Source organism: Cytobacillus sp. FSL R5-0377 (assembly GCF_038004385.1).
Taxonomy (GTDB): domain Bacteria; phylum Bacillota; class Bacilli; order Bacillales; family Cytobacillaceae; genus Cytobacillus.
In genome coordinates this window covers 2,921,374-2,979,044 of record NZ_JBBORA010000001.1, presented here as the reverse complement: position 1 = coordinate 2,979,044, position 57,671 = coordinate 2,921,374, and the positions used below count along the sequence as shown (strand labels likewise).

The window sequence follows — 57,671 nt, the reverse complement described above, 5'->3', positions numbered from 1 at the left end:
ATAGTCCACACCTAACGCATCACTGCGCACAAGCTCCATGCTATTGCTGTTTTCGATGCGTTCTACTTCTGTTACTGGCACAGGCTCTGCTATATGCGCTTCCCCTGTTTCAACCATGGCAATACGGGTAGAATCTTCCGGAACCACCTTATATGTGACAGTTTCCATTGAAGGCTTTTCGCCCCAATAATCTTCGAATGCAGTCAATTTAATTTCCTGTCCAGGCTTCCACTCACCAAGCTTGTAAGGGCCTGTCCCAACCGGATTTTGACCAAGGTTCTCTCCTGACTCAATGGCAGCAGGGCTCATGATGCCTGCTGCATAGTGAGCCAGGTTGGCCAATAGCGGTGCGTATGGGTATTCTGTTACTAATTGAACAGTGTGATCATCAACTGCTTTTACCTCTTTAATCATTTCAAATAGGTTAGAACGCGGTGAAGCTGTTTCCTCAGAAAGAACACGTTCAATTGTTTTTTGAACAGCTTCTGCAGTAAAGTCAGTGCCATCATGGAACTTTACTCCTTCACGAAGCTTGAATTCCCATGTAAGATCGTCAAGCTGTTTCCATTCAGTAGCAAGCGCAGGCTGGATTTCCATGTTTTCGTCCTGCTGCACAAGGCCTTCATAAATTTTTCCATGATACACATTCGCAGATGGAATATCAGTGCCAAGATGCGGATCCAATTTAGTTGCATCTGACAGGACAGCAATAACAAGATCTTTATTTGAAGCATTTGAATCACTGCTGGAAGCTTCAAGGCTTCCCGGATCACTGCCGCCTGAGCAGCCGGCTAATAATAAAATCAGGGCGGCTAACCCCAGCCAAAAACTTTTCAATTTCATCTTCTTTACCCCCTGTTTAATATGATATCACTTGCAGGTCCTTCGTTGATTTGGTGAAGTTTACATGGCCTTCTTTCGTAATTGCAACAAGGTCTTCTATCCTGACCCCGCCAAACCCTGGAATATAGATCCCCGGTTCAACAGTAATGACCATCCCTTCCTGAAGAACCGTCTCATCTGTCGCTCTCATGGCAGGCTGTTCATGAATAGCAAGGCCTAAGGAATGTCCCAGACTATGCCCAAAGTTGCCGCCATAACCTGCTTCACGGATAATGCCGCGGCCGACTTCATCAAGCTCTCTGCACGTTTTTCCAGGCCCGATTGCCTTTAAGGATTCCTCCTGCGCGCGGCGGACGATATGATAAATCTCCAACTGCTTTTCAGATGGATCTCCCACAACAACTGTCCTCGTAAAATCAGAAAAATAACCGTTTACGATGGCGCCGTAATCCATTTTGACAAAATCTCCGGCCTCAATCACCCGGTCAGTAGCCTGGCCATGGGGCAGGCAGGAACGCGGCCCTGAAGCAATGACATGATTAGGCTTAATGCGTTCGGCACCCTGCCTTTTCATGAAGATCTCAAGTTCCAGCCCGATATCCTTTTCAGTTATGCCGGGACGGATGAAATCCAGGATGTGCGTGAAAGCCAGATCGCAAATTTCAATCCCTTTTCGCATGTTTTCAATTTCTTCTTTATCTTTAATCATGCGGATTTCGTTTGTTGCAGAGGTAACGTCCACAAGCTCGGCTTCCGGAAGCCTTGTTTGGATCTCCAGATAAACTGATGCCGGTACATCCCCAAGTTCAAGGGCAAGTGTTCCGTTTTTAATAGTAGAAGAAAACGAATCACAAACCATTTCGATCAGGTTTTGCTGATGCTGGATCACTTCGAAATCGGGTGCCTGATCCTTCGCCTGGTCCACATAGCGGAAATCTGTAAACAGCTTCTGGGACTCCTCTTCTATTAAAAGAGCGCCTGCTGTGCCTTTGTATCCAGAAAAATAGTATCTGTTTTCAGGTGAGTATATAAAAACACCCTTCCAGCCATTTTCCGACATTTTCCTTCTGAGCTTTTCAATTCTTTGTTCCATACCTTCCCCCCTAATATATATGAAATATGTAAAATCAATTGGGACTGGGTTAGTCCCTCATTTGTTAAGGTTGTGTCCATTATAGGAAAAAAAATTAGACAATGTTTTCGTTATTTTGTCGAGTTTTTGTGAATCTTTTACTTTATCTTAAAATTCAGACAAAATAGTCAATAATTTTGATAAATTAGTTCTCAACCAATAAGACACATGGGGGGAACTAAATCATGAGCATAATTGCAAATCCTCAGGAAACAGCCAAAGCTCCAGTGCCTGTAACTAAAAGGAAGGCTAGGGGAGCCGATCTGGCAAAAGCTCTCATCAACAATAAAATGTCGCTGGTGGGCGGCAGCATTGTCCTTCTTTATATTATTCTCGCTGTCCTTGCACCACTTATCTCTCCTTATGATCCATACGAAATTGACCTTGTTAACAAACTGCAGCCTCCATCTGCTGACCATATTATGGGAACTGATGATAAAGGCCGCGATATATTAAGCCGTATTTTGTACGGTTCGCAGCTTTCTCTGGCAGTTGGCTTTGTCTCCGTCTTCATAGGAGCATTGTTTGGAATAGTTTTGGGGATTATTTCCGGTTATTACGGGGGCTGGGTAGATACGATTATCATGCGCTTCATTGACGTGCTGCTTGCATTCCCGGGACTGCTGCTTGCATTAGCCATTGTCAGTGCGCTGGGGCCTAGCCTCATTAATGTTATGATCGCTGTCGGTGTCTTTTCAATCCCTACTTTTGCCCGTATTGTCCGCGGCTCGACGTTAAGTGTTAAGAAAATGGAATACATTGATGCCATAAGGGTTTTAGGGGCAAGCGATCTGAAAATTATCTTTGTTCATATCCTGCCAAATATCATGAGCCCGATTATCGTACAGGGGACATTGCGCCTGGCTACATCGATATTATCAGTCGCCGGCCTTTCCTTCCTCGGAATGGGAGCACAGCCGCCAACTCCAGAATGGGGAGCCATGCTGAGCGATGGCCGCGACTTCCTGTTCACAGCACCGCATATCGCACTATTTCCGGGCATAGCCATTGCACTGATTGTTCTGGGCTTTAATCTATTTGGGGACGGACTCCGTGATGCACTGGATCCGCGAATGAAAAACTAAGGAGGTACTACCATGTTTATTTTTCTAATGCGCAGGCTTGTTCAAATCGTCCCAGTTCTGCTGGGCGTTACCCTCATGGTTTTTCTTATCATGCAAATGGTTCCCGGCGATCCCGCTGTTCTGGTGGCAGGGGAAGGGGCAACTGATGAGCAGGTGGAAGCAATCCGCCATGACCTCGGGCTTGATCAGCCTCTCGCCCTGCAATATTTGAGTTATGTTGGGGATGTTGTAAAAGGGGATTTTGGCGAATCCATCCGGACAAGCCGCCCTGTTCTTGATGAAATCCTTGTCCGTTTGCCGATCACACTTGAATTGGCCTTCTGGAGTATTGTAATTACAGTTGTTCTCGGTGTTCTATTCGGAATCATTGCTGCAACGAAGCAAAACAGCTTTACAGATGTTGGATTGATGATGGTTGCCCTTCTTGGCGTATCCCTGCCGAACTTCTGGCTCGGCCTGATGCTGATCATTTACTTTTCAGTCGGACTTCAGTGGTTTCCTGTTGCCGGCTGGGGGACATTCAGCCATATCATCCTTCCGGCTATTACACTCGGGACAGGCGGTGCAGCCATTGTGGCCCGGATGACCCGCGCAAGCATGCTCGAGGTTATCCGCCAGGACTATATCCGCACAGCCAAGGCAAAGGGTGTGCGCCAGCGTCTGATCATTTATAAACATGCTTTAAAAAATGCCCTGATTCCCGTTATTACAGTTGTCGGACTGCAGTTTGGAGCCCTTCTCGGCGGAACCGTTTTAACAGAGTCGGTCTTTGCCATCAATGGAGTCGGTCGATTGATTATTGATGCCATCCGGATGCGTGATCTGCCGCTTGTGCAGGGATCCATTTTATTCGTATCGGTGCTGTTTGTCATCGTCAACCTGCTTGTTGACCTGTCCTACCGATTCCTGAATAAACGTGTTGAACTGAACTAAAACCATTCCCGATTGAGAGGAGCAAGAAATATGGGAACTGAACATAAAGAAACGATACTGGAAGTGAAAAACTTAAAAACTCATTTCTTCTCCGGCAAAAAAGTCATTAAAGCAGTGGACGGCGTAGACTTTGATGTAAAAAGAGGAGAAACACTCGGCATTGTCGGAGAATCAGGGAGCGGAAAGAGTATCACCTCCCTCTCCATCATGCGGCTGATTGCAGAGCCTCCCGGAAAGATCGTGGACGGTGAAATCAATTTTAAAGGGAAAAACCTGCTATCCCAAACAGAGGAAGGCATGAGGCAAATGCGTGGAAATAAGATTTCAATGATCTTCCAGGAGCCGATGACTTCACTCAATCCTGTCTTTTCGGTTGGAGAGCAGATTGCGGAAGCTTTCCGGATTCACCAAAAGCTTCCTAAGAAGGAAGCGTGGCAGAAAGCGGTTGAAATGCTGCGATTAGTCGGCATCCCTTCTCCTGAAAAAAGAGCCAAGCAGGAGCCCCATGAATTAAGCGGCGGAATGCGCCAGCGCGTCATGATTGCCATGGCATTGGCATGCAAGCCGGAGCTGCTGATTGCGGATGAGCCTACAACAGCTCTGGATGTAACAATCCAGGCGCAAATCCTTGATCTTTTAAAAAATCTGCAGGAACAGCTGGGAACGGCTGTCATCATGATTACGCATGATATGGGGGTTGTCTCCGAAACCTGTGACCGTGTCGCTGTAATGTATTGCGGAAAAATTGTTGAGCATACGGATGTGGATTCCCTTTTTGATAACCCTAAGCACCCTTATACACAGGGCCTGCTTAGAAGCATTCCGGCAGTCGACAGGGATGTCGAGGAATTGGAAGCCATTCCGGGCACGGTTCCAAGCCCGGACAATCTTCCCCCAGGATGCAGCTTTGCGCCAAGATGCCCGTTTGCCACTGATATGTGCAGAACAGAAGAACCATCATTAGTAGAAGATAACGGAGATAAAGTACGCTGCTGGATGTACACGGAAAAATGGAACGGCCCGGCAGTAAAGGAGGCCGCAGCAGATGTCAGCCACGCTAACTAAAGAAAAGAAAATCCTTCAGGTCAAGGACCTGCAGCAGCACTTCCCAATTAAAGGCGGAGTATTTGGCCGCACCGTCAATCATGTTAAAGCGGTTGATGGCGTAAACTTTACCATTTATGAAGGGGAAACTGTCAGCATTGTTGGGGAATCCGGCTGCGGAAAGTCGACGACTGGACGCGCGATTTTGCGCCTGGATGAGCCGACTGGCGGGGAAGTGATCTTTCAGGGAACCAATTTGCTGTCTAAATCCAAACGGGAGATGCGTTCGATCCGCAAAGACCTGCAGGTCATTTTCCAGGACCCCTTCGCCTCTCTCAATCCAAGAAGGTCAATCGGACAGACGCTTGAAGAAGCAATGGGAATCCTGAATGTGGTTCCGAAAGCGAACCGGCGCCGCAAAGCAATTGAGCTTTTGGAGCAGGTTGGGTTAAAAGAAGAGCATATTGACCGATACCCGCACGAATTCAGCGGCGGTCAGCGACAGCGGATCGGAATTGCCCGCGCCCTGGCGGTAGAACCAAAGCTGATCATCTGTGACGAGGCCGTATCTGCACTGGATGTTTCCGTTCAGGCACAGGTACTGAATCTATTAAAAAAACTGCAGAAGGAATATGGCTTAACTTATCTATTTATCTCTCATGATCTTGGGGTTGTACGCCATATCTCTGACCGGATCATTGTCATGTACCTGGGAAAAGTGGTTGAAATTGCGGAGAAGAAGAGCTTATTTGACAACCCGCGCCACCCTTATACACAGGCGCTGCTGTCAGCCATTCCCGAGCCGAACCGGAAAAAGAAAAAGGAACGGATCATCCTGAAAGGCGATGTCCCGTCCCCTATCGATCCTCCATCCGGATGCCGATTCCATACAAGATGTCCGCTGGCTACCGACTTGTGCCGACAGTCTGATCCGGAGCTTACGAGCCTGGGAGAAGGACACCAGGCTGCCTGCCATTATGCCGAGGCAATCTCTTAAATTGTTAGAGTACCAGCTTAGTGCTGATCTCGATATATTGTAACCCCCTTTTGGGCGGAGCTTTGCGGCTTCGCTCTTTTTAGCGGTTTTGATTTGGGCTCTATACTTGGCCATTCTCGATTTACCCACTCGTTTTGTCTATTTGCAGAAATCAGCTATCTATTTGCAAATTTACTTCTCTATTTGTAAATAACCTCTTTTTGTTTGTAAAATCCTTCTATTAAATTACAAATTTCTTTTTATTACGTTTCCCGAATTAACTTACCAACCAGTTATCTGACATGTTATACTATTAGAAATTCTTTTAAGGCAGGAAGAACATGCTAATAACCTATGAAACCTTTTCAGTGTTTGCGATTTTTTCGATATTCGTACCGATGGCCGGGGCCATTATTTTAATGATGGTGCTGGCGTTTGAGAAGCAAATAGACACGCTCTCTTTTGAGAAACAGCAGATGGTTCTTGAAAACACGCTGCAGGAAAGCAAATATATGCAGCTCAACCAGCAGATTCATCCCCATTTTTTATTCAATACCATTAACCTGATGCTCGGTCTTGCCAGTTTAAACCGCATAGATACACTAATCAAGGCGATGGAAACTCTATCACTTTTCTTAAAATTCAAATACCAGATTAAAGAGCAGCTCATTCCATTAAAAAAGGAATGGGAATATACAAAATATTATCTGAAAATACAGGTAATGAGGTTTCATAACCGGCTTACCATTACGGAGAATATAGCCGAGGATGCTTTGAAGCACTATGTGCCTCCTTACCTTCTGCAAACGATTGTGGAAAACTCGTTCAAACACGGACTGGAGAAAAAGCCAGGGCCGCTTTCCCTCTCCATTAAAGCTGTCAGCCATGAAGACAGCATCACCTTATATGTGGAGGATAACGGCATTGGCATCGGGGATCACTCATTTGATGACATGATAGCTAAAGGGCAGGGGCTTTCCAATGTCAAAAAGCGGCTTGACCTTCTTTTTCAAACATCGGATTTAGACATTTATAAAAATGAACACAACGGGGCAACTGTGAAAATAACACTTCCTAAAGTCGAATTCCATCAGGAGGAGCAGGCATGAATGTATTATGTATAGATGATGAACCTATTGTACTCGAACAGCTTGAATATATTTTAAAGCCGGCATTTCCATTATGGAACTTTCACTTTGCGTATGACAGCAGCCAGGCTCTTGCCATCAGCAAAGAACACTATTTCCATCTGTCCTTCGTAGACATCGAGATGCCGGGAAAGTCCGGGCTTGAACTGGTCAAGGACTTAAAGGAGATCCATCCCCATCTGCAGATTATCATTCTATCAGCACACCAGGACTTTGATTTTGCCAAAAAGTCCATTCAGCTAGGGGTTTCCGAATACCTGACCAAACCGATAATTGAAGCGGAATTAAAAGAGACCCTGAAAAAATTCTCCACTCCTATTTTCCAAAAAGAATATTCTAAAATGGTCAATGAGGCTTTAAGTCAAATACATGAGTCGTATGACCAGCGGGTCGGACTTCAGGATATTGCCGCCAGAGTCCACGCAAGCCCAGCCTATTTAAGCCGCAAGTTCAGCGAGGAAGTTGGCACCTCTTTTATTGACTACCTGACCGTTTACAGGCTGGAAAAAGCAAAACATCTTCTGTCCACGACCCATTACAGCATTTCAGAGATTGCGGAAAAAACCGGTTTTAACAGCCTGCATTACTTCTCAAGCCAATTTAAGAAGAAAGAAAACATCACACCAAAGCAATACAGGGAGCAGCATTGATGAAAACAAACCTATCCAAGTCAGTTCAATATGGCTTCGGGCTGCTGAGCATCGCCATTATCTCCAGATGGACTTCAGGCAATGCCGTTTTTACAGCACCAGAAGCCTTTTTGCGTTACGGCTTTATCGGGACTGTCAGCTTTTCAGCAGCCGGCGCCCTTGCCTTCCTGGCTCTTATCCCGATTATCAAACGGGTACGGTCTTCAGAAGAGTCTCCATCCTTTCTCGGTATCATGGCAAGCCGATTGTCTGAACCTGCGCTTCAGTGGATGAAGCGGGTTCTCCTGCTGGCTATTTTTTTTGGCATGACGGTCATGGGCTTTGCGGCAGGAATCCTTGTCTTTCCTTTGGGTACCCCGGTGCCGATCGGGATGAGTTTATTCTTTTTATTCGGATTTCTGGCAGCAGTCTTTTTCCGGTTAAAATGGTTTACCCGGTTCAGTATGCTCAAAGTTGGCATTCTGTTTTTAATTATGATCATGATTCTTGTTCACGCCTATATGCTGGATGGAATTGAAGTTGTATATGATGGCATCCGCCTGTACCATCCATACTTGCTTTATGTGGAATGGGATATACTTCCCCTGCTGCTGTCGGCCTTTACCATCGCCATGCTTGGTCATCTGCTGGTGGACCTGAAGATGTGGAATATGCTTCTAAAAAGCAAAAGGGAAAAACTGCGGCTCGGCCTCAGCATGACCGGCCTTATCTGGAGCACCATCCCCTTCTCTTTTTCAATGATTACTTTATCGGCCATTTACAAGGGCGGTTTTCAAAATTTTTACTCCGTCTTTGAAAAGATATTCCTTAGATACGAGCATTTCACGATTACGATTCTGCTTATTTTTATTCTCATGGTTATCTTCTTTGAAACCTTTTTATCGCAGATTCATTCGCTATATGTTCTGTATGGCCGGAACGACCTTAAACTGAATAGGCATATGTGGGGGATTCTGCTTTTGTTTGTGGCGGTCATCCCATGCTTGGCCTACCTATTCTCGATATCTTTACTGGATTTATTCTTCATTTCAGGAGACTTCTTTGCAGCTATATTGCCGGTTATTTTGCAGATCTTATGGAGCAGGAAGGAAAAAGGCATGCTGATGCCTGCAGCAGTGCTGATTGGGACTTTAACCGGCTGGACCTTTTTATTTTTCAGCGAAGGGCCGATCAGCATCCTTATCGGGTTCGCTGTGTCCGTTCTTGTTTTATTTATCGGGTCGGCTGCTGTAAGAAAAGGATATTGACTGCAGCTATAAGAATTGTTCGAAGACCTTTCCCAAATGTGGCGGAGGTCTTTATTTATGGGCCTTTACCACCGCGGTAAAGGCCCTTTTTATATACGAGCCCGCACCTCCGCACGTTTGACTTTATAAAATGGAGGAATAGGTAGAAAGAAAATTACTTGAAACTTTATCATGATCAGCACGTAAAGTAGGTAACATCCTAAACTATGGTGTGAGCAAACAGTTCCCCCTATAAAAATTAGAGGAGAGATCTTTGTTGATTTTACGAAAATACATGTCAATGCTTGGAATAGGCTCTGCAAAAATTGATCTGCAGCTGCCAAAGCTTCAATATACACCAGGAGAAAATGTGAGCGGAATCTTCCTGATTGAAGGAGGGACCATCGAACAGCAAATTAAGCGGATTGAGTGTGACCTGGTCATGACATCGCCAGAGGATGAAAAGGAGAAAGTAATCGGAACAGCGACCATCCTGTCCACCAAAGTCATTGAATCTGAAGAAACCAATAAAATGGACTTTAACTTCCAGCTGCCTGAAGATATTCCCTGCTCTGCCCCTGACCGGGTTTTTCAATTTAAAACAAGGCTGATTTTTAACGAAGGCGTCAAAAGCGCTGATTTGGATAAAATCACGATTGTTCAATAATCCATGTCACCTCTTTTAACTTTACAGAAGCATACTTGAAACAAACTATCTATCAGCGAATGAACTAGAAAAAGGTGAACTTTATGAAGTTTTTTAAACGCATCAAATTTGTATTGAAGTTCTGGAAGTTCCTCCCCTTTCTGAAGGATTACTTTATGTCACCAGAGGTATCGGCCGGTAAAAAGCTGTTCCCTGTTGCTGCCGGCCTTCTATATATCCTTCTGCCGCTTGATCTTGTGCCCGACTTCCTGTCGATCTTCGGATTTACGGATGATATTGTAATTACATCGTTTGTCCTTCAGCAAATGGTGAAGATGGCTCCGGAGACATTGAAGGAGAAATATAAGGTGCTGGAGGAATGATGCTTTTGTAGCCTGTATGTAATACAGGCTTTTTTATTTTGACTTTTTTATTGGCAAGGACTGACTTCAGACTTAAAACCTCCGAAGTTCTGCCGATATTATGTAAGGCAAAATAAGACAACATGGAGGTTTACCTTGAAAAAACTATTACCTTTTCTGCTGATGTTCAGCTTCCTTCTGGCAGCCTGCTCTGCCTCTGAACAGGGCACAAACCAACATAAAGAATATAAAATTGGCATTCTCCTTTCTGATTCAGGACTGGGAGATGAATCTTTCAATGATTCTGCCTTCCGGGGTCTGGAGAAAGCCCGGGATGAGCTGGGGATTCTGTTTGATTACAAAGAAGCACCGGACGGAAATTTTGAAAAGCCGCTTGAAGAGCTGGTCAAGGAAGATCATGACCTGATCATCGGACTGGGTTTCACAGCACAGGAAGCACTTGAAAAAACAGCGAAGAAATATCCCGATAAGCAATTTCTGCTGATTGATGCTGTATCTGAGCTTGATAATGTGGTCTCACTCACGTTTAAGGAGCATGAAGGCAGCTTCCTTGTCGGAATGCTCGCTGCCATGACAAGCCAAACAGGCAAACTGGGTTTTATTGGCGGTGTTGATGTGCCCGTCATCCACCATTTTGAAAATGGATTTGTGCAAGGAGCTAAGCACTTCAATCCGAAAATAGACGTATTAAGTGAATACGCCGGTGATTTTGGAGATGCAGCTCTCGGCGGGAAAATTGCTGAAAAACAAATTGCTGCGGGTGCCGACTTTATCTATCCTGCTGCCGGCTTCACCGGTTTTGGCGCATTGAAAAAAGCGGAAGAAAAAGGCGTGCTTGCCGGCGGGGTTGATTCCGACCAGTATTTTGTTGCGGAAAAAGCCGTTGCCGCATCGATGGTCAAAAACATCGATATTGCGGTTTTTAACCTGGTGAAGGAATTGACGGAAAACGGAAAAATCGAAGCTTCCTCCTATGAATGGGGACTGGCAGAAAACGGTGTCGGCCTTTCTGAAGTCCGCGTCATTTCCTTAACAGAGGAACAGAAAGCTGCATTAAAAAAAGCAACAGAAGACATAATTAATGGAAAAATCACAGTCACAGCTGAATAAAGGAGCTCTCAAGATGACATTACGAAAACGCCTTATAATCGTCACGCTGATCCCGCTCGCACTCTCGGTCAGCATGATCGGCTTTATTATATACCAGACTTTACACATTCAAAGCTCCGCTAAAGATGACGTTGAGCTTTTACTGAAAGTGAAGGACCTGGAGCAAAGCCTGGTGGTGACAAGCCAGTCGCTTGCTAATTACACCTACAATTCAAGTGACGCCAACAAGGACCAGGCACTGACCATGATGACGGAAGTCCAGGAAAACCTGGCTTCCCTCTCCTCGGTTGCTGCAGATCCTGAGCATAAAAAAATCATTGTCAGCATTGAAGGAAAGTATGCAGAGCTATCCAAGGTTTCAACAGAAGCCTTCGATAAAGGGAACAAAGCGGAAATCAAGCGTCAGAGCATCCGAATTTCCGGCATCTTAAATGATATGCACCTTTTGAAAAAGCGCACAAATGAATGGTATGAAGGCATACTTCTGGAAACCAGCCAAAAGATTGCCTTTATCACGAATTCTTCTCTTATAGGCAGCCTGCTGCTTATTCTTTTATCGGCTGTATTCTCATGGATGGCTGCGAGAAAGATCACAAAACCCATCAATGCCATGGTGGAAAAAGCAGAGAAAATATCCGAGGGTGATTTAACCGCTGATTCATCAGAGCTCATCTTTAAAGAAAACAGCCGCTATGAAGTGGATAAACTAACGGAAGCTTTTTCGAAAATGGTTGTAAACCTAAAAGGAACCGTCCAATCCATTGAAGAAGTAAGCCAGAATGTAAAGGGATTTGCCAGGGATGTGGCTTCCTATATGCACAGCTTAAATGAAAGCAGCAGCCAGGTGGCTGTTTCAACGGACGAATTGGCGAGAGGAAGCCAAGCCATCTCGGAAGATGTTCAGGCAACGGCTGAATTAATGAGTGTGATGGGTGAGCAGTTTTCCGCTGTTCATCAGGCGAGTGCAGAGAGTGCTGTGCAAAGCACTCAGGCATTGGAATCTGTCCATCAAGGACGGGTGTCTTTAGAAAAACAAATGAAACTTGCAGAAGAGATCTCAAGTTCGTCTAACCATATCCGAAGTTCAGTCAGTGAATTTGCCCAGTTCACGAAGGAAATTGAAGGGGCAGCTAACACGGTAAAAGATATCGCCGATCAGACAAATCTGCTGGCATTAAATGCAGCGATTGAAGCAGCCCGTGCAGGTGAGGCCGGGAAAGGATTTGCGGTTGTGGCAGAAGAAGTACGAAAGCTTGCGGATTCCTCTTCAAAAGCAACCGATCTGATCGCCTCAATGGTCAGCAACATCCAAAACGGCATCAGCAATATTTACAATGCCACCGAACAGGGACATGCCCTTTCAAAAGAACAATCCCAATCGATGAGCGAGACAGAACAAGTCTTTGAAACCATTTCCGAGCATGTGTCCGGCATTCACAGTCATCTGGAAAGATTGGTTGAAGATATGAAAACCTCCAGTGAAATGAGCCAGCAGGTCATTACCGCTGTAGAAAACATTTCGGCTGTAACCGAGGAAACCGCTGCCGGGACTGAGGAAATCTCAGCGTCTACAGAGGAACAGCTTCGCGCGTTTGAGCAGGTGATGGTGAAGGTGGAGCAGCTGAAGGAAATGACTGGGGTGATGGAGAGGGAATTGGAGAAGTTTACGGTTTAGGTGGGTGTTTGGAAAGTGTTTATGCGAAGAAGTAAACGTTGCAAATAGATCGGGAAAACATGCAAATAGTCCAATAGAGAACCCGCACCAAACGAAAACCCCGCCTCAGGAGCGGGGTTTTTCAAGTTTTATTATTGCGCTTCAATCAGACCATAGCGGCCGTCTTTACGCTTGTACACTACATTGGTTAAATTAGACTCTGCGTTCGTGAACACGTAGAAGCTGTGGCCCAGCATGTTCATCTGCAGGATTGCCTCTTCACTGTCCATTGGCTTCAAATCGAAGCTCTTTTGGCGGACAACTTCAAGATCGTTATCCTCCTCATCCAATTCAGGTGGCTCCGCCTCATTTTCCAACGCTGCAAACACAGCAGTCAGATTGCCTTTTTCGCGGAATTTGCGGTTCACTTTTGTTTTATGTTTGCGGATTTGACGCTCCAATTTATCGGTAATCAGATCAATCGCTGCATACATATCATCATGATCTTCCTCTGCGCGAAGAACCAGGTTCGGCATCGGAATCGTTACTTCCACTTTAGAACGGTTATTGTTATACGTTTTTAAATTTACATGTACATTTGCATCAGGAGTTTCAGTAAAATACCTTTCTAACTTAGCAATTTTCTTCTCTACGTAATCTCTAATTGCTGGAGTTACCTCAATGTTTTCACCACGAATGTTGTAATTCATACGTGAACTCCTCCTTCTCATTATACAATGGCGACTTCCTCAGACAGCTTACTAAAAGTTAAGCGTCTGTAAAAAGTTTTGCCTAGTCTTAAAAGTATATTAAGACTATATATTTATATTTCTGTTTTACCCCTAAAAAGTCCTGCTGAAACTGGTAAAAAGATTGAGAATATTTGTCGAATTGGTGACTTATAAAAAAAACGAGCAGCCGATTTCACTGCTCATCCTTTTATATCAATATGGCCGCCCAAATGGGGCTGGGCATCATGCTCGAGGGTCTGTACCTGGGAAACACTCATCATCTTGTTAATAAATTCTGCATTTCCGGCTGCCTGGTCCATGGCTTTTCTCATGACTGAGATGGATGCCTGCTGCTGGACCTGGCCCTGGGATAAAACCATGGACATTAAGGGGATATCCAAGTGAACACCTCCGGGACTGTTGCCTATCAAGATTGAATATAGGGATTTAATTCCTGCTGAATTGTTTTATGCCACTGTGCATATGCAGGATAGAGTTTTTTCGAAATGATTTCCTGTCTAACAGAAAGATCATCAAAGTACTGAATAAGCAGTTCAGCCTGATCAGCAACTGTGCTGATATCAGCGAAAGCTTTAAGCATGGGCTGATTGTCTGGAACAAACTGGCTAAGCTGTTCATGGGCTGAAGCAACTTGAGGGAACGCCTGAAAAATATCACCGAGTAGCCGTTCTCCCTCTGTTTTACTAAAATCGCTGAAGCTTTTGACGATATAATCAAAAGCTTCATCAATGGTATATAAAAGATCGCTGTATTCCTTCATGAAAAGGTACTGATCTTCAGTTAGTGTCAACAATGACAGTCACCTATTTTCTTTTATCATAAAACATGCCGTCCGTTGCCATGGATTGATAGGGATTAGCATATTTTCCGGTTGTTTCTTTTTTAACGCTTAAGTCTTTAAGGTCTTTTTGGATAAAAAGCTTTTCCCTTGTCATCAGCGCGGTGACTTTTGAATTTAAGCTGATGAGCCTGGCTCCCAGGTCCTTTTCGGAATCTGAAAAGGGAGGTTCCATGCCAGCCATTGCCTGCTGGCGATGTTCAAGCAAATATTCAACCTGACTGATTTTCTCATCACGGTCAAGTGCTGCATCTTCAAGTAATGCTATTAGCTTTTGTGTGGCATCATAGAAGTCTTGGACCGAACTCACTAAACCGCACCGCCCTGCGAGAACTGCTTCTGGCGGTTCACCTGGATAACTTCCTTCCATGTATCCCGGAATTCGGTGACCAGGCCCTCCACCTCAGCCAGTATGGAAGCATCATTTCTAATGTTCGCTTCCATTAATCTGCGGTTCATGAAGTCGTACAAAGACATCATATTCTTCGAAACTTCCATGTCCATATTCAAGGTCACCATCAGTTCCTGAATAATAGACTGAGCCTTTTGGATATTGGTATTTTTCATTTCAATATTCTTTTCTTCAATGGCTTTCTTCGCCTGATGAATAAACTTGAGACATCCGTTATACAGCATCAGTGTCAGCTCTCCTGGAGATGCCGTATTCACTGAGTTTTGCTGATAGGATTGGTAAGGATTATTTACTGCCATGTGCAACACTCCCTTTTCTTACATGCCGCTGCTAAATTGGTTCATAAGGAACATGGATTGCTCATTGGAACGCTGGATCGCTTTTTCCATGGCGGTGAACTGGCGCCAGTAGCGGTCCTCCACCTGCTTTAATTTATCTTCAAAGCTGTCAATTCGCTTGCCTACATCGTTCAGTTCCCTGCCGATGGTAAACTGCTGATTGGTTGAGAAGCTGTTTCCGGCTTTTGTCTTCAATTTATCCATCGCAGCGTTCACGGTATCATAAAGCCTGTGGGCAATCCCTCTCTGCCCGTCTGTCAGCCCATCGCCTCTAAAAAGATTCTCAACAGACACAGGATCATCTTCGATTGCCTTTTTCAGGGCCGCTTCATCAATTTCAAGCTTACCGCCTTCTAAATAATTGCTGGTCGTCTTAATGCCGATGCTGGCCAGCTGATTATAAAGCGGAGAAACAAGATCATTTGAGACGGGCTGATAAAAGTTCATCCGCATTCCTGATAAAACAGACTGAAGCGTGGAATCCTTACGCAGGAGACCACTTTTAGCCCGCTCTTCCCACTGCTCCTGCTGCTTGTCCGAAAGCTGCTCACGCTGTTCATCGGTTAATGGAGTATAGCTTCGATACCGTTCTTCACCAGTCTTTTTCTGGATTTTATCGATCATCTCATTGTATTTATCTACAAATGCCTTGATATTGTCAAAAACCTTTGTGGAATCATTGCTGACATTAATGCTGACCGGCTGATCTTCAAACGTCTGCTTAAGAGTAAAGGTGACACCGTTAACCTCAAAAGTGTTGGAGCTTCTGTTGGTAGCCAAACCGTTAATGACAAATTCGGCGTTTCTTCCTTCTTCTTTGACTACAGCACCTTTAAAGCGCAGAACATCATTCAAAAAGCTTCCGCTTGTCGTAATCTCGTCCCCATCTTTATTAAAATCCCCCGTCTCTGTGCGGGTCATCGTCATTTGGCCTGTAGCACTGTCAAAGAACATATTGACACCAGCGCTTGAAGCATTGACTTTACTGATGACATTATTCAGAGACTCATTGCCTGTGATAAGGAAGGAATCATGCCGCTCTCCTTTAGAGGTAGAGGTATCTACGGAAAAGGCAGTGTATTTGTGATCATATGTAATCTCCAGAGTCATCGTTGTGTCAGATCCATCTGCCGGTTTTTTCATATCAGAATTAAACGTGATTTTGCCTGTTTCGTAGTTAAGGGTGCCTACCACTTTATCCGCATCATCGAGTATTTCTCTTTCTCCATTCACGATATTGCCCATTGAAAAAGTTTTCTCAGTGGTCTCTCCGGACGCTGTTTCCTTTATCTTAATGCTTTTCACTTCGTTTAAGGCACCCTGAGCCAATTGAATAGAGGAAGTGCTGCTTGAAATAGCGTGTGAACCTGTGCGTTCAGTAGCCACATAATCAATTTTAATGACACTCCCCTTTGCAGGCTCCTTGCCGAATTGCAGTGTTCCATCTTCTTTTACCAGCACTTCATTCTCTTTTAAAGGACGGTTCGCCGCACTCAGTTCTGCCTCACTGAGCGCATTAAACCCTGCTCCATTCACCTTTACACTCCAGGAGCTGAGTTCACTAAGGTCCACTTTGGACATATCACCGAAGCTAATAGCAGCTGGATCGGTCACATTAATGCTTTTACTTAAAACAGCCCCATTTTTCCAGGCACTAGCAACAGAGTTTCCATTTGAATCTGTATGATTGCCTTTAAACATAAATCCGCTTTCCTGGGCATACAGGCTTTTGCTTGGGTCTATGGACTTTCCATCCGCAGAAATGCTGCCGCCGTTCACGCGAGTCTCCGCACTTGCCAGCTTTGTTACTTTTGAAATCGAGTAGGAAGCCTGACTTGCGGCGGCGCTTGCTGTGGCACTTACCATTGCTTCATTTGAAGAAGTTGTCAGACGCGTGCGATAGCGTGTAGTCAGCTTCATCTGCGTCAATTCACTTCTGAAGTCAAGTAGCAAGGCATTCATTGCACGGTAATCATCGCGCTGCCATTCCAATACTTGTTTCTTCTGCTTTAATTTATCAAGAGGCATTCGTTCTGCCTTCATTAGATCTGATACAAGCTGGTCAATATCCATCCCGCTCGCTAGACCTCCGATTCTAACCAATGAGAATTCCTCCTTTAAATCTTCTTATCTACCATTAACCCAACGAATTCCGTCATCGCTGCGTACATATCCAGCATTTTCTTTGTTGGGATTTCCTTTACGACTTCCTGGGTTAGGTCATCAACTAGAGTTACGTAATATTCATTTAGTTCTTCATGGAGAACAAACTTTAATGAGGTGTGAGAAGCTTGTAGGAACTCGTTCATGCTATCGACTACTTCTGTTAGGTGTTCTTCCTTCAGTGATTCAACTTGTTTATGTGCTGACTGTTCGAATATATTAGATTCTTTTTTGGTAAACTCATTATTTACTTCATTATAATTTGAATATCTAGGTGTAAGAGGCATGTGTTGAGATGATAACTTATCGATCATGGAAATCCCCTACCTATATTAAATTTATTCTTAGTTTTTATATCGGTAGCGGCACGGAAATGTTGAGTGGGAATTTAGCCAGAAAGTATGCTTATCAGAACACACGTTTAAGATTCCAATAAGACAGATCCACGTCCCCTAAGAACTCCTTCAACAATTGGTAGCCATCTTCTGAACTACGTACACAACGATTATTGTAAAGCATGCTCGATTCCTTCGCTAGCTTAGGCTAACAATGTTCGCGTCTTGCAGATTGATTTTTCATGATTACGATTCCTCCTCCAAAATAGAAAAAGGACTTCCCTCCGAAGAGGGAAGCCTGTTTTGATGAAAATCATGTACATGTATATACATGTATGTACAAGAAAATAATATATACTCATAGTCTATTTTGTTACTCCTCTATGTAAAAAGAGGCTGCCACCCAATGCAAGATTCCCTTCTAATAGGTCAAGGAGTCATTCAACCGACCACTTAGCTACCCCAATTTCTTAAATAGTGAATTGAAGTTTATACCACTTAATAAATTTGATAATTCCTCAGTGTACTTTTCTAAAGAGTTGTCAATTTTGCTCTTTAGGTTATCTTGCCAATAAAATTTAGGACAATTTGCTTTAGCAACACTAATTGACCAGTTCCATTCAGGGATACTAATCAGATATCCCAATCTACCTGTTCCATTTACAATCATTGAATTTGGAATTATAACAACATAAACATTGACCCTGTAACTTTCATTATCCAAGCTAAATTCCAAATGCTTCAACTTTGTATTCAAAACAAATACTCCCCTCATAATGAAAAGAGACCCTAGCAAAACTAGAGTCCCTTCCATATAATCTAAAATTAACGAAGAAGTTGTAGAACTCCCTGCGGTTGCTGATTTGCTTGTGCCAGCATAGCTTGTGCTGCTTGAGAAAGAATAGAGTTTTTTGTTTGGCTCATCATTTCTTTCGCCATCGTGCGAACATTTACTTTCATAAATGACTAGACTATATCTTCACCCTCTAACAAGCTAGTAGGGGTCGGGCACTTCGGATTCACAATGCTGATGACCATTGTTTCACCTATGGATTTCATCACCATAGCTCTCGCCTTAGATGGTTTATCCTAGTCGTTGAACCTTCTCCACTCTTTCGAGACAGGAGCTTGGCTGCTGATTGCCCAATCTTTTCTTTTATCAAACCATCACGCTTGTCGTTTCCAACTACATTGTGGCAAGAAAAGCTCTAAGGGGTTTCCAGCAATTCACCCGATTATTATCTCTAGCCGTTACCAGCTAGGACGACTGTGCTTGTCACTGCTCTTAAGCAGCTAAAGCATAATCTACGTCACGAATACGAGATTCCGCAGCAGTTAAGTTTTCTGAAGATGTACTTAAATTGTTAATTGTGTGATCTAATCGATTTTGAACAGCACCTAGTTTAGAACGTTCTGCAGAAACCTGCTTTATTGCATCATCAACCGCTTGTAATTGAGTATCAAAATCATTAGTATCAAAATCTGTTACATCAATATCAGCAATAGTAACTAACATATTTTGACCATCTGTTGGGTCTGCATCATCAGGATCAGCTGTCCCTAAAGCAGAGGCTGACATATTATTTATACTTAATGAAATTTGTTGTTCACCATTTGCCCCAATTTGAAAAATTCCTGAAAAGTTTCCATCCAGTAGATTCTTCCCATTAAATTGAGTACGATCAGAAATTCCTTTTGAAGCTGTTTCACCACCAAGTTCCTCTTTCAAAGCAACAATTTCATCTTGGATAGCTTGAAGATCATCGGTTCCTTGTGTACCCGTATTTCCTGATTGTACAACTAGTTCACGCATACGCTGAAGAATATCATGTGTTTCATTTAATCCACCTTCGGCAGTTTGAATTAATGAAATCCCATCTTGAGCATTTTTCGCTGCCATATCTAAGCCACGAATTTGTCCACGCATCTTTTCAGAAATTGCTAAACCAGCTGCGTCATCTGAAGCATTGTTAATACGAAGACCAGAAGATAATTTCTCCATAGATTTTGACTGTGCAGTTGAAGCACTATTCAACTGGCGATACGTATTCAACGCTGCAATATTATGATTAATTCTCATTTTAATTTCCTCCTTGAGTATATGTCCCACATCCATGTGGTTTGTTTTACCAACAAGCAGAAAAGTCGGCCGCCTTTTTGCTGTTCAGCTTTACAATGGTTATATCGACTTATTTTGACAAGTGTTTAATGGTTTGGAAAAAATTTTTATTGCTTTTTAAAAAAGCTGCTCAGGCTTTCGATTACACTTGCTTCTGTTTGAGTTGCACTGCTATTCTCCTGTTGAATAGATAAGTATATTTCTTTCCTATGTATGTCGACATTTTTCGGCGCACTAATCCCTAGCTTTACTTGATCACCTTCGATAGAGAGGATAGAGATTTCAATGTCATCACCAATCATGATCGATTCTTTAAGTCTCCTTCTGAGTACAAGCATCATCTCTCCCCCTGTTCTTGAGGACTCATGATTTTATGCTTTGTCCCGTAAGATGTTTGGCTAAGAATTACTTGTTTGCCTAGCTTTTTTGTTTGGTTAATCACTAAGGGTGCCTGCAGGTTAGCGGTTGTTTCCTGAAATGGCTCTCTTACTGTCAAAATCACAAAGGTAGCCACATCTTTATCTGATTGAATTTCTAATTTTCCCACCGCCTCTTCAGGCAAATCAAACTCAAACTGTGGAAAATGAACAAACGGATCTGTCACAATAAAGGCTACCTCGATTGTTTCTACTGATTGCAGCACAAATAAGTCTGTCCCTTCAAGAGGTAATATATAAAACTCCTTCTCATTTAAAAACCCCGGTATCCCCGATGGAAACTTAATAATATCTTCTCTGTTTATCTTTTGCTCACCATGGAATTTCGTTAAAATATTCATTTTTTCACCACTTTACTAAATTGTTAGATTGAAAAAATCAACGCTTAGGCTATTTTTCTCAATAATCTCTGTACTGACTTTCCCTGGCGTATAGGTATGAACCGGCTTTCTGATTTCAACCTCAATCTTCGGCTTTTGCGGCTGAGCCTCAATGTTTACTTTGGCAGGTTCATATTGAACCTTCACACTATTATGAGAAGGTATCCAGCCAATATTGAACTGCTGGGGAGCACCTTCACTGTTTTCCTTTGCCTGACGGGCAATGGGATTGCCTCCGTTTTCAATTTTCATAAGCTCCATTCCCTGTATAGCTCTTCTCTCCAGCCCTTTCAGCCAATCCTGGTACCCGTTTTGGGCAAACTCTTCTATTCTTCTACCTACACTTTTTAAATCGACGTCCTCGCGTGCTTTGGTCTGGTCGATTGTCAGCTTTCCAGGGATTGTTTCGATTTCCAGGATGGCTTTAGGCTGCTGGATGGATTGGACGGCAGGGGGCTGTTCGATTTCCTGTACCGGTTTTTCTATTTTTAATCCCACCCTGATAAAGTTGGATTCCAGCATGATCTGCGGCACGTTCATATTAGACACCTCTTTTATGAAAAAAAGCTATCTCCTAAGGATAGCTTTTCAATGATTATCTTAAAAAGTCAGTTAAGCTTGGCTGAATGATTCGCGCTCCAACACTTAACGCTGCACGATGGATGCTTTCCTGGGTTGTAAGCTCGATAATGGCTTTTTCCATATCGATGTCTTCATTATCAGAAAGGATTCTCGTTGAGAAGACCTCCTGCTGGGAAAGACGGTCCTCCATCAGCTCAACCCGATTCTGTTTGGCACCAATCAGGGCACGTGCAGACAGGAAAGTATCTATGTTTTTATCAACATTATCAAGCATATCGCCAACTGCTGGATCATTTGTTTCAAGCGCTGTGATTAGCTTTTGAATATCTCCCTCATCGCCTAGCATGTCCCCAAATAAAGCCTTTCCTTCAGTGTTAACAGGAATTTTAATGCCTGAGAAAACCTCAAGCTCGATGGTTCCGCTTTGAAATCCTGATTCAGAGGGCCGTATGTTTGTCTGATTGCCATTGAAAATATACTTACCGCCCACTTGGGTATCCCCGAGATTCTGCAAATGCTCTTTAAGCTGTTTAACCTCTTCTGCAACTGCTTTGCGCTGATCTTCTTCCAGTGTGCCATTGCTTGCTTGAAGAGTTAGTTCCCTAATTCTCTGTAAAGCCAAAACACCTTTATCCAAAGCATCATCCGTACTGTCGACCCAGTTTCTCACTTCTCCAATATTGCGGGTAAACTGCTGAATTCGATTTAAATCCGTTCGATAGTTCATCCCCATCATCGCAGCAACTGGGTCATCCGATGGCTTGGTAAATTTCTTTTGCGTGGAAATTTGATCCTGCAGCTTGTCCAACCTGCTGTAGCTGTTGCTTAAGTTTCGAAGCATGTTATTGGATAGCATCGATTGTGTTACGCGCACTTTATTTCACCCTTTATCTGCCTACAACGCCCATGCCGTTGATGATTTTATCGAGCATTTCATCGACCACAGTGATATTGCGGGCCGAAGCGTTGTACGCATGTTGGAATTTAATCATATTGGTCATTTCTTCATCTAATGAGACTGCACTGACGGATTGCCTGTTCCGGTCTACTGAATCTGCCAGCACAAGAGAGTTTTTCAGGTCCTTTTTAGCACTCTGAGAGTCTACGCCTAATTTACCGATAATACCTGAATAATAGGAATCTAGGCTCCCATTCAGTTTTGACTTTTCATCATCAGACAAGGAAGTATAATCACTAAAACTCTTCTTCCTTAAATCAGCCAGCAGCTGTGCATTTTTGTTATCGCCTGACGCTCCGCCTTTTTCGGCTGCCGCGGCAATTTTAGATGAGTCATCTAGCAATGCTTGATTCACTTTTATGCTTTGTGCCGGGTTCTCTTCATCAAACTCGAAAAAGTCCAACCCGGAGACTGTATCTGCTCCAAGGGCATATCCATTCTTATGAATCTCATTGAATTCCTTGGCAAAAGCAGACGCCATTCTATTCAGCTTCTCCAGCATTTCAGGGTAAGCTCCCTTAGCAGAACCACCTGCTTCATACCCATAGCTGTTAATAAAGCCGGATAGTTCACCTGAAAGAGTCTCAAATTGTGTAAAAGAAGAGGATCCAATCTTTAATCCTGTTACGAGTCCGCTCTCTTCACTTTTTTCAAGCTCTACCTTGTTGGTGCCAACAATGCCGCTCTCTTTTGTTGCGGATATGAGATTAATAGGCGGATTATAGGATTTTCCATCCTTTTGGACTATCTCTATATTATAAAGGCCCGCTGCCATTGGCTTGGCATCTCCATATGTATTCGGAACTACACTGGTCACTTTCACGTTGACCAATTGAGAAAGGCTATCTACCAATAAATCCCTCTCGTCATAAAGATCATTTGGCAGGTATCCATGCGGCTCAACAGAGGCAATCTGCTTATTCAGATGATCAATTTGCGCGACAATCGCGTTGATTTCATCAACCTTCACACCAGCCTGATTGCCAATATCCTCCTGAACCCGCGCCAGGGAATTATGATAATAATTCAGCGTATCCGCAACCATCTGTCCGGTGGCTGCCACTACATCTCTGGCTCCGGTGTTTTCTGTATGGCTTGATAAATCCTGCAGAGCATTCCAGAACTTTTCCAGCGTACTGTGCAGCCCATTCTCAGACGGTTCATTTATGATTTCTTCCATCTTGGTTAAAGACTCACTCATGGCACCATAATAGCCCATTTTTGTGTTTTCGGTTCTAAATTGCAGATCGAGGAATGATTCTCTTATTCTCTGAACTGTTCCCGCCTCAACACCTGTTCCCATTTGACCGGGTATCTGCGGCCGGTTCATGCCAACGCCCGGATATGGCTCGGTTTGCGCGAAATTAATGCGCTGCCTGGTGTATCCTGGCGTATTCGCATTCGAAATATTATGACCAGTTGTATATAATGCACTTTGCTGGGTGAACATGCCGCGGCGGGCTGTTTCGAGTCCCATGAAAGTTGAACGCATGTTAGTTCCTCCGTTCTGCTACACTTTCGAGTTGAAAATTCCTGGATTCATCTTTCCAGATTTCTTTCCGGCAGGCGGACCGTAGTTGATATTTTCTGGCTGCGGCCTTAATAGATTCATAGATACATTCACAAATTGAAGAGATTGATGAACCAGCTGCTGGTTTAGGAAATTCTGCTCCTTCAGCTCGAACACCAGCTCAGCAAGCTCCTCCGTGATGGCTGCAAGCCTAAGGCGGTCAGGCTGCGAGAGGAGATTTAAACAATCTGATACTGTTGGGCTTTCCAGCGCAGGTACGATGGAGTGTGCTGCTTTCTCCCGTTCTTTCTCCAATTGGCCAATAGCCGCAATATGAGCCTGCTCATCCTTCAGCATCTGATTCAGGCCTTCCATGTCGCCGGTTTTAATAATGTCTGTCTTTTTCACTGCGAGTTCATATAGGCTTTTATGAAGCTTTAGCAGTTTTTCCATCGTTCCAATAAGTACTTCGGCTGACATGATATTCCCTCCTCATTATTTTTTCGTATAGAAATTAGCGATGCTTTTCGCTACTTCTTTTGGATTGATTTTATAGGTGCCGTTCTCTACCTGAATTTTAAGCTCTTCTACTTTAGCTTTACGGTTCTCGCTCAGCTGGGATACCTGCTGCAATTCCTTTGCAGTGGTGCTGATTTCTATTTTATCTGATGCCGTTCTGGCTGGTTTTCCTGCATGCTCAAGCTTATTCATTTGGCGTTTGTATGGGTTCACGCCTGAAGGACCAAAGTTATTGATTTTCATGTGTACCCCTCACTTTCTTTCCGGTCGATTTAACCCTATGTCTATTATCGGCTAATGTGGCATTTTGTTTAAATGTTAATTTACATTTGGCAAAAAATACATCAATAAGCCTATAGAAAAAGCTATGTGAATGAGACACATAGCTTAAAAACGCCGATTAATTTTTTCATTGACCGCAAAATAAGTGCCCTGTTTTTCCCGCTGGGCTGCTTCTTTTCTTCGTTCTTCTTCAGCTGTAAACTGTTGAAGCTCCTTCCGCAGCTCGACTGCACAGCTGCCGCACAGCTTGCCTTCCCGGATGCTTGTCCCGCATTTTTCGCAAGGATAGCCCAGGTTTGGAAATTGCGCCAGCTTCAACCGGCCGGTTTTAATGAACTTGATGATGAGCTCTTCCTCAACTCCCGTCGCATCTACAACCTCCAGCAGTTTTGCCGTCCGGTTTTCCCTCTTCCGTATAAACTGGTAAACCGTCTCATAGGACTTCTCTTCTTCTTTCCAGCAGTCCTGGCAGACATCGCGGAAATTTTTTTTGACAAAAATGGCATCACATTTCGGGCAGTTCGATAACTCAGCCATATGACTTCTTCCTCTCTGAGATTCTTTGACACTATTATAGCTTGAAGAAAAGTAGAATTATAGGTAAAGTTATCCTCTCGCCAATGTGATAGATTGGATTGATTGTGCTCCTCCAGTTTTCAACACTTTGGCTGCATGGTGAAGTGTCGACCCGGTTGTATAAATATCATCAATTAAAAGGATTGACTTATTTTCAATTTCTGCTGGAAGCAGCTTGAAAACCTGATTTTGATGAATTCGATCTTGGCGCGACTTCTTGGATTGCTTTTCAGAATGGATTCGCTGAAGAAGTTCCGAGGCTGTAAAGCCTGCTTCATGGATGAGTGCTGCGGACTGATTAAATCCCCTTTCATAAAGTCTTTCAGGACTTAAAGGAATAGGAGCAAGATAATCAAATTCCATATTTTTCAGCCTTTCTCTTATAAATAGAGAAAATGCTTTCGCCATAATATAGTCACCCCTGAATTTGTAGCGGGCTATTGTTTCTTTTAGAAAGTCATTGTACATGAAAAGAGAAACATTTTTATCCAGCATCCCTGACAACTCCGCATCCCGGTTCCACCTTACACAATCAGTACAAGTATCGCCTTCTCGAAATTGAGGCTCTAAATTGCTAAATGGGCGGCTGCATTTAGCGCAAGTATCTCCCTCGATAAATAAAAGGTTATCTGTGCAACGCCGGCATATATGATTCTCCTGTGGCCGTGACCAGAGAGAAGACCAGCTGACAGCAGAGACAATTTCTTCATGGCAAATTAAACAATTAATGGTCAATCAATCCTTTCTTTTTGGCTTCCATGTTCATGCGAAGGATTTGTGTTCGGGCTTTGACCATACTCTCAGTTTTGCCGTAGTGGAAAAAAGTTATATCTCCGCCTGGAAATTGAGCACTTCTTCCGACCCGTCCTGCAATCTGGACTAGAGCGCTTTCTGTAAAAATCCGGTCTTCAGCGCCAAACACCGCTACATCTATATTGGGAAATGTAACTCCTCTTTCCAGAATGGTAGTGGTGAGAAGCATCGGAATTTCCTTATTGCGCATCATTTGAACTTTGGTCTTACGCTCAGGATCTTCTGCGTGTACAGCTTGGATTTTGGGATGGTTTTTGCGAAGTATAGCGAGAACCTTTTCCATTTTTTCGATTTTGGGAAGGAACAGCAGGCACTGCTTCTCATTATCGAGCCTCTTATTGATCCATTGGGTGACCGCAGGCGGGAGTTTATCTTTTTGGAGGGGCATTTCCCAATTGCCGCACCATTTGAAGGATGGAACAGGCAAGGGGTGACGGTGATATCTGGCCGGGATGGTGACAAATTCTCTTTTCCCGCTCCGGCATTCATACTGCCATTTTTGATTCGGCGTAGCTGTGAGATAAATCATCGAGGAATGTTCTTTGCGGGACTGGCGGACCGCATACTGGAGGCATTCGTCTGCGGTATAAGGAAAGGCATCTACTTCATCAAGGATCACAGTGTCAAAAGCTTTGTAAAAGCGGAGAAGCTGATGCGTGGTGGCAATGGTTAAGGGTGCTTGAAGCTGGCGGTCATCACTGCCGCCATAGAGGACAGCCACCTGGATGCCGGGAAAAACTGCTTTGAGTCTTGGACCAAGCTCTAGTACCACATCGGTTCTCGGAGTGGCAATACACACTCTTTTTCCGGAGGCGAGAGCAGCATTGATTCCTTCAAATAGAACCTCCGTCTTCCCTGCACCGCACACAGCCCAGACGAGGAGTTCATTATTTTCTATCACAGCCTGTTTTACCTGGTTCGAGGCAAGCTGCTGGCCGGGTGAAAGGGTGCCAGCCCATTCCAGGAGATGCCCGCTTAATTCACGGACAGGCTCGGGTCCCCTCCAGCCAATCAGCGGGGTGCACTCACTGACTCTGCCCATCATGATGCATTTCCGGCAGTAAATACATTCCTTCTCACCGCACCGGGCACAAGGAAAACCTGCGAACAGTGAGCTATCTTTATTGCCGCACCTGGTACAGACCGTCTTGCCTTTGGTCTTAATGATCCCTTTTCGGTAAGTAACATATCCATTTTCATAGTGCTGATGGATTTCTTCGAGTGGATGCTGGAGGTTTTCGAGCAGAAGCTGTTTTCCGCAGAGGATTTGCTGCAATTCTTTGTTATAAGGGTAGTCTTTGTTGAGTGGGGGCTCCGGAATGGTGTTTATGAAGGATATAGGGAGGCTTTCAGGAATTTCTTTGCTAAAACATGGGGCTGCGATATTATTTTTCAAGGCAAATCGCAAAAAATCACCTCATTTTTCATAAATTTATCGAGGGTTTTCCTTAAATATCAATTTTGCCATTCATTCCCCAGTTTCGCAAGTCACTTCCCAAAGTTCACAATTCAGACAAAAAGAATGCACCATTTCATACAGAAATGGTGCACAAAATACTTTACTTCTTCACCCAGCCAAATCCCATAGCGCCTTCGCCCAAATGGGTTCCAATAACCGGACCAAAGTAGCTGATCATAAACTCTACATTCGGATACTGTGCGGCAAGCTCAGCCTTCCACTCGCGTGCTTCTGCATCACGATTGGCATGGATAATCACCGCCTGATACGGCTCCCCGCTTTTCACGTCTTCCCAGAAAAGGTCAACCATCCGCTTCATCGCTTTCTTTCGGGTACGGATCTTTTCAAACGGAACAATTTTCTTATCCTCGAAATGAAGCAGCGGCTTCACCTGCAGCAGACTGCCAATCAATGCCTGTGCACTCGATAAACGTCCTCCGCGCTGAAGATGCGAAAGGTCGTCCACCATGAAATAAGCGCGAATGCTCTTTTTCATTTCCTCCAGCCGCTCCAGAATTTCCTGTGGACTCTTACCGGCAGCAGCCAATTCTGCTGCTTCAATCACATAAAACCCCTGCACCATGCAGCTGATTTCGGAATCAAATGGGAACACCTGAATATCCTCGACCATGCTCCCAGCAGTAACTGCCCCCTGAAACGTGCCGCTGATGCCGCTCGATAAATGGATAGAGATCACCGCATCATGCTCTTTCGATAATTCCCTAAACAGCTCGGCAAACTCTCCAACCGGCGGCTGTGAAGTAGTTGGGAGCTCCTTGTGCTTCACTTCTTCATAAAAGTCTGCAGCCGTGATTTCCACTTCTTCCCGGTAAGTCTCACCGCCAAAAATCACACTCAGCGGAATCATATGTATATTTAACTTTTCTCTAATATTCTTAGGAATGTATGCTGTACTATCCGTTACAACAGCCGTTTTCATAAATAGAGGTACCATCCTTATCTTTTTTTCTCTACTGTATGTTCCATTTTATATGATTAAGAGGGAAAATGCATTAAGTTATAGATTGGGGCAGCAAATAATCCAATACCCCATTCTACCTACTTTTAAGGACGGTAATTTTACACCTTATCATCTTCCCCTGCTGTATGTTAAAATGCTTTTTGTGTCTTAATTTTGTAAAGGAGCTGTAACACATTGAGTAAAAGCACTTCCTCCACAAATACCCACACATCAAATAAGTACAGCCTAGATACCCTTCATCAAATGCTAAATAGTGAATTAAGTAAATATAAACATATTAAAGTTCCTAATATCAACCATTCTGTAAGCGGGACAGAACTTGCTTCATGGCTGATAGACAGCGCATCCCCTAAAGAAATCGAAGAGCTTGTTCACATGGTGAACCAGGCTAAAAAGAGATCTTCCAATACAAAAGCTATTTTTCAAACAGCTGCGGCCGCACTAATCAAATAATTGCTACGAGCGATAATTTGGTTAATATTTGAAGAAAAGTGTATAAATGCCTTTAAATCACATGGTCATTTCGTTATCATTAATGCAGGAAGATAATTTACTCTTAAAACACTAAGAAATTAGAGGTAAACCACATGGCACAAGCAATCACAATTATTCTTTCTTCGTTTGTGATCTTTCTATTAATTGAGGAATTATTCCATCTTGCTTTCAGGAGGTACTTAAATGGCCCTTTTGATTTCAAAGGGAATGTAAAGAACTTTTTGAGTAAAGTTAAAAATAAAAAAGAAAAAGCCCTATAAAAAAGGACTTTTTCTCTCAATAAAGCTATCGTACCTCTACCCAGCCATTCTTAATAGCTACAACTACTGCCTGAGTACGGTCATTTACATTCATTTTTTGCAGGATATTGCTCACGTGGTTCTTAACCGTTTTTTCGCTTATGTATAAAGCTTCCCCAATTCCGCGGTTACTTTTCCCATCGGCAAGGAGCTGAAGCACTTCACATTCGCGGCGTGTCAGCAAGTGAAGAGGACGGCGAATTTCTACCTGGGAATAAGATGTTGTTCCTGTACCTTCTGCTGCTAATCTGCGGTATTCATTTACCAGGTTGTGTGTGACCTTCGGATGTAAGTAAGATCCTCCATCAGCGACAACCTTTACAGCTTCAACTAATGCATCTGCATCCATTTCTTTTAACAGGTATCCGCTAGCTCCAGTTTTAAGGGCGTGCGTTACATAATTCTCATCATCATGGATGGAAAGAATGATTACCTTGGATTGAGGATATTTATTAATCAGCTGGCGGGTCGCTTCCACACCGTTTGTATTAGGCATATTGATATCCATGATAATCACATCTGGATCATACTCTTCGACAAGAGTCATGGCTTCACTGCCATCATCGCCTTCTGCCACTACATTAAAGCTCTTTTCGAAATCTAAAATGCGTTTTACCCCTTCTCTGAATAATTGATGGTCATCAATTATGACGATCTTTGTATTCAAATGCTTCGCCTCCCAAATCTCCAGTTAGTTTTCTATCTCTATTCTTAAGGTGTTTCTTATTTTAATGGCACCTGGATGATGACAATGGTTCCTTTGCCAGGTTTGGAATCTAGGGACATCTGGCCTTCCAAGAGTTCCAGCCTTTCACTCATTCCCATAATTCCAAAAGAACCCGGACGCTTCTCACGAATATTGAAGCCTTTCCCATCGTCTTTAATGACTACTGCAACCCTGGTGCTGTTTATCTCTATTTTCACTTGGATTTCTTTAGCTTCCGCATGTTTTAGAGCATTTGTCACAGATTCCTGAATCAAACGGAACAATGCGACTTCATATTGTGGCGGCAAACGCCTTTCTTCGCCAACATTCGCGAAATATATCTTGGTACTTCTGTGATACTCTTCGATGGTTGTTAAGTATTTTTTGAGGGTAGGTATTAATCCCAGATCATCAAGTGCCATTGGACGCAAGTCATAAATAATCCTTCGAACCTCATATAACGCATTGCGGACCATTTTTTTCAGGTCTTTTATTTCCGTAATGGCTTCATCCGCACCGCGCTCTTTGTATACCCGTTCAATTAAATCGGATCTCATCATGACATTCGCCATCATCTGGGCAGGTCCGTCATGGATCTCGCGGGATACTCTTTTCCGCTCTTCTTCCTGTGCTTCAATGATTTTCAGCCCAAAATCCTGTTTAAGCTTTGCATCTTCAATGATTTCTCCCATTTGTTTCAGGTCACTTGTCAGATAATTCATTACGACGGTAATTTGTGAAATAAGAACTTCCGATCTATCGATGGTGTCATTAACACCTATAAGCCGTCTTTCAATATCATCACGGCGATCCCTCAGCTGTTTCTCAAGCTGACGGTTCATGGATAAATCCATTTGAAGCTGATGTGCTTTCTCATAGGCTTCACGGACTTCAGACTCAGAATAATCCTTAAAATGCATGCTGACTTCAGAAAGGCGCTTTCTTGCAAACCGGGTTTGCACTTCCAGCCGATCCCCTTCTTCAATTACTTTAAGGACCATTTGTTTTACTTCTTTTAATTCTTCCGTAAGGTTCTCGTAATCTTTACGGCATTGCTCGCCTATACGGAATATTTCATCTTTACTGGTACCTACTGTTTGAACCATTTTTTCAAGAATAAGATCCAGAGTCTTGGAATCGAATTTCTTAATACTCATTTACACTCCTCCAAGGGCGTAACCCTTCCGCTATGTACCTTTATTTTAGCGCTAAATGAGCTAAGATACTATGTTTCCAGTCTGAAAATTATACCAAGTTACCTAAAATTCGGTAAAAAGGCTTAGGCTTGTGATTTCACCCCGTGTCTTATATCCTATATAAAAGCAGGGTAAACATGACTATCAAGCAAAATAATATGTATATTTATGCCACTTAAAGATTAAAATTGGCACATTTTTTATTATAGCAGCATAAACATCAGAATTGCTTACATTATAACATGGGAAAAAATGTTCTATATTAAAGTTTCATTACATTCTGTTAAAAAATTGATGTTGGGAAACTTGTCGAATTATAATGAATTTAGCTGAATTTTTTGTACAAAGGTAAAGAAAGGAGCGGTATCTGTGCTGCCCTCTTATTATACAGTTAAGGGATACGGAGAAAATGAAATCGAAATAGAAAGATCAAGGTTTATCGCTCATGTCACCAGAGCAGAAACAGCAGAAGAGGCCCTGGAGTTTATTCAGAAAATTAAAAAGAAGCATTCCAATGCCACCCATAATTGTTCTGCCTACTTAATTGGTGAAAACGACCAGATTCAAAAAGCTAATGATGACGGAGAACCAAGCGGCACGGCTGGTGTGCCTATCCTTGAAGTATTGAAGAAAAAAAAGCTGAAGGATACTGTGGTTGTCATAACCAGGTATTTCGGCGGAATAAAATTAGGAGCAGGCGGGTTGATCAGAGCTTATGGAAGAGCAACCTCTGAAGGACTGCAGGCGACGGGGATTGTTGAAAGAAAGCTCATGACAGTTATGAAGACAAAGATTGATTATACATTGCTTGGCAAAGTCGAAAATGAGCTGAGATCTTCTATTTACGCGTTAAAGGAAATTCACTATCTTGATACAGTCACAGTTGAAACATTTGTGGAAGAAAACCAAACTGGGGCTTTTACTGACTGGATGACCGAATTAACAAATGGCGCTGGGCAAATTACTGTAGGTGACAGCCTATACTTGGAAGAAGAGGTAAAACAATAGCATACCCAAAATTTTGTTTTACTAAACTCCTTAAAAATTATAAAATAACATATGTCACTCTTTACTTTTAAATAAAGGAGCATACAGATGTCTCATGATAGACGTTCGATAGTTATCGAAAAAAGAAAATCAAAAAGGAAGAGAAGAATCTTTTTATTTATTTTCCTTCCTATTATCTTACTGACACTTAGCGCCACGGCATATGGAACTTTTCTATATAATAAAGCACAATCAGTTATGGATGATTCCTATAATCCTATAGATCGCACTACAAAGAGAGCATCTGCAGCCCAGCCGGATATAGATAATATTTCAGTTCTATTCATTGGTGTAGATGACAGCAGCAAAAGGTCTTTCAGCACATCTTCCAGATCGGATGCGCTAATGCTTGCTACATTTAATAAAGATTCCAAATCAGTTAAATTGCTTAGCATTCCAAGGGACTCTTATGTTTACATTCCAAAATTGGGCTACCAGGATAAAATCACACATGCCCATGCGAATGGCGGTCCTGCCACCACCATTGAAACCGTGGAGGAGATGCTTGATATTCCAGTCGATTTTTATGTGAAAGTAAACTTCAATGCCTTCATCGATATAGTGGAAGCATTAGATGGCATTAAAGTGGATGTCCCTTACGCTTTTTCGGAGCAGGACTCAAATGATACACCTAATGCCATCAGTTTAGAGCCTGGATATCAATTGTTAAATGGTGAAGAAGCACTGGCATTGGCCCGTACCAGAAAAAAGGATAGTGATATCCAGCGCGGCGAAAGACAGCAGGAAATTCTGAAAGCAATCGTAAACAGAGCTGCATCTGTCGGTTCTATTTCAAAGTATGCCAATGTCATTGAAGCGGTTGGAAAGAATATGGAGACTGACCTAACCTTTGACCAAATGAAGGCATTCCTGAATTATGCAGCAGAAGGATCCTCTATAAATATAGAATCATTAAATATCGCTGGCCAGGATATGTACCTGCCGAACAGCAATGGAAATCGCGTCTATTATTATGAATTGGATCAGGCCAGTCTGGCAGAAATACAGACTGAATTAAAAGGCCATTTAGACCTGAGCGATACAGAACTCGGACAAAACACAACGGATGATGCTGATAGTCAAGAACAGGTTGATAGTCAGACAGAATATCAGACTGAAGCCGAAAGTGAATATTAAAATGCAGAACCCTCCCAGTTCCAGCAGGAATTGAGAGGGTTTTTTATGTGACCTATTTCGGCATAAAAAAATACAGCCCTATAAATGCTGTATCAGTTTTAATTGATGATATTTTGACTTTTTGAATAGACTGGACTTATAAGGTGATGTAAAAGTCGTGCATAGGATTGTATTATAAGTTAAAAACCAAAACTGATGCCAAATAATCTTCATTTTCTTGACCATGTTATCACTCCTTAAGTTCCTTTACATAAAAAATAACATGGGATTGTTAAGCCAATATGATGCGAATGTTAAGAAAATTTTCAGATTTTTTTACATAAGTCCATTTGCACAAGCATAAAAATAAGCAACCTTATAAGGCTGCTTATTTTTGTTTATCTATTTTTAGCAGAGGAAGCAACTCTGCTTTTCAGCCTTTTTAATAGCGGCTGATAATCCTTCCCCACCAGTCCAATCACTTCCGCAAATAATTCAATTAAAAGCACGATGACTGTGATGAATAATATCGCACCCCATACTTTTGCCTGAGAAAAAATGATAGCGGCAAGACCGAAAAAGACTGAAATTGCATAAATCATCAAAACCGTTTGCCTGTGTGTAAACCCTAAATCCAATAAACAGTGATGCAGATGAGATTTATCTGGTGCTGATAAAGGTTTTTTATTCACAATTCTTCTGATGATCGCAAAAAATGTATCTGATAGCGGCACACCCAAAATCAGAATCGGAATAATAAACGAAATCACTGTGACATTTTTGAAACCCAACAGGGAAAGCACTCCAATGATGTACCCCAAAAAAAGGGCTCCGGTATCACCCATGAATATCTTTGCAGGATGAAAGTTGTAGAAAAGAAAGCCCAGTGTACTAACTAATACAAGGGCAGAAACAGCGATAACATAGGTATTCCCCATGATGATCGCCATACTGGAGATGGTGATCAGTGCTATCGATGATACACCAGCTGCCAACCCGTCTAAGCCATCAATCAGGTTGATTGCGTTCGTTACACCGACAATCCACAGGACTGTAATCGGAATGGCAAAATAACCAAATTTAATTTCTCCGCCAAAAGGGGTATTGATGGAGTTAACATCCACTCCGCCCCACAAAACAACAATTAAGGCAGCTGCAATCTGGACAATTAGCTTGATCTTTGCAGATAGCTCATACTTATCATCCAATACACCGAGGATGACGATCAGCAAACTGCCCACAAGTATAGGAATATGGTAATCCTTGTCTGGCTGGAAAATGAGCATTCCAAGCAAAAAACTGATATATATCGCGAGCCCGCCTAATCGGGGCATTACTTTTTGATGAACTTTTCTATGGTTGGGCCGATCAGTAGCTCCTATTTTCAACGCCAATTTTTTTACAAAAGGGGTCATAATAACAGAGCATAAAAAACATAATACTAAGGTCAAGTAAAACATAAAGACCCTCCTTATGAGTATAATGCCCCTATTTCACTTTCGGAATCAGGCATATTTTTCCTAAACAAATGTATGTATATACCGAGCCTAATTATATCATACATCTGCATCAATTAGCTTTTTTATTTTGGTCTAGCTTCCAAGCAATTTACAAATTTTTCGGTAATTCCCTTCATCCTGATTCCTTATTTCGACATGAACTAAGCATTTCCTTTAATAAGACGTTAAAGATGCCATAATAGTTACATGATTTAGTGTTTTTTCAGTGACCCCTCACCCATTTTATTTCCCTTCACCTCCTTCTCGAAAAATCGAATAGCTTTTTGAGCCGTGTTACCCGCTTCCTGCTGCAGATACCCGATTTTTTCCTTTAGATGCACGGATTCAGCACCCTTATTTCGCAAAGCGGTTCTTACCGCTTGTGAAAGAGATGATCCATCCCATCCTTCCTCCATCACATGACCTGCTACAGGCTGTCCGGCAATCTCGGCAAATGCTTCGATTTTCGGATCATATGATAAAGCAATAAATGGAGTATAGGTGATCGAAGAAAAAATAAGCGCATGCAGCCTCATTCCAACCAGCACATCCGACTTGCCGATGATGGCTATTTTTTCTTCAATGGAGGCATCATAAGGAGCAATATAGCTTTTCTCCTTCATTTTTTCAGCTGTTTCTTTTGATGCTCTTTCATCATGTTTGCCGTGCATAGGGACAAAGACAACCTGGTTTCCGTCCTGGGCTAAGGAATCTAAAGCATTTGCCATCTTTTGTTTATAATCCGAGGAAGAAGGCCAATCTCTGACTGATACTGTAACAGCAGAACCGGTAAACGCCTGCTTCTCCCACCAGGTGCTGTTCTGCTCTGCAAGCTTAAGACCTAATACAGGATCAGGCACAATCTCAATTGAATTTTGGACTCCAATTCTTTCGAGCAGCTTTTTCGATGCGAGGTCGCGTACCGTTATTTCCGTTTTTCTTAATACTTTTTTGACAACAGCCCTGCTGATAGGATGGTGCAGGGGACCGATTCCTTGCGCATAGATAAATACCGGTTTTCTGATGAGATTAGCAAAATGAATTACGCCTGAGTAATAGGGGATCGACCTAAGTTTCGTCTCATCCTGCAGCAGACTGCCCCCTCCACTTATCAAGCCGTCAGCAGCAATTAGTGCTTTACATACTTCTATTACGCTCCAGCGGTCCACTGCCTTAACATTGTAAGTTTTCTCTGTAAGTGGAGGGTTATTCGATAGCACAGTAATATCCATTCCTGGTTCTTTATCCCTTAGTGCCTGTATGATCGAATAAAGAATCGCCTCATCTCCTACATTATCGAAACCATAATAACCTGATAGAACCACCTTCATTTATTAACACCTCAGTTTCCATTTCTTCTCGTAAATAGACCGTCCTTGGTTAAATAAAAAGATAAAAATCAGGCCGATCCCTAACCCTAATGCAAGGCTGTAAAAAGTCCTCAGAAGTGAGATATAGAGAGGTATATGCAAATGGGTAAAGGTGTTAACAATTGATAAATACCCGATAACACCAGGTATAAGCAAATACGAGCCAATTTTTTGATGATGAGGATAGAGGTAAAGCGCCAGCACAAAGAACGGGAAGCCAATCAGAAACTCCTTCGTTCTCGGCCTTACATACATGACCTCTTCCAGCCATTGGCGAAAAGCCAGTTCAATGGATGATACGCTCCCCGCATTTCCAGTACGGCTTATATAGTACAATCCGATAACGGCTAATAAGCCTATCACGGCTAAATGCCAATACTGAACCTTCATGCTCATGATGCCCTTGAGGTCCCGCAAAAGAGCATAAACCATGACAAACAGGATTGGTACAAGGTAAGTCAGCTTAACTCCGCGGAACGCTTCAATTTTCACCAAGTATTCATTTCCATTCAAAAGTGAAGTAATAATGATAATGCCCGCAAAGCTGATTAGAGCCGCCCGGCCATATGGCAGGAATATCCCTTTCCTATTTTTTGCAGGGAGGACCGCAAAAATCGGCGTAATAACGGCAACCAGTAAAGCAAGCCCCTGCAGGAGGATATGAGCCTTCAGCCAAAAGGCTGCGGCCGCAAGTAAAAACATGCCTGCAAGCGATGCATAGAATAATGCCTGCCTGGAAAAAATCATTTGTACTGCAATGGATATAAAAAGGACAGCTGCCATCAACGCTGATAATTGACTCCATAATGGGACAGATATGGAATCAAAAACCTGGGCCTTCCCCGGTTTATAGTGAGCTGGCATTTGGCTATGTATTGCCTGAATAAACTCTTTTGTATTGAAAAGCGCTTTTTCAGGTTCTTCCCCCTTCTCCATTCGAAGGAACAGCGAGCGGATATTCCTTTCCTTTACGGCCCGAACAGCCCTATCCACGCCTTCCTCCATGCTCGGTACTGCATTTAAATCAATGCTGTGCAGCCGGATCATCTCAAAATCCATCGCTCTTGCCACTGTACCGATTCCACGCTGATCGGAGAATTCAATGGCATAAACAGCTATATTCTCATCCTTCAGCTTTTGTGCAAAGCTTTTGATCTTCTCTGCGTCCGGGTAGCCGATGACTTCTACACCGGAAATCAAAAGGCGATTTGATTTCTCATCTGAAAAATCAAGCAGCTGATTGAGTACAAAGGGGTCTTTTTCATCCAGGGAATTAGGCATGCGAAAAACGACTGAAAGATCTGCTTTCTTAATTTCATCTATAATTTCTTCTCTATATCCAATAGGCGTTCCATTGAATTGGTCACTGTTCAATGCAGGAAAATGAGTAAATTCCTTGTCTCCAATTCTGACTGTTTCTGCTGCCTGGAAAACATTTGTAAGCCGGTCTGTAAGCTTATTTTCATTTTGTATATGTATATATGCTCCTTCATTAGACAACCGATCAACCGAATTTTCCACTTCACTATTCAGGATAGACATCTCCTGGATCCTTCCGCCGGTCAGGACGTTAATATCCCCTATGTCCTCCAAGCTATTTAAAGTCTCAGGCTGTATACTGACACCATGCAGCCCAGCATCTTTCAAATCCCGCAATACATCCTCCAATTGCAGGCTGGGATCCTTAGACACCAGTGATTGAATATCCTGAAATGGAATAATCGTTTCATAATTCCGATTATTCCATTCAGCCTGGTGCCTCTGCATAAGGCCAGGCAGCGTTAAAAGAAGAGACAGAATCAATAAACCAAAAACAGCTTTTTTCAATCTCGACATCCTTTCAAAGAAAGCACCGAATGCTAATTTGTTCCTTTTGACTTCCATTTGTTCAATAAAGGCATAGAGGCGATTTCAGTTCTATCAATACCTCTCGTAATAATTAAAAGGATAAAATAGGTGAAAGCACCTGCTATAACGGCAGACCCGGAAAATAACAAAGCTTTCATTCTGCTCCAATGTTCAATATCCGCATAAAAAACTAAAAGACTAATGAACCCGCCCATAATAATGGAAGAAATCACGACAGCGGAATCCTTCCATTTCCAAACAGGGAAAGGAACTGCCTTCTTAATAAAAATAGTATTGGCAATAAAAATGACCACATATACGGCAAGTGTCGAATAGGCTGCCCCGATTAGGCCAAACAGGCCGACCAGGATAATGTTCACTGCCGCTTTCAGAATTACACCGCAGACAATAATATAGGCAGCCTGCTTGGCCAGATTGATTCCCTGCAAAATCCCGGTACCCAGTACAGTTAACGAAGTAAATACAGAGCTGAAGCCGATGACCGCCAGCACAGCGCTTCCTTCCAGGTCTTTAAATAGAGCCAGGTTTAAAGGAAGACTTAATGCCAGCAGCCCGAATGCTGCGGGCCATGACACAAGATGCGTCAGACGGTGAGTTCTCTCCAGGATCCCACTTGCCTTTTCGTAATTCTTTTCAGCCAGCGTCTCTGTTAATAGAGGGATAAGCGGAAGCACGATCGAGCTTGAGAACACAGTAGCAATTTGAACAAGCGACAGCCCCCGCCCGTAAATTCCATACATATAGGTAATATTTTGGTCAATATCTGTTCTCTTTAGACTATATGGAATGGTCACAGAATCCACGAAATTCAAAAGCGCCATTGTGATGGCCCCAATACAGATCGGCAGGGAAATATAGAGAATCGTTTTTCCTGTACTCAAAAAATCCCTGTATGAATAGCGAAATCCTTCTGATTTGGGTTTTAAAGAAGAACGGGCAAACAAAACCCGCAAATAAACTGCGGAAGCTGCAGCCCCTAAAATGGAACCGGCCATAATGCCAGCAGACACCGCCACATCGGAATAATTTCTTTCAACGAGCACATAAGCAATCATCAGGATAAAAGCCACCCGGATAAATTGCTCGAGCACCTGGGAAACAGCTGTTGGCCTAATATCCTGAAAGCCTTGAAAATACCCCCTGTACACAGCCATATACGGCGCTACCAGAAGAGTGGCCGAAACAACAATTAAGGCTAAACGGGTGCTTGCGCCGCCCAGTACCTCCGCTATCGGGGCTGAAAAGCTGCAGATAAGCGTAAAGCTAGTCAGACCAAATAAAACAGCCAAAATCACCGCAGTGATATATATTTTATATATCTTCTCCCGATCCCCATGCACATTTGCTTCAGAAATCAATTTGGAAATAGCAATCGGAATACCGGCAACTGAAAGAATCAGAGCGACCATGTAGACAGGATAAACTAAGCTAAATATACCAAGCACTTCATCTCCGGCAATATTCTGAAGCGGAATGCGAAAAATGCTGCCAAGTATCTTTGAAGCCAGAGTGGCAATGGATAAGATTAAAGTGCTTTTAATAAACGTTTGCTTCATGCTAGCTTCTTGCTTTCTGGGCTAAAATCTTGAAAGCGAATCTCGGCAATGCCATCATCCGTCCAAGACGGCTTGGCTGCTTTAACAGTCTGTAAAACCACTCAAGATTCATTTTTTGCCAGATTTCAGGCGCTCTTTTCACGGTCCCTGCAATGACATCAAAGCTGCCCCCGACACCGACAAACACACCTTTGTCAAATTGATGAATATTTTCAGCAATCCAGTTTTCCTGTCTTGGCACACCTAAAGCCACAAAAATGAGATCCGGCCGCTTTTCAGCAATTTCCTGCTGAATATGTCTGCTTTTCCAATCAAAAAACCCATTATGCGAACCGACTAATTTTAACTGAGGAAATTGATTTTCAATGTTCCTTTCAGCTTTCTCCAGTGTTTCCTGCCTGGCCCCCAGCAGGTACACACGGTGCTGATGCCGGTCCGCTAAATGAAGCAAGTCCATCATCACATCAAAGCCTGCTACCCTTTCAGGCAGCGGTTTATTTAGCAGCTGAGCCGCCTTTACGACACCTATTCCGTCTGCTGTAACATAGGTCGCCTGTTCCACCACCTTCATATACGAAGGTTCTTCATTAGCTTTCATTACAATTTCAGGATTTGCCGTTATCACAAAAGCTTTTTGTTCCGCATTTATATGATGCTGCAATTGATCCACAAATTGAGAGCGGGTTGTATGAACAAAAGGAACACCCAAAATGTCCACGTGTTCTAAATTCATAAAAAAACTCCTTGTCATCTTAAATTTTCCCCATTAATATACCACAAAAGATGAACGGCCAATAATTTGTACAATATAGCTTATTGACAAGGATTGAATAATAAATATTCCACAGCGCAGTGAGAATTCACAAAAGTAAAACATACTCCCCTTAAGTAGATTATGAAACCTCCAAGCCGTTTATATCTTAAGAAGTACTTTTTAATAGAATATTTGATAAATAATATGAAGTAAACAAGTGAGGAAGAAGTTTACGAATATTAACAGGGGTGTAATATCAATATAAAAATATTTACAATGAGAAGATTTTTATTTCAGGGAGATGAACGGCAGCCTGAATAGGTAAATGTGCTTTAAAAATAAAGAAAGAGCATGGGGTAATAACTCTCCCATGCTCCATTTAAAATACTTATTTATATTGGACAATTTCGAAATGCAATATTGGATTGTCCAATTTCTCATACAAACTCTTTAAATTTGGAACCTGCTTAACAGCCCATCCCATATCGGTTGCATATTGTGGCAGCCATCCGTTATTGTCTGTATATTTATGATTCCATCTCATTTTATACAGAGTATTTTGTCCTCTTTCAAAATAACTGTTTGATATAAATTGGGCTCCTCCAATTATCGCCTTTTCCGGAGAAGTCCACCCGGCGTTATAAGCATGGAAAGCTCCTAATCTTTCAGGATCAATGTCTTTCGCCCCAATTCCAAACATGTTATAGGCCACTTTAATATCCGTTAAGCTTGACCTGTTGCTGCTTGTAACTAAGGCCAGTTCACCTTTGCTGTTCTTTCCTACTTCTATACCAGTTGCTAACGGAGAAATTCCATGCCCAGTCTCCAGTAAAGCATGTGATATCAAATAGATTTCATTTACTGAATGAGTTTTCCCTGCTTCAATAAAGGCTTGCCCTTTTCCGTCTAGTATCCCTTTACCTAAGAGCACTTTATTCAATTCAGCTGCAGAAACACCAACACTCTTATCAAGAAGCAGGTGCTGAAAACGGTCGTTCTGAGAAGGGTCAAGATACTTAATAATATCTGATGATTTGGCATTTCTCCAAACAACGTTATATTGGATCTCATACCATACATTGCTGCCGCTCACTGTCGAACCTGATAGTTTTCTTACAAGCACATATTCAGAACCCGCTGATGCAATTCCATAGCTATGACTGCTTGTAGTAGCAGATTCTCTTATGTTGGAAGAACTCTTAACCACAGCTACATTTGTTATCTCCACCAATGAACTATGGACATATAATGTCTTCCCGTTATAACTGATTTTGAACCAGATGTTGCTTCCACTGACAACGGTTCCCTGAACTTTCCCCAGGATAGTAAAGGTTGTTCCTTTTTTATATGTTCCGTACACATTGCTGTCATTGTCAAGGTTTGGGGAAGTTCTAATTCTCACACCTTCTGTTGTAGTAGCACCTTTTTCCACAATATCAGCCAGGCTGCTATGAATAAATCCATTCGCATTGCGATACGAATCTGTTTGCGGTGGCGGATTTAACTGTAATTGCTTATTCACGGCTTCATTGAGAGTAAGGCCATACTGTGTATAGGAAACAATATTAGACGGCTCATTCCTGACATCACTAACATTGATATAGCCAGTATGTGCTTTTCCGTTAACATAGACCGTGGCTTTATGCCAGGAAGCAGTAAATGTCTGTACCTTAAGCTCACTTCCAATATTATAGGATTTGAGAACAGAGGCATTCCTTGATGCATAAGTATACACATTCACTTTGTCTGAACTTCCCCACACCGTAAGGGTGGCAGGAGACTTCACACTGTTTTCCACGTCACTTGCTTTTATATAGCCAGTAGTCTTCTTCCCATTAATATAAACAGTTGCTGAATACCAGCCTGTTACAAAAGATTCATATTTTAAAATACTTCCTTGTGCATAGCCCTTTAAAGTGTTCGAGCCAGTTGAAGGGCTTTGATATACTTTGGTAGGCGCTGTTAATCCGACACCAATAAATTGCTCCGGATTGGTTATCGAATTTTGCACGTCCTTCGTTTGTATATAGCCAGTTGTTTTCTTGCCGTTAATATACACGGTAGCTGAATACCATCCAGTTATAAAAGATTGGTATTTTAAAACTGTTCCAGCCGGATAAGACTTTAAAGTGCTGGAGCCGGCTGATGGGCGCTGATAGACTTTGGTTGGAGATGCCTTCCCAACTCCTGAGTAATTCACAGGACTCTGAACAGCATTTTCCACGTCTGATTGTTTAATAAAACCCCTGGTAGCTTTCCCTTTAATATATACAGTTGCTTCGTACCAGCCTGGTATTAAGGTAGAATACTTTAAAACTGTTCCGGCAGAGTAACTTTTTAGGACTCTGGAAGCTGAATCAGCACTAGAATAAACACTAGTCGGCTGTTTTAAAGCGACACCCTGTAAATCTATACGTGCTGATGCTTGCTCCACATCGGTTCTGCTTATATAACCAATTGTTGCAGCACCATTGATATATACAGTTGCCTCATACCAGTCAGAAGTTAATGTTCTAAACTTCAATACACTGCCTAGAGGGTAGGATTTTAAAACGGCAGAGCTGCGTGATGCTTTTGAGTAAACATTAATAGGTGATTTTATACCTACTCCAGTAAGATCACGTTTCGTTTGAATATTTTCAACATCTGATACTTTGATGTAACCAACTGTCGCTTTACCACTGATATAAACGGTTGCCCGATGCCATTCAGCTGTATATGTCTCATATTTTAGCAGCGTTCCCTGTTCATAGCTTTTAAGAATGCCAGAGCTGGCAGATGCCTGCTTATAAACATGAGTTGGATTAGCTACCCCAATCCCCTGAAGACTTTTCGATGCAGTACTCATTAATGTCATGGTTTTCGAAGCGGATTGTATATTAGCTTTTTTGATAGTTACTTCAGTCTTGGCTTGTTCTTCAGTCTCCATTATTGGATCATGGTCTGCTTCTTCACCTTCTGCTGCAATAATATCTCCAGCATCTGACTGTTCAGGACTGGGCATATTGTCAGTATTATCGGCCTGATCAGCTGCTGGCTGCTCAACTCCTTCTTCTGAAGGGAGAGTTTCCTCTTCTTCTGTGTTGCTGACTTCTTCATCAACCGGAAGGCCCATGTCTGAATCATCCTGTACATTTTCAGAAGCTTCCTCAGAGGTTATCCTGCTGTTTCGGAATTCATCCGCTTCTAAAACATCTACCACTTGGGCACTCTTTACATATCCATTCGAGGTGGTGCCGTTTTCCAGATCGACATGCTTTACATATGTAAATTCCAGTCCTTCTTCTAAAATCGTAACTTCAGTGTCATCCTCTAAAAGGATAACGATCTCTGATTCAATAGACTTATCTTGATAAAGTTCAACTTCGCTGCCTATTTTTTCGGAAAATACTACAGCTGTTTTAGGTTCTTCACTATCCGCTGCAAATGCCTCTGCTGGTTGAATGAATGCAGACTGCAATAATAATAGAAGAGCAAGAAAATAAAAATTAAATAATTTTACTGCTTTTTTCACTAATTGTATCCCCCATGTTAATCGCTTTCGCCTCACATGTAAGAACACATAAATAAGGTTTTTTCACTTATCAATGAATTTTCAAATGTCTTATTAAGTTCTTAACATGCAGGAAAAGAGCGCCTTTTTCTTAAATGGCCTACTTCATCGTTTACCTACTTACCAGTGACTGAGTATGTTTATTTTTTGACCTCCTATTTTTAGAAATGTATAAATTGCCAGTATTTCTATCCTACTACTAATCTACCAAATTACGACAAAATCTTCCACCCTTTTTAAAATACGAATTAAAATATGTAAGTTTTTTTACAAATCATACATTTACTTAACATGATTTAAGGTCTTATTTCGTGAATTACCCTTGATTAAATATACACAGCAGAGTTAAAACTATATATGTGCATTTATGTTATAATTTCGACAGAATCTTTTATAATACGGCACCTATAATGATAAGTTTAGGAGAGAAAACTATGGATGCTCCATTTCGCAAAAAAGCAAGAGAGATACTTCAGCACAAAAACTGTGAAATAACAAATCATCCTCACAGCCTGAAAAATAAAATCTTCGGTAAACGAAAAAAAGTTACAGTAGTTACTGCAGCTTATAATGCCGAAAAGTTTATTAGCAGAACAATCGATTCTGTTATTAACCAGACGCTGGGCTTTGACCAAATTCAATTAATTATAGTAGATGACCACTCCTCAGATAATACAAAAAAAATTGTGTCGGAATATTTGGCAAAGCACAAAAATATCTGTTTAGTTTCACTGCATGAAAACACAGGATCTCCGGGCACACCAAGAAATATAGGGATAGAATTGGCTGATAGTGCCTATATCACCTTTTTAGATGCAGATGACTGGCTGGCTCCCGGGGGGCTGCAAGAATTATGTAATATACTTGATGATACGAATGATGACTATGCAGTTGGTAAAACCATTAAGGTTCAGTCTGCTTCACAAAGCATAATTGGGGAATTTGCTTCCGTAAAGGAAAGACGGAGTATATCTCCATATGATGTTCCTCACTTCTTCTACCATATGGGACCTACCGCGAGAATGGTTAGACTTTCTCTAATTAAAGAGAATGATCTTGGGTTTCCCGAAATGGTTTTTGCAGAAGATAAATTATTTTTCTTTGATGTATTGTTTAATGCTCAGGCTGTATCGACAGCCACTAAACCAATTTATTATGCTAACCGTACAGATGAGAATACCGGCTCTTTAACCAGGGAAACCAATGTATTGGACAAGAGAAGATCTGATTTAAAAGTAATAGAGTATATCAAGTCAAAGAATTTGCCTCCTGAATATGAAAAGGTTGCGCTTAATAGGATTTATGAATATGATATCGTCCGAACATTTGACAGTATGCTCTTCGTTAATTCCAAAGAAAAACATGAATTTCTCGATATTTTAGATACTGCTATAGAAACGACAAAAAATCTTCGATATGATTTCCGGGATTCATTCCATACACCATTGTATAAGGAAGCGGTCAATTTATATATGGAAAACAGGACCGAAGATTTTATTAAACTTTTTACCTGGTTCAAGAAGGATAAAAACAAAAAATATGCTGTGATCAACAATTTGCCTTACTATGAAGTCCCATATTTACAAGGTGAAAAAAAGCATATAGAAATTCCGATACTGGCAAGGGCATCAGATTCTTATATCATTGATAATATTTATTATCAGGATGTAGAGGTTTATGGAAGAGATATCAGCCACATTAATTCGATATTAATACGTGACCGCAATCGGGTAGATAATGAAATACTTGTTGATTTCGAATGGAAAGATAGTAACTTAGGATATTTCAAAGTAGACCTTAATTCTCTGGATAAATTATCTGACTCTCTATTCACTATATTTATAAGATACAACGAATACCAAATCACAAACATAAAGAGAATATTGAGCAACCAGATATCCTATAAAGACAGGACGATCAAATTCTATACCACCATTGCAAACAATTTAGGCTTGTCAATTAAAGCAAAAGAATAGTACCACTCAGCCATTTGTCATAGCTTTCACAACCTTGGTTATATTAAACTTAAGACGCTTTAAAGGAGATTTAAATTGATTTTTTACGCAACAAAACTCAGAGCAATAGCTATAATAGGCGTGCTCTTAATACATATTTGCGCACGCCTTGTTACACAGGATGTAGGCACATTTAATTGGTGGATCGGAAATATTTTTAATAGCAGCAGCCGATGGTCAGTTCCCATCTTCATCATGCTGAGCGGAATGCTCCTCCTGGGGAGAGAAGAGTCCCAATCACTGGTAATTAAAAAAAGAGTAACCAGGATTGCCTGGCCATTTTTATTTTGGTCCTTTATCTATTTTGTTTGGATGTTTCGCTATGATATTGAAGCTTATTCCACAAAAGAGTTCCTAATCCGTTTTTTTGAAGGAAGCATTAAATATCATTTATGGTATTTATACACCATCCTGGGTTTATATCTTGGCATGCCGCTTTTCAAAGCACTGGTTCATTCAAAAAAAACGGATATTCGATACATAATTGCCATTTCATTTTTAATCAGTGCCATTTTTACAACCATAGCTTATTTGTTTAATCTGAAGCCAGCAGGCGGCTTCGAGCTATTTTTGGGTTATGGCAGCTATTTTTTGTTAGGTTATTATGCAGCAAATACTGCAATATCCAAGAAATTATCTTTATTCATATATTCGGCAGGTATTATTTCCTTGCCGGCTACTATATTGGGAACATGGGTAATCAGCAGCAGACAAGACACCTTAAATCAAGTGTTTTATGAATACCTATCTATCACAACTCCATTTGCAGCTATCGCTATTTTCCTTTTCTTAAAGCAATATGGAAACCAGTCTTGCAGTACAATTACTAGCATTACCGCGAAATACAGCTTTGGTATATATCTCGTGCACCCTATATTCCTGGATATTTACAGAAGCAAGGAATTTATCGCCATGACCGGAATATCGCATGATTCTACACCTGTTTTTTATTATCTGGCATTTATGCTGCTGGCAGTATACGCTTCGAGCCTTTTAACTACGATGCTCATACACAAAATCCCTTATATAAGGCGTATAGCATGATAAAAACCTCCGGAAAATTCCGGAGGTTTTTTATATTATCTTACCACTATCGATCTTCTATCAAATGAATCAAAAACTAAATTAAATTTACCTTCACTTACTGAACTTACCCTTTGACTGCCTACAGTATCCACAAATAAATACTGATTTGCAGACTCATTATAACCTGTCAAAGCGATAACATGATACTCAACCGGTGCATAAAGACGATTCGCGCCTGAATAATACCATTTCCATCTGAGCGGCCTGAATTTGTGTACGACCCATACAAGAACAGGATTTCCCTGACGCAGTTCAGACTTTATTTGGGATTCACTGATCCCATTAATGACTTCACTATCAGGCCTGTATTTTTTCGCCTGGGCAATTAATCCTTCCGGGTAGATTAGATTAGGGTCTCCCTGCTGGCTTCTGAAAGGTGAGCCAACATATCCTTTATATGGGTTGCTCGCATAGGTCATCGTTTTGCCCATATATGTTTTATCCAAATTATACCCTTTAAAGTTTAAAGCCTGTGTTAACGAGACCACTGAACAGCCCCAAGGCATGCCGGGATTTTGCATAATTTTAGGAACATAAAGGCTCATGCTCTCAAGCCTGCTCCAATGAGCTCCATATCGTGTACCTGAACGGAAGCTATATAATCCTAGATTTTTCTGTGTCCCTTGCTCTCTTAGATTAGCTGAGCTTATGATTCCGCTGCTTGTAATATTAAAGTAGTATTTAATATTTTTGGCCCGATTAGATGCCGTAGTTTTTGGATAGTATTCATAGGCTTTTAAAACTTTGAAAGAATTCTCCTGACGAGTTAATGAACTAGTCATATACCCCGATTCATCATAATTATAAATATATTTGACCTTTGGACCCTGTTTGCCATAAATAGCTTTATCATAATATGAGTAACGGGCAACAATTCTTTTTGAATTCTTTATTCTTTTAGATGACTGATAAACGTACCCTTTATTATTCAAGTTAAAGATATATTCAATATTGCTTCCTCTTGCATTAAAAAGCGTGTTGCTGTAGTACTGATACCATGTAAGGATTCTTTGTGTCCCCTTTTCTCTTTGGGTCGCCTTGATTACATGACCAGATTGATTCAAGTTATAAATATATTTAATATTTTTCCCATGTGTTCCGTAAACCGTCTTTGGATAATATTCATATCTGGAAGTGATTTGCTTTGTTCCTTTTTGCCTTTTGCTGGCTTGTGTTACATGGCCTTCATTATTAAAGTTAAAGACATATAAGATATTGCTGCCATGATTGCCATATCTGGTTTTGGGGTAATAATTATATCTTGCTGTAATTTTTTTGGTTCCCTTTTGACGTTTGCTGGCTTTTTCTATGAAACCTGAACTATTAAGGTCAAAGATATAAAGAATATTATCTCCATGATTGCCATACTCAGTATTCGGGTAATATTCATACCAGGAAATAATTCTTTTTGTGCCTTTTTCACGCTTAGTGGCCTTCGTAATGAACCCCTTGGCATCAATGGAGAAAACAAATTGGATATTAAATCCATGATCACCAAACTTGCTATTAGGATAATACTGAAATCTTTGCTGTACCTTCTGGCTTTCTTCTGCTAATTCCGCAGCTTCTGTCACATTGCCGTTACGATCCAGTTCAAAGATATATTTAACTCTATTGTTTTTATTCTCATAATTCGTCTGCGGATAATATTCATAATGACGGATAATTTGTCCTGATTCGTTTCTCTCTGCAGATTCTACTATGTAATCCGCTTTCACATTATATTCCTGCTTCACCCGGTTTACGTGATTTCCAAATACCGTGTTCGGAAAGTATTCAATAAAACCAGCTGTTTCCTGGGTGCCTTGTGCATTTTCTTTTGCATATTCAATAAAATTGTCGGCAGAAATATAATATATGATCTTGATATTGGCCGCAGCATCTTTAACAAGAGTTTTTGGATAATACTCCTGGATACTAACCAACTTCCCATTCTCAAATACTTCAGCATAGATTATCTCTCCGCTGCTGTTCAAATAATACTTAATATTTCCCTCTTCTACAATATTATCTGACAGACTTTTGGAAACAGCCTGCCGGGATGAAGGTAAAGAATTTTCATCTTGAGATTCACTTTCCCCTTCAAGAGCTGAATCTGAATTAAGCTCCTCCTCTTGATTAACGGGAACATTCTCCTCTTCCTCTTCTTTCTGTTCCTCTCCTGAGCCTTTTTCTTCAATGACATCTTCTTCAACTAAATCTTCACCAGCATTCTCGGCTGGGACATTTTGTTCAGAATCAGAAGCAGCAGGCTCATTAGCCGATCCATCAGCATCCTCTGCTCCTGCTTGCGGATCGGCTTCGTTATTTGGATTCACGTTATTAACTGTTTCAGCCTGTACCGCAGGAGCCGCTCCTGTAAATAAGAGTACAAAGCTAAGCACTGATGCTATTATTCTCCTTACCATCTTTTCCTTCCTTCCGGATAATTTCCAATATTTTTCATCATAGCTTATAGTTTACATTAAACCTTAATTTCTTAAAAGTTATTTTACTATTAAATATTTTCTCTATCATAATATGTAATAAAATACAGCCGTGCCAGCAGAGTTTGCCTATTTAAGCATCAAAAGTTCATTCTTCGCCATAAGCAAACTAAAAAAACTGCGCCTAATTAGGCAGCAGTCTTTTTAGTTTGTTTATACCGTTGCAGGTACACTTTGTTTTGATAATGCATTCTGTCTAAACTTCTTTTGCTCTTCTTTTGACATGGCCTTATAATCTTTCAGGAATTTTTCATAGGCAGGTATGACTTCTTTAACATCACCGTACATCTTTAGTTCCCCAAACTCCAGCCATACAGCCTTTTCGCAAAACTGTTTCATTTGTCCAATAGAGTGGCTGACAAAAAACATGGTTTTCCCTCTGGCTTTGAATTCTTTCATCTTGGCGAGCGACTTTTCAGCGAAAGCCTTGTCCCCTACAGAAAGGGCTTCGTCTATGATTAATACGTCAGGATCAATATTTACAGAGATTGAAAAACCGAGACGAGACTTCATACCGCTCGAATAAGACTTTACAGGCTGATCAATAAATTTACCCAGCTCAGAGAACTCAATAATCTCAGGCTCCAGTTTCTTTATTTCATTTTTATTAAATCCAAGCATCAGCAATTTCAATTCAATATTTTCACGGCCTGATAGCTCATTATTCAGACCTGAGGCAACAGCAATTAAAGCAGTTTGACCTTTTACCTCCACAGAGCCGGAGGTTTCAGGAATAATGCCTGCGATAATATTCGAAAGAGTCGATTTCCCGGAGCCATTAATTCCGACAAAACCGATAACATCCCCTTCTTCTGCTTCAAAAGAAACATTCCTTAAAGCATAAAAATCTTCACCATAACTTTTAGGCAAAAGAATATCCAGAAGCTTTTCAGAGTTTTTATTGTATAGTTTGTATTTTTTTGTCACATTATTAACAATTACGGATTTGGCCATTTATAACACTTCCATTTTATAAAAAGTCGACAAAATGCCTTCTGAATTTAACATGAATGGATGATCCCAGGATATAAAGAAAAATTACTACAGCCCAGAAATAGATCGTCAGCTGATATTCTGTAATAATATACCACTCCTGCCCAAGCAATGCAGCACGGTAACCTTCAACCAAGTAATACAAAGGGTTCAACTTCATGATTGTCTTTATAGGACCAGGCAAGCTCATGGAGACCCAAAGGATAGGCGTCAAATACAATAGCATTCTCATCAGTGATTGAACAACCATCTGGACATCCCTAACAATAGTTGCCAACGTAGATGTAACCAGGGAAATGGATACCAGCAAGGCTACAGTTGCAAATAGGAAGTATGGCAGCTGAAGATAATAAATGCTGACCGGAAACCCCATAAACTGTAAAACCACAATTGTAAATCCAAGAAGAAATATATGTGGATATAACTTTGAAAATATAACGTATGTTGGTATAACACTTAATGGGAAGCTCATCTTAGAGATCATGCGTATTCTAGAATAGATTGATTTTGACCCTTGTACAATAGAGGGCTGAATGAAAAACCATAATATTATTCCCGAAAGGAGCCAAGGAAAAAACGGCACACCATTTGCCGCCTCCCGGCCTCCTCTGATAATAAATCCAAATACGAACCAATAAATTGCAATTTGGATTCCCGGATTTAGTATTTCCCAGAATAGCCCCAGGTAATTATTATTGTTTTGACTTTTTAATTCATAGAGCGAAAGCCTTCTAACTAAATAAAAACTTTCAATTTGTTCTTTAAGAACTTTAATTGCAGATTTCATAAAAAAGTACCTTCCTAGTCAGCTTTCTTACTTAACGTATTAGATTATACACTAAATTACAGAATGAAAAAATTCCATTTAACCCCAGCATCTAACTGAATACTTTCTCAGCAACTCTTTTACTGGAATCTCCTGATTCCAGATAACAGAATTTACTGTAAAACTCTTCAAAGTTATCCGGAAGCTTATAGTCGGTCTGCTCTAACTGTAATATCTCAGAAATGCATTGTTCCGTCGTCTTAACAAGGGGGCCAGGGGCAGAATTCTCAAAATCAAAATAAAAACCCCTAAGCTTATCCCGATATTCTTCAATATCATATACATAAAAAATCATTGGCCGCCTCAAATTGGCATAGTCGAAGAAAACGGATGAATAATCTGTTATCAGAAGATCGGAAATAAGATATAGCTCCCGAATATCTTCATGGTCTGATAAATTATAGGCGAATCCATTATATAAGGATAAATCCATATTTTCTGCAATTAAATAATGCATCCTTAGCAGCACGATATAATCATTGCCCAGCTTTTCCCTCATCAGGTCCAAATCCAGCTTTAAATTAAATTTATACTTACCGATTTGATAAAACTCATTGTCTCTCCATGTTGGAGCATATAAAATGACTTTTTTTCCAGAAGGGATGGATAATTTCCTCTTTATACTCTCAATGGTCACTTTATTATTGCAATTATATAAGAAATCATTCCTTGGATAACCTGACTCAATCATGGTCTTCTGAAAATCAAATGCACTCCGGAAAATATCGGATGAATAGCGATTGGGGGAAACGAGATAATCCCACCTCGCTGATTCCTGAAGGAAGTTTTCCTTGTACTTTTCAGTTGTAGTTCCCGGCATATGAACTTCCTCCATATCAGCAGCCAACTTCTTCAGAGGTGTTCCATGCCAGGTCTGAACATAAACAGTATGCTTCGGTTTCGGTATCCAGCCTGGCATCCTGCTATTAAACACCCAATACTTTGCCCGGGCCATTACAAACAGCCATTTCAAAGAAAACCTGTGAAGAATCCTTACTCCCTTGTCCTCAAAGGTTGAAGAATATCTGGGATCTACACTCCAATACATATCATATTCCGGATGATTTTCTTTTAAAAACTCGTATACCGCTCTTGGATTACAGCTATATTGTTTTCCTAAAAAGCTTTCAAATACAATAATTCTCTGGTTTGGCGGAAATTTCCCAACCAGCCTGAACAATAGTTCATATGCCTTTTTAGTAAAATCAAGCCTCTTTAAATTTTTCAGCATGTTCTTTAGCATTGTTTAGTGATTACCTTCTCCCTAATTCCCGTATTTACCTTAATTAAAGAAACGGTCAACAACTCTTTTGGAAGCATTCCCATCTTCAAGCGGACAAAACTTATCCCTAAAAGCAGCATATTTAGGTTTATATTCCTCTTTAACAAGATGAATATTTTTCACAGCGTTTGTTATATCATCCGTATTAAATAGGAATGGACCTGGAGCTTCTTCTTCAAAATCCATATAAAAGCCGCGAATGTCATTTTTATATTGTTCAAGATCATAGGTGAAGAACAATAATGGTTTTCCGGTATTTGCAAAATCAAACATAACGGAAGAATAGTCAGTCATTAAAAGATCGCTAACAAGGTAAAGTTCCTGGATGTCCGGATAGCTGGATACATTGTAAACAAAATCCTTAAGATCATCTGGAATACTTAATTTATTGCTTATCACGACATGCATGCGCATTAGCAGGATATATTCATTACCCAGTTCTTCTTTAAGCTGATGCAAATCCATATTTAAGCTGAACTGAAATTTATTCTTCCCCTTTGTTTCGTTATCCCTAAATGTAGGAGCATACAATATGATTTTTTTATCAGCAGGCAGTTTCAGCTGTTTTCTAATCCGATCTGCCAATTCCTGCTGGCCTGAATGATAAAACAAGTCATTTCTTGGATAGCCGACTTCAAGCATTTCCCCATTATACCGGAAAGCACTCCTAAAAGCATTAGTTGCATATTTACTAGGAGAAATCAGGTAGTCCCAGTTCTTTGTGGCACTATGGACACGTTCCAAGTAAGTTTCATCTCTTCCCTGGATAGTTTCAATATCAAATAGCATCTTCTTTAAGGGAGTACCATGCCAGGTCTGAATATAAGTTGTTCCTTTTCTCTTATTAATATAGGTAGGAAAGTTTTGATTGTTAATCCAAAAACCTGCTCTGGCCAAATAATAGTAATATTGCGGGCTCAGCCTTTTAACTTTAATAGTGCCAGGATCATTAAAACGGATGTTTTTATTTATTACCCAAACCTTCTTATAATCCAAGCCTCTTTCCACTATTTCTTCATAAATGTTTCGCGGGCTGTCCGCATACTGCTTTCCTACCCCGCTTTCAAATAAAATCAGCCTGTTATCAACAGGTAAGATAATTTTTGCAATACGATAAAAAGCTTTCATGGCTGGAAAATAATACTTGCTTCTTCTAAATCGATTAAAAAAGCTGATGAGGATATCAATTTCCGACAGTTTTTGGATAACATTCTTTTTGACTCTAAAATCTCTGACTGCAGTGTAAATTCTTTCAGAAGATTTCTGATCTCTGTACATCAAAAATTTATCTGCTTTTCTTTTGTTTTCTTCTGATGCCTTAAAATTATCCTCAGTATACTCTCTGATTTTTGAAAGCAGCAGTTGCGGATCATCAAAGATGTCACCAGGCAAATCATTATCCAAATCGAGATGTGATGGCCTTTTCCCAATAAAACGATCTCTGTCAAACTGATAATATAAAACCGGTTTATATAGGAAACTAAAGTCAAAAGCAACACTCGAATAATCGGTCAGCATCAGTGAACTTTCCTTCAGCAGGTGCTGCACGTCCACTTCCCCCTGATTAATTACTTTAACAGGGGCATCCTGGAAGAAGGAAGTAAATCTTTGCATATTAGGGTGGAGGCATAAAACAACCTCCAGGTTATACTCTTCTTTTAACGCATGGAGCTCAGGGTCGTATACAAGCTCCCTGTATCTCTGAAAGTATTCACTTTCCAGGAAATCAGACTCTGTTACAATCCAATCTCTCCAGGTTGGAATAATCAATATCTGCCTTTTCAGATCCACATCCTGATCAAACAGACGGTCAAAACGGGACAAGCCTGTAATCATCACTTCATCTTTACCGTAACCAAAGTCGTTCACAATCATTTCTTTTTCAAACTTAGAGCTGACAAGGAACAGATCTGTTTTAAAACCGGGTGCCTTCTTTCCATAATTGGCAATCATATTTTTGGTACCCATGACCCCATGCTGAAGGAAAACCTTAATTCCTCTGACAGCTTTCTTGAACCTTCTTGTTCTAACCGGATATAGATAGTCAGGATGATGGGAACCGATAATCCTGCTTGCCATTAGACTTTTCTGGATATGCTCCTTCGATTTAAAAATGAGAACATTCCCGAGCGGTTCCACATTCCTGCGCTCAGGTGAATCTTCTTCAATCACATAATACACATTTTTGTCCGGGTGTGCTTTCCTCATATATTTGAAGAAATGATATCCTGTGTCCTGAGCTTTATAGGGACGTTCTCCAATCAGCCAGATATCTTTACTCTTTCCGAGTAAATAATAAAGCCATGAAAACCTTAATTTATTTTGTAAATAATTAAATGTGCTCTTTTCAAATTCAAAAATCTCTAAAGATAAATTCGATGCCTTAAAGGTATAATAAGGAGTAATGATGTACGCCTTATTTTCAAGAAAAGCATAACATTCTTTTAAGAAATGCCTTGCTCTAAATGCCGGTCTGCCTACCCTTAGGTAGGTTTCCTCAGGCTGATCATGAAAGTCCAGCTTTAAAAACAGGTCATATACATCTTCTTTAATGTTCTGAAGAACTATATGGTCATCAAAAGGTACTAAGAACGAATAGAAATATCGATGCAAGCCATATTTTGCTTCTGTTTGCTCTTTATTTAATTGAAAGGATAAAGGAAGCTCGATCTCTTTCTCATGGTTTCTTCCCTTCAGAATGACAGTACCGTTTAAAATCTCCGAGCCCTTAGAAAATATCTTCCCTTCAACTTTTAGACTCTTCTTCATTCCTTTAATCTTATCAATTTGCAATTTAGCCTTTAAATCAGGAACCCTATCTAATAGAAGAGAAAGATTCCCCTTATCCGTTAGATAGCAAATTCCAGTATGTCCGCTTTCATTGACTGATCGAATCCCTTTTATATCAGTTTCTTTAAAACGGCCCAGCCTTATTAAATATTCTGCTTTCTCAATGTTGCCTTCATTAATGAAGTCAGCTTTCTCCCTTAACTTATCAGCTGCAGCTTCACTCAATTCACTAACAGGAACATTAATCTTAAGGAACCAATCGAAGATTTGATCCTCACACTCGCTAATTAAAGAAATTAAATGCTTCAAATTGGCAATGAATTTAAAAGTATTTCCCTCAGAAGAATTCAAAGAAACTTTAAATTCCTTATCTGTTTGCCTTGACTTCAGCCATAGTTCTTTTACTTTGTAATAATCCAGTGAGAGAGAACCCTCAATAGCAAGGGTTTCTTCATGCTGGTGAATTGTTATTTTTTCTTTTAACGGGCGTGCATTCTTATTACGTTTAAATACGTTTTTAAAATACATATATTAATCACCATTCAATTCTGTATTGAGGTATTTTTGCAATATCCTAATGATAAAACTTTTTATGTATTTCTACAACTAAAGCAATAAAAGCTTATTTTGAAGCGGATTTAACCTTATCGTTTCCTATATAGAGTCATAATAAGCACAAAAAGCAAATGAGCATCCCAAAAAGACTTTGGAATGCTCAAGTAGTTATTTTGTTAAAACAAGGGGTACTTATATAAAATATACCAGCTCAACCAGCAATACAGCTTGAATTCCCCTGCTATATACTTTAAAATGTAATATGCGTGCTCATATATTATACATTTTTCGACAAAATTGATCTTAGTAATTTGTATTTTGAGTATACTACACCTTTGTAAATAAATGATTAAATGGCTGTAAAGAATTTGTAAGCCTTTCGTTTAAAACATATGATAGATTGATTATATAATAGATTTGACGGTTTTCGAGAATTATATATCGAGTAATAATTCTGTTTAGGAGGAGTTATATATGAAGAAAGTAATCACATACGGAACTTTTGATTTACTCCACTGGGGCCATATTAACTTACTAAAACGCGCAAGTGAACTTGGCGATCATTTGACAGTTGCCATTTCTTCTGATGAATTTAATCAATTAAAAAACAAACAAGCTTATCATAGCTACGATAATAGAAAAATGATATTAGAATCAATCAGATACGTCGATAAGGTGATTCCAGAAAACAACTGGGAACAAAAAATTCAAGACGTAGTTGAGAATGATATCGATATCTTTGTAATGGGCGATGATTGGAAAGGCAAATTTGATTTTTTAAAGGACTACTGTGAAGTAATCTATTTACCGCGAACAGTTGGCATTTCAACTACCAAAATCAAAAAAGATCTTTTCAAAGTGCAAAATGGCTAGGGAACTGGCAATTTCCATTTATCTATTTATTTTCTCTTTAATATTTAAATTAAGCAGTATTGTATCCTTAAAAAGAAAAGTATTGTTTGTCGTTTCCTTCAGCGAAAACAATATAAATATATATGAAGAATATCAGCGACAAGAGAATTCTTGTCGCGCTATTTTTTTAACAACAAAGAAAATGTATCCTTTGTTTAAAAAATATAAAGGTGCCGAATGTACTGTACTGCTATTCGAGCCTTCTTCACCCATTCAATATATTAAAGGCATTTATCACCTTGCCACATCCAAAGTCATATTTGTGGATAATTATTACGGTTTCCTTTCTTCGATTAAGTTCAGGGAAGGCGTTACCTGTATCCAGCTTTGGCATGCTAATGGTGCAATTAAAAAGTTCGGTCTTATGGATCCGTCAATTGAAAACAGATCAGAAAAAGCGAAAGAAAGATTTATTAAGGTTTATAATCAATTTCACAAAGTCGTAGCAGGTTCTGATGAGATGAAAACCATCTTTCAAAGTGCCTTTGGTGTTTCTGAAGAAAATTTTATGCTAACCGGAATTCCACGTACGGATATCTTTTTTAAAACGAAGGAAATAGAAGGAATAAAAGATAAGTTATTCAATAAGTTTCCTTCTTTCAGGCAAAAAAAGATTATCCTATATGCCCCCACTTTTAGGGATGATAATTTGGACGATTATGAGATTAGAGTTAATTTTGATCTTATGAAAGACAAATTAGGTGAGGAGTATCTGCTGCTATTAAAGCTTCACCCCGCGATCAAAAATAAAGTGGCCATATCTGAAAACCAAGCGGACTTTGTCGTTGATGTATCCGGATATTCCAATACCAATGACTTATTGTTTATAACCGATTATTTAATCACTGATTATTCTTCCATTCCTTTTGAATTTTCATTATTAGAAAAACCGATGGTATTTTTTCCATACGATCTGAGCAAATATGTAAAAAAACGGGGAACTTGGGGAGATTACGAGAAGATAATGCCAGGTCCGGTTGT

Annotated in this window: 53 protein-coding genes and 3 pseudogenes (2 of these 56 only partly in view); 19 read left to right on the top strand and 37 right to left on the bottom strand. The window is 41.0% G+C overall.

Annotation, left to right across the window (positions count from 1 at the left end):
• Positions 1-843 carry the 5' portion of a glutathione ABC transporter substrate-binding protein gene (locus NSQ49_RS15155; RefSeq protein WP_251284071.1) on the bottom strand. The gene continues 711 nt to the left of window position 1, outside the view, so only the first 843 of its 1,554 coding nucleotides appear in the window; it begins with the start codon at positions 841-843; its stop codon lies off the left edge, out of view.
• A gap of 16 nt (positions 844-859) precedes the next feature.
• Positions 860-1,936, bottom strand: a complete 1,077-nt coding sequence (locus NSQ49_RS15150) for a M24 family metallopeptidase (protein ID WP_251284072.1) — start codon at positions 1,934-1,936, stop codon at positions 860-862.
• Between the two features lie 224 nt (positions 1,937-2,160).
• On the opposite strand from NSQ49_RS15150, the gene nikC reads away from it, so the two are divergent.
• From nikC to NSQ49_RS15095, 11 genes are all read left to right on the top strand, one after another.
• Positions 2,161-3,060 carry a nickel transporter permease gene (gene nikC / locus NSQ49_RS15145; protein ID WP_159863781.1) on the top strand — a complete coding sequence of 300 codons (900 nt, stop codon included), beginning with the start codon at positions 2,161-2,163 and terminating at the stop codon, positions 3,058-3,060.
• Positions 3,061-3,072: 12 nt separating this feature from the next.
• On the top strand, positions 3,073-3,993 hold the full coding sequence (gene nikB / locus NSQ49_RS15140; protein WP_159863783.1) for a nickel ABC transporter permease: 921 nt from the start codon (positions 3,073-3,075) through the stop codon (positions 3,991-3,993).
• A gap of 30 nt (positions 3,994-4,023) precedes the next feature.
• The gene (locus NSQ49_RS15135) at positions 4,024-5,058 is read left to right on the top strand and encodes an ABC transporter ATP-binding protein (RefSeq protein ID WP_251284073.1); all 1,035 of its coding nucleotides are present in this window, start codon (positions 4,024-4,026) and stop codon (positions 5,056-5,058) included.
• Entirely contained in the window at positions 5,039-6,034 is a 996-nt protein-coding gene (locus NSQ49_RS15130; RefSeq protein ID WP_251284074.1) for an ABC transporter ATP-binding protein, read from the top strand. The genes NSQ49_RS15135 and NSQ49_RS15130 overlap by 20 nt, the downstream gene beginning before the upstream one ends.
• A gap of 320 nt (positions 6,035-6,354) precedes the next feature.
• The gene (locus NSQ49_RS15125; protein WP_251284075.1) at positions 6,355-7,122 is read left to right on the top strand and encodes a sensor histidine kinase; all 768 of its coding nucleotides are present in this window, start codon (positions 6,355-6,357) and stop codon (positions 7,120-7,122) included.
• Positions 7,119-7,811 (top strand): response regulator transcription factor, encoded by a 693-nt coding sequence (locus NSQ49_RS15120; protein WP_159863791.1) that lies wholly within the window; start codon positions 7,119-7,121, stop codon positions 7,809-7,811. The genes NSQ49_RS15125 and NSQ49_RS15120 overlap by 4 nt, the downstream gene beginning before the upstream one ends.
• Positions 7,811-9,058, top strand: a complete 1,248-nt coding sequence (locus NSQ49_RS15115; RefSeq protein WP_251284076.1) for a hypothetical protein — start codon at positions 7,811-7,813, stop codon at positions 9,056-9,058. The genes NSQ49_RS15120 and NSQ49_RS15115 overlap by 1 nt, the downstream gene beginning before the upstream one ends.
• A gap of 256 nt (positions 9,059-9,314) precedes the next feature.
• Positions 9,315-9,704: a sporulation protein gene (locus tag NSQ49_RS15110; RefSeq protein ID WP_251284077.1), complete on the top strand. Its 390-nt coding sequence runs from the start codon at positions 9,315-9,317 to the stop codon at positions 9,702-9,704.
• A gap of 83 nt (positions 9,705-9,787) precedes the next feature.
• A complete protein-coding gene (locus tag NSQ49_RS15105) occupies positions 9,788-10,066 on the top strand; it encodes a YkvA family protein (protein WP_251284078.1) in 279 nt (92 codons plus the stop codon).
• A 135-nt stretch (positions 10,067-10,201) separates the two neighbouring features.
• Complete coding sequence (locus tag NSQ49_RS15100; protein WP_251284079.1) at positions 10,202-11,176, top strand: BMP family lipoprotein; 975 nt, start codon at positions 10,202-10,204, stop codon at positions 11,174-11,176.
• A gap of 13 nt (positions 11,177-11,189) precedes the next feature.
• Complete coding sequence (locus NSQ49_RS15095; RefSeq protein ID WP_251284080.1) at positions 11,190-12,851, top strand: methyl-accepting chemotaxis protein; 1,662 nt, start codon at positions 11,190-11,192, stop codon at positions 12,849-12,851.
• Positions 12,852-12,982: 131 nt separating this feature from the next.
• On the opposite strand, the gene hpf is transcribed toward NSQ49_RS15095, so the two are convergent.
• The 22 genes and pseudogenes from hpf to NSQ49_RS14985 all read right to left on the bottom strand — a co-directional run bounded on the left by hpf (position 12,983) and on the right by NSQ49_RS14985 (position 28,243).
• A complete protein-coding gene (gene hpf, locus NSQ49_RS15090; RefSeq protein WP_251284081.1) occupies positions 12,983-13,540 on the bottom strand; it encodes a ribosome hibernation-promoting factor, HPF/YfiA family in 558 nt (185 codons plus the stop codon).
• A 221-nt stretch (positions 13,541-13,761) separates the two neighbouring features.
• Positions 13,762-13,962, bottom strand: coding sequence for a YjfB family protein (locus NSQ49_RS15085; RefSeq protein WP_251284082.1), 201 nt, complete (start codon positions 13,960-13,962; stop codon positions 13,762-13,764).
• A gap of 26 nt (positions 13,963-13,988) precedes the next feature.
• Positions 13,989-14,375, bottom strand: coding sequence for a hypothetical protein (locus NSQ49_RS15080; RefSeq protein WP_251284083.1), 387 nt, complete (start codon positions 14,373-14,375; stop codon positions 13,989-13,991).
• Positions 14,376-14,385: 10 nt separating this feature from the next.
• The gene (locus NSQ49_RS15075) at positions 14,386-14,730 is read right to left on the bottom strand and encodes a flagellar protein FliT (RefSeq protein ID WP_251284084.1); all 345 of its coding nucleotides are present in this window, start codon (positions 14,728-14,730) and stop codon (positions 14,386-14,388) included.
• A complete protein-coding gene (gene fliS / locus NSQ49_RS15070) occupies positions 14,730-15,131 on the bottom strand; it encodes a flagellar export chaperone FliS (protein WP_251284085.1) in 402 nt (133 codons plus the stop codon). Before fliS ends, NSQ49_RS15075 begins: the two co-directional genes overlap by 1 nt.
• 18 nt (positions 15,132-15,149) lie before the next feature.
• Positions 15,150-17,273 carry a flagellar filament capping protein FliD gene (fliD, locus tag NSQ49_RS15065; RefSeq protein ID WP_251284086.1) on the bottom strand — a complete coding sequence of 708 codons (2,124 nt, stop codon included), beginning with the start codon at positions 17,271-17,273 and terminating at the stop codon, positions 15,150-15,152.
• Positions 17,274-17,287: 14 nt separating this feature from the next.
• The gene (gene flaG, locus NSQ49_RS15060) at positions 17,288-17,647 is read right to left on the bottom strand and encodes a flagellar protein FlaG (RefSeq protein WP_251284087.1); all 360 of its coding nucleotides are present in this window, start codon (positions 17,645-17,647) and stop codon (positions 17,288-17,290) included.
• Between the two features lie 478 nt (positions 17,648-18,125).
• Positions 18,126-18,425, bottom strand: coding sequence for a hypothetical protein (locus NSQ49_RS15055; RefSeq protein WP_251284088.1), 300 nt, complete (start codon positions 18,423-18,425; stop codon positions 18,126-18,128).
• A gap of 68 nt (positions 18,426-18,493) precedes the next feature.
• Positions 18,494-18,607, bottom strand: a pseudogene (locus NSQ49_RS15050) (flagellin); the annotation flags it as partial.
• 346 nt (positions 18,608-18,953) lie between these two features.
• Positions 18,954-19,748 (bottom strand): flagellin Hag, encoded by a 795-nt coding sequence (gene hag / locus NSQ49_RS15045; protein WP_285870261.1) that lies wholly within the window; start codon positions 19,746-19,748, stop codon positions 18,954-18,956.
• Positions 19,749-19,894: 146 nt separating this feature from the next.
• On the bottom strand, positions 19,895-20,125 hold the full coding sequence (gene csrA / locus NSQ49_RS15040; protein WP_251284120.1) for a carbon storage regulator CsrA: 231 nt from the start codon (positions 20,123-20,125) through the stop codon (positions 19,895-19,897).
• The gene (gene fliW, locus NSQ49_RS15035) at positions 20,125-20,565 is read right to left on the bottom strand and encodes a flagellar assembly protein FliW (RefSeq protein ID WP_251284089.1); all 441 of its coding nucleotides are present in this window, start codon (positions 20,563-20,565) and stop codon (positions 20,125-20,127) included. Before fliW ends, csrA begins: the two co-directional genes overlap by 1 nt.
• 15 nt (positions 20,566-20,580) lie before the next feature.
• Entirely contained in the window at positions 20,581-21,144 is a 564-nt protein-coding gene (locus tag NSQ49_RS15030) for a DUF6470 family protein (protein WP_251284090.1), read from the bottom strand.
• Positions 21,145-21,199: 55 nt separating this feature from the next.
• Positions 21,200-22,060 carry a flagellar hook-associated protein FlgL gene (flgL, locus tag NSQ49_RS15025; RefSeq protein WP_251284091.1) on the bottom strand — a complete coding sequence of 287 codons (861 nt, stop codon included), beginning with the start codon at positions 22,058-22,060 and terminating at the stop codon, positions 21,200-21,202.
• A 13-nt stretch (positions 22,061-22,073) separates the two neighbouring features.
• The gene (gene flgK, locus NSQ49_RS15020; protein WP_251284092.1) at positions 22,074-23,636 is read right to left on the bottom strand and encodes a flagellar hook-associated protein FlgK; all 1,563 of its coding nucleotides are present in this window, start codon (positions 23,634-23,636) and stop codon (positions 22,074-22,076) included.
• Positions 23,637-23,654: 18 nt separating this feature from the next.
• Positions 23,655-24,134 carry a flagellar protein FlgN gene (locus NSQ49_RS15015; RefSeq protein WP_251284093.1) on the bottom strand — a complete coding sequence of 160 codons (480 nt, stop codon included), beginning with the start codon at positions 24,132-24,134 and terminating at the stop codon, positions 23,655-23,657.
• Positions 24,135-24,149: 15 nt separating this feature from the next.
• Positions 24,150-24,416 carry a flagellar biosynthesis anti-sigma factor FlgM gene (gene flgM / locus NSQ49_RS15010; RefSeq protein ID WP_251284094.1) on the bottom strand — a complete coding sequence of 89 codons (267 nt, stop codon included), beginning with the start codon at positions 24,414-24,416 and terminating at the stop codon, positions 24,150-24,152.
• A 144-nt stretch (positions 24,417-24,560) separates the two neighbouring features.
• Positions 24,561-24,992 carry a TIGR03826 family flagellar region protein gene (locus NSQ49_RS15005; protein ID WP_251284095.1) on the bottom strand — a complete coding sequence of 144 codons (432 nt, stop codon included), beginning with the start codon at positions 24,990-24,992 and terminating at the stop codon, positions 24,561-24,563.
• Between the two features lie 69 nt (positions 24,993-25,061).
• The gene (locus NSQ49_RS15000) at positions 25,062-25,526 is read right to left on the bottom strand and encodes a ComF family protein (protein WP_311315932.1); all 465 of its coding nucleotides are present in this window, start codon (positions 25,524-25,526) and stop codon (positions 25,062-25,064) included.
• Positions 25,527-25,571: 45 nt separating this feature from the next.
• A pseudogene (locus tag NSQ49_RS14995) lies at positions 25,572-25,766 on the bottom strand (double zinc ribbon domain-containing protein); the annotation flags it as partial.
• A complete protein-coding gene (locus NSQ49_RS14990) occupies positions 25,756-27,252 on the bottom strand; it encodes a DEAD/DEAH box helicase (protein WP_396398998.1) in 1,497 nt (498 codons plus the stop codon). The gene NSQ49_RS14990 and the pseudogene NSQ49_RS14995, both read right to left, overlap by 11 nt.
• Before the next feature lie 151 nt (positions 27,253-27,403).
• Positions 27,404-28,243 carry a DegV family protein gene (locus tag NSQ49_RS14985; protein ID WP_251284097.1) on the bottom strand — a complete coding sequence of 280 codons (840 nt, stop codon included), beginning with the start codon at positions 28,241-28,243 and terminating at the stop codon, positions 27,404-27,406.
• A 216-nt stretch (positions 28,244-28,459) separates the two neighbouring features.
• Between NSQ49_RS14985 and NSQ49_RS14980 the strand changes: the two genes are divergently transcribed.
• Positions 28,460-28,738 carry a hypothetical protein gene (locus NSQ49_RS14980; protein ID WP_251284098.1) on the top strand — a complete coding sequence of 93 codons (279 nt, stop codon included), beginning with the start codon at positions 28,460-28,462 and terminating at the stop codon, positions 28,736-28,738.
• Between the two features lie 134 nt (positions 28,739-28,872).
• The gene (locus NSQ49_RS14975; protein WP_251284099.1) at positions 28,873-29,040 is read left to right on the top strand and encodes a hypothetical protein; all 168 of its coding nucleotides are present in this window, start codon (positions 28,873-28,875) and stop codon (positions 29,038-29,040) included.
• Positions 29,041-29,065: 25 nt separating this feature from the next.
• On the opposite strand, the gene NSQ49_RS14970 is transcribed toward NSQ49_RS14975, so the two are convergent.
• Complete coding sequence (locus NSQ49_RS14970; RefSeq protein ID WP_251284100.1) at positions 29,066-29,746, bottom strand: response regulator; 681 nt, start codon at positions 29,744-29,746, stop codon at positions 29,066-29,068.
• 56 nt (positions 29,747-29,802) lie between these two features.
• A complete protein-coding gene (locus NSQ49_RS14965) occupies positions 29,803-30,942 on the bottom strand; it encodes a sensor histidine kinase (RefSeq protein ID WP_251284101.1) in 1,140 nt (379 codons plus the stop codon).
• 408 nt (positions 30,943-31,350) lie between these two features.
• Here NSQ49_RS14965 and NSQ49_RS14960 point away from each other — a divergent pair, with 408 nt between their 5' ends.
• Positions 31,351-31,989, top strand: coding sequence for a YigZ family protein (locus NSQ49_RS14960; RefSeq protein WP_251284102.1), 639 nt, complete (start codon positions 31,351-31,353; stop codon positions 31,987-31,989).
• Between the two features lie 87 nt (positions 31,990-32,076).
• On the top strand, positions 32,077-33,165 hold the full coding sequence (locus tag NSQ49_RS14955; RefSeq protein ID WP_251284103.1) for an LCP family protein: 1,089 nt from the start codon (positions 32,077-32,079) through the stop codon (positions 33,163-33,165).
• 377 nt (positions 33,166-33,542) lie between these two features.
• On the opposite strand, the gene NSQ49_RS14950 is transcribed toward NSQ49_RS14955, so the two are convergent.
• The 6 genes from NSQ49_RS14950 to NSQ49_RS14925 form a co-directional block, all read right to left on the bottom strand.
• Positions 33,543-34,604, bottom strand: a complete 1,062-nt coding sequence (locus NSQ49_RS14950; RefSeq protein WP_251284104.1) for an MraY family glycosyltransferase — start codon at positions 34,602-34,604, stop codon at positions 33,543-33,545.
• A 251-nt stretch (positions 34,605-34,855) separates the two neighbouring features.
• Positions 34,856-35,974: a polysaccharide pyruvyl transferase CsaB gene (gene csaB, locus NSQ49_RS14945; RefSeq protein WP_251284105.1), complete on the bottom strand. Its 1,119-nt coding sequence runs from the start codon at positions 35,972-35,974 to the stop codon at positions 34,856-34,858.
• 3 nt (positions 35,975-35,977) lie between these two features.
• Entirely contained in the window at positions 35,978-37,840 is a 1,863-nt protein-coding gene (locus NSQ49_RS14940; RefSeq protein ID WP_251284106.1) for a DUF5693 family protein, read from the bottom strand.
• A 32-nt stretch (positions 37,841-37,872) separates the two neighbouring features.
• Entirely contained in the window at positions 37,873-39,438 is a 1,566-nt protein-coding gene (locus NSQ49_RS14935) for a putative polysaccharide biosynthesis protein (protein WP_251284107.1), read from the bottom strand.
• Between the two features lies 1 nt (position 39,439).
• Positions 39,440-40,171: a WecB/TagA/CpsF family glycosyltransferase gene (locus NSQ49_RS14930; RefSeq protein WP_251284108.1), complete on the bottom strand. Its 732-nt coding sequence runs from the start codon at positions 40,169-40,171 to the stop codon at positions 39,440-39,442.
• A gap of 409 nt (positions 40,172-40,580) precedes the next feature.
• Positions 40,581-43,706, bottom strand: a complete 3,126-nt coding sequence (locus tag NSQ49_RS14925) for an SH3 domain-containing protein (RefSeq protein ID WP_251284109.1) — start codon at positions 43,704-43,706, stop codon at positions 40,581-40,583.
• Positions 43,707-44,179: 473 nt separating this feature from the next.
• Between NSQ49_RS14925 and NSQ49_RS14920 the strand changes: the two genes are divergently transcribed.
• Together NSQ49_RS14920 and NSQ49_RS14915 are read left to right on the top strand one after the other, a co-directional pair.
• Positions 44,180-45,721 (top strand): glycosyltransferase family 2 protein, encoded by a 1,542-nt coding sequence (locus NSQ49_RS14920; protein ID WP_251284110.1) that lies wholly within the window; start codon positions 44,180-44,182, stop codon positions 45,719-45,721.
• A gap of 75 nt (positions 45,722-45,796) precedes the next feature.
• A complete protein-coding gene (locus NSQ49_RS14915; protein WP_251284111.1) occupies positions 45,797-46,804 on the top strand; it encodes an acyltransferase in 1,008 nt (335 codons plus the stop codon).
• 35 nt (positions 46,805-46,839) lie between these two features.
• On the opposite strand, the gene NSQ49_RS14910 is transcribed toward NSQ49_RS14915, so the two are convergent.
• The 5 genes and pseudogenes from NSQ49_RS14910 to NSQ49_RS14890 all read right to left on the bottom strand — a co-directional run bounded on the left by NSQ49_RS14910 (position 46,840) and on the right by NSQ49_RS14890 (position 55,751).
• Positions 46,840-49,254 (bottom strand): C39 family peptidase, encoded by a 2,415-nt coding sequence (locus tag NSQ49_RS14910; RefSeq protein WP_251284112.1) that lies wholly within the window; start codon positions 49,252-49,254, stop codon positions 46,840-46,842.
• Between the two features lie 231 nt (positions 49,255-49,485).
• Complete coding sequence (tagH, locus tag NSQ49_RS14905) at positions 49,486-50,286, bottom strand: teichoic acids export ABC transporter ATP-binding subunit TagH (RefSeq protein WP_251284113.1); 801 nt, start codon at positions 50,284-50,286, stop codon at positions 49,486-49,488.
• Positions 50,287-50,302: 16 nt separating this feature from the next.
• A complete protein-coding gene (locus tag NSQ49_RS14900) occupies positions 50,303-51,112 on the bottom strand; it encodes an ABC transporter permease (protein WP_048009882.1) in 810 nt (269 codons plus the stop codon).
• A 91-nt stretch (positions 51,113-51,203) separates the two neighbouring features.
• Positions 51,204-52,346: pseudogene (locus NSQ49_RS14895) on the bottom strand (CDP-glycerol glycerophosphotransferase family protein); the annotation flags it as partial.
• Between the two features lie 87 nt (positions 52,347-52,433).
• Positions 52,434-55,751, bottom strand: coding sequence for a CDP-glycerol glycerophosphotransferase family protein (locus NSQ49_RS14890; RefSeq protein ID WP_251284114.1), 3,318 nt, complete (start codon positions 55,749-55,751; stop codon positions 52,434-52,436).
• A gap of 501 nt (positions 55,752-56,252) precedes the next feature.
• Here NSQ49_RS14890 and tagD point away from each other — a divergent pair.
• Positions 56,253-56,651 (top strand): glycerol-3-phosphate cytidylyltransferase, encoded by a 399-nt coding sequence (tagD, locus tag NSQ49_RS14885; protein WP_251284115.1) that lies wholly within the window; start codon positions 56,253-56,255, stop codon positions 56,649-56,651.
• Positions 56,644-57,671, top strand: partial view of a CDP-glycerol glycerophosphotransferase family protein gene (locus NSQ49_RS14880; protein WP_251284116.1) — the 5' portion only. The gene runs 145 nt beyond the window's last position; only the first 1,028 of its 1,173 coding nucleotides appear in the window; it begins with the start codon at positions 56,644-56,646; its stop codon lies off the right edge, out of view. The genes tagD and NSQ49_RS14880 overlap by 8 nt, the downstream gene beginning before the upstream one ends.

Bases quoted from the DNA above. Each gene is read 5' to 3' on its own strand.
- NSQ49_RS15150 (WP_251284072.1), bottom strand. From the start codon at position 1,936: ATGGAACAAAGAATTGAAAAGCTCAGAAGGAAAATGTCGGAAAATGGC.
- nikC (WP_159863781.1), top strand. From the start codon at position 2,161: ATGAGCATAATTGCAAATCCTCAGGAAACAGCCAAAGCTCCAGTGCCT.
- nikB (WP_159863783.1), top strand. From the start codon at position 3,073: ATGTTTATTTTTCTAATGCGCAGGCTTGTTCAAATCGTCCCAGTTCTG.
- NSQ49_RS15135 (WP_251284073.1), top strand. From the start codon at position 4,024: ATGGGAACTGAACATAAAGAAACGATACTGGAAGTGAAAAACTTAAAA.
- NSQ49_RS15130 (WP_251284074.1), top strand. From the start codon at position 5,039: ATGTCAGCCACGCTAACTAAAGAAAAGAAAATCCTTCAGGTCAAGGAC.
- NSQ49_RS15125 (WP_251284075.1), top strand. From the start codon at position 6,355: ATGCTAATAACCTATGAAACCTTTTCAGTGTTTGCGATTTTTTCGATA.
- NSQ49_RS15120 (WP_159863791.1), top strand. From the start codon at position 7,119: ATGAATGTATTATGTATAGATGATGAACCTATTGTACTCGAACAGCTT.
- NSQ49_RS15115 (WP_251284076.1), top strand. From the start codon at position 7,811: ATGAAAACAAACCTATCCAAGTCAGTTCAATATGGCTTCGGGCTGCTG.
- NSQ49_RS15105 (WP_251284078.1), top strand. From the start codon at position 9,788: ATGAAGTTTTTTAAACGCATCAAATTTGTATTGAAGTTCTGGAAGTTC.
- NSQ49_RS15095 (WP_251284080.1), top strand. From the start codon at position 11,190: ATGACATTACGAAAACGCCTTATAATCGTCACGCTGATCCCGCTCGCA.
- hpf (WP_251284081.1), bottom strand. From the start codon at position 13,540: ATGAATTACAACATTCGTGGTGAAAACATTGAGGTAACTCCAGCAATT.
- fliS (WP_251284085.1), bottom strand. From the start codon at position 15,131: ATGGCAGTAAATAATCCTTACCAATCCTATCAGCAAAACTCAGTGAAT.
- flaG (WP_251284087.1), bottom strand. From the start codon at position 17,647: ATGATCGATAAGTTATCATCTCAACACATGCCTCTTACACCTAGATAT.
- hag (WP_285870261.1), bottom strand. From the start codon at position 19,748: ATGAGAATTAATCATAATATTGCAGCGTTGAATACGTATCGCCAGTTG.
- csrA (WP_251284120.1), bottom strand. From the start codon at position 20,125: ATGCTTGTACTCAGAAGGAGACTTAAAGAATCGATCATGATTGGTGAT.
- fliW (WP_251284089.1), bottom strand. From the start codon at position 20,565: ATGAATATTTTAACGAAATTCCATGGTGAGCAAAAGATAAACAGAGAA.
- NSQ49_RS15030 (WP_251284090.1), bottom strand. From the start codon at position 21,144: ATGAACGTGCCGCAGATCATGCTGGAATCCAACTTTATCAGGGTGGGA.
- flgK (WP_251284092.1), bottom strand. From the start codon at position 23,636: ATGCGTTCAACTTTCATGGGACTCGAAACAGCCCGCCGCGGCATGTTC.
- NSQ49_RS15015 (WP_251284093.1), bottom strand. From the start codon at position 24,134: ATGTCAGCCGAAGTACTTATTGGAACGATGGAAAAACTGCTAAAGCTT.
- flgM (WP_251284094.1), bottom strand. From the start codon at position 24,416: ATGAAAATCAATAACTTTGGTCCTTCAGGCGTGAACCCATACAAACGC.
- NSQ49_RS15005 (WP_251284095.1), bottom strand. From the start codon at position 24,992: ATGGCTGAGTTATCGAACTGCCCGAAATGTGATGCCATTTTTGTCAAA.
- NSQ49_RS15000 (WP_311315932.1), bottom strand. From the start codon at position 25,526: ATGCTGGATAAAAATGTTTCTCTTTTCATGTACAATGACTTTCTAAAA.
- NSQ49_RS14985 (WP_251284097.1), bottom strand. From the start codon at position 28,243: ATGAAAACGGCTGTTGTAACGGATAGTACAGCATACATTCCTAAGAAT.
- NSQ49_RS14975 (WP_251284099.1), top strand. From the start codon at position 28,873: ATGGCACAAGCAATCACAATTATTCTTTCTTCGTTTGTGATCTTTCTA.
- NSQ49_RS14965 (WP_251284101.1), bottom strand. From the start codon at position 30,942: ATGAGTATTAAGAAATTCGATTCCAAGACTCTGGATCTTATTCTTGAA.
- NSQ49_RS14955 (WP_251284103.1), top strand. From the start codon at position 32,077: ATGTCTCATGATAGACGTTCGATAGTTATCGAAAAAAGAAAATCAAAA.
- NSQ49_RS14950 (WP_251284104.1), bottom strand. From the start codon at position 34,604: ATGTTTTACTTGACCTTAGTATTATGTTTTTTATGCTCTGTTATTATG.
- csaB (WP_251284105.1), bottom strand. From the start codon at position 35,974: ATGAAGGTGGTTCTATCAGGTTATTATGGTTTCGATAATGTAGGAGAT.
- NSQ49_RS14935 (WP_251284107.1), bottom strand. From the start codon at position 39,438: ATGAAGCAAACGTTTATTAAAAGCACTTTAATCTTATCCATTGCCACT.
- NSQ49_RS14930 (WP_251284108.1), bottom strand. From the start codon at position 40,171: ATGAATTTAGAACACGTGGACATTTTGGGTGTTCCTTTTGTTCATACA.
- NSQ49_RS14920 (WP_251284110.1), top strand. From the start codon at position 44,180: ATGGATGCTCCATTTCGCAAAAAAGCAAGAGAGATACTTCAGCACAAA.
- NSQ49_RS14910 (WP_251284112.1), bottom strand. From the start codon at position 49,254: ATGGTAAGGAGAATAATAGCATCAGTGCTTAGCTTTGTACTCTTATTT.
- tagH (WP_251284113.1), bottom strand. From the start codon at position 50,286: ATGGCCAAATCCGTAATTGTTAATAATGTGACAAAAAAATACAAACTA.
- NSQ49_RS14900 (WP_048009882.1), bottom strand. From the start codon at position 51,112: ATGAAATCTGCAATTAAAGTTCTTAAAGAACAAATTGAAAGTTTTTAT.
- NSQ49_RS14890 (WP_251284114.1), bottom strand. From the start codon at position 55,751: ATGTATTTTAAAAACGTATTTAAACGTAATAAGAATGCACGCCCGTTA.
- tagD (WP_251284115.1), top strand. From the start codon at position 56,253: ATGAAGAAAGTAATCACATACGGAACTTTTGATTTACTCCACTGGGGC.